Here is a 57,671-nt window from a genome sequence, read left to right on the forward strand (position 1 = left end):
TCACTAGTATCTATCCCCGCTATTCAACATCTTGCTGGGACAAGGGACATATCCAATTACCTGATTCTAATGAGCAACTGCCGCAGGCGTGTGGAACACGTCCTTAAAGAACACATCATTATCGGAAAAGGGATTAAGACTCAAATGCTGACATATGCCCCAAGTATCAGAAAGCCATGGAATACGGTCACAAAAAAAAGCTGCAGATTAAGGAGTCCCTTTCTCTGCAGGCATTTAAAACATCATTTATTCTAAATCAAGCGATGTATCTTTTTTGAATACTTTCAAGAGGATCAGGTAGACAATTCCAATCCCGAGCCAGATGAAGCCCAGCTGTTTGGAAAGGGGATCAAGTGAGAACCATACATAACCGATGATGATAAAACCGATCAGCGGAAGGACCAGGTGTTTAAAGTACTGCTTGCTCTTTTGCTTTTTAATAAAATAAATGACCACAGAAGCATGAAGGAACAAGAATGCCGATAATGCCCCGAAGTTGACCACTGATGCCAAGGCACCGATTTGTGATGCGAAGAATGCTGTGACAAGTAGTGAGACAACTGCCACAAGTAGGGTGCTGACATAAGGTGTCTTGAATTTCGGGTGTACTTTTGACAAGACTTTTGGCAGCTTGCGGTCTCGGGCCATGCTGTACAGGATTCGTGATATGGCTGCCTGTGCAACGAGGGCGTCGGCAATTCCCCAGGCAACTGCGGTTGCGATGATTGTCATCCACTTCAACCAAGGGCCGCCGGCGATTTCTGCAATCTGATAGAATGCCACATCCGCGTTTTCGAAGCTTGTGTAATCGGGCCAGATCAATGCAGCTACCCAAGTCTGAATGATGAACAGGACTCCAACGACAAGTAAAGAGAAAATGATGGCCCTACCAATGGCTTTACTTCCACCTTTTGATTCTTCGGCCAGTGTTGAAATCGCATCAAATCCTAAGAAGCTAAGGACAGCGATGGATACTGCACCCATTACTGTACTCATGCTGAAATGATCAGCGTCATACAAAGGTTTCCAAGTGAACTCAGCTCCGTTCACTCCCTTCGTGATGGCAAAAATACCGACAGCTACGAATATCACTAAAACAATGAGTTCCGCGACAACAATGATTTTGTTCGCCTTCGCGGTGAACTCGATTCCCAATACGTTGACGACTGTATTGATCGCGATGAAAATCACCAGCCAAACGAGTAATGGAATGGTTGGAACAATATCATGCAGTGCCGCGGCACTGACTAGATAAAGAAGGGCGGGTACGAAAATGTAATCGAGCAAAATAAGCCAGCCGGCAATAAAACCGACAGAATCATTGATGCCCCGCTGTGCATAGGCATAGACGGATCCTGCGATCGGAAAGGCCTCGGACATTCTGGCATAGCTTAGTGCGGTGAAGATCATCCCGACCATCCCGATGAGGTAGGCGAGAGCCACCATCCCGTTGGAACCCTGGGCCACTGCGCCATAAATTCCGAACGGAGCGATCGGCACCATAAATACCAGTCCATAAATCAGTAAATCCCAGAATGTCAGGGATCTTTTTAACTCCTGTTTATAACCCATATTGGACTGGGGTTGATTCGTTTGGAGTTCAGCCATGGATTATACCACCTCTTTCTTGAAGAGTTGGATGTTGTAAGCTTCGAGGATCGACCGTGGCACAAAGAATCGTGCCGTTTTCAGCGGGTCCACGATCTGGCTGATTTGTGCCTGGCCCGCTGCACTCATCAGCATGGTGAACTCACCTAAAGACAGATCTGTCTGGGGCTGCAGCAAATCAATCATTTCCTCAACAGCTACATTAGCGGCTTCGTCTAACAGTTCTTTGGAAACGAGAGTGGCTACACCTTCTTCGTTTTCCAAAATGGGATAATGTATGGTGTGACCTTTGATGACTTCAAGGGTAACCTTTACCTTTGCGGGGATTTCAATGCCCGACACGCTGACTTCTCCATCTCCCATTGCCGCATGCAGATCTCCCAGGGCGAAAAGTGCACCAGGATGGAAGACAGGGAAGTAAAGGGTTGCTCCTGTTGTAATCAGCTTTGTATCCATATTTCCGCCATGGGCTCCAGGAGTGCCATTATTGACAGCTTCACCCTCTGGAGCTACTCCAATCACGCCAATCATAGGGTTTAACGGCAGCGCGATTTTGTCATTAAAAATCGCTTTATCATCCTCTACAGGAATGATCTTTACTTCGAACTTCTCCAAGCGATGCCCCATGACACCAAGCTCCGGTCCCACCACCATGACACCCTGGTTACTTAATTCGATATCATCGATCGTCACTTTTAAAATGTCCCCAGGCTGTGCTCCCTCGACATAAACGGGCCCTGTTGCAGGGTTGATTTGATTCCAGTCGATCGCGTTAAAAGTCGTTCGCTCGGACTGAATTTGATCTTGGAAGCAGTCGAAAGTCTCAATCTCGACCTGTGTTCCGGACTTCACCGTCAGTGCTGGTGTATTGTTTTTATCCATGGCATAAACAAATGCTTGCGTCGATAACTGTGCCGTCATGTTTGTCCCTCCTGAATTTAATTTTATATATTCTGAATAATTAAAATGTTACACCTTTTCAGCTGAGGTTGTTTGCACAATTTCAATCTGTTTTTGCACAAATTTATCTAAATTTTATCACCAGCGTATGTAGAACGAATGTGAGAGCGACCGTTACGGGTACGACCATATACACCTCTGTTATCGTCAAATTGATGACAATTCCTGCTATACTCATCAACCCGATTGTAAGTGAAAAGTGCTTTAGGGAGAATGTCCCCTTCAGAACAATATAAAAAAATGGGATAGACGCCGAGGCAAAGAAGGACATAAAGTAAGGAAGCCATGTTTCAAAGGAGCCCGCCAAGAGAATGCCTGCCAATCCCAGAAGCACGATCATCAACAGTCCAAACAAATAGCCTGTTTTTAATTTTCGATACGATGATGCATGAGTGTGTTGTAGAAACAGACTGACGATTGAGTAGAGGGAATGCCCGGTGCCGACTGCGAGCATGGAAATGCCCGTATAGATGAAAATAGGAGCTATGATGGTATTGGACTGAATCATGTACTCCAGCAGTAGCAGTTGGATGGAGCCTGATGGTTTAGTTTGAGAAAGCAGGTACACGGTCAAAGCTGTATAGGACAGCAATAAGGCGGTCCAGGAAAAGGAAGAATACTTTAATGCAGATAAACGGTGATGGGGCTTGATTGTTTTAACCGATTCCCAGAAATAAATACTTGTGAAGGTTTGGCCCGCCATCACAAATAGGAACGTAAAAAAGTAAGAACCGTTCTCCAACATGCTTCCGCTGAAAATCCCTTGGAAGTGTGTCATGAACCGCTCGTAAACCGCTTCTGTTCCAGTCCTCAAGTAGAGCGTTAGGACGGTGAAGGAAATGGTGAATAGCACCCCGATTAGAATCAGGCTGCCGACTCGTGTGATGCCCATTTTTCCGCCTAAGCCAAATAATACATAACTAAAGATCAGAAATAAAAACACACCCAAATAGGAGGGCTGATGAAAAAAATCCCGGAACAGAATGATCATCAACGAAGTCTGGATCAGGATGCTCCCCATACTGGAAAAACCAAATATCAAAAATGTGGCAGCCTTTATTTTACCGGGAGAATGAAACGGGTCATGAAGAATGACCTCCATCTTATCCGGGCTGAATACCCATTTCCGTACTAATAAATAGAGGATAAGAGAGGAGCCGGTGAAAATGAAGAAGCTTGACAATCCACCTTTTGCTGTAAGAATCAAAGGGAAAAGAACGGTCGCCCCAGTCATATATTGAATCACCAAAGAGTATGTTCCACCGGCTAAGCCGACTTCTTTTTCGGGATTGGTGAATTCATGGACACTGCGATATCTGCCGATCTTGTCGATGAGAAGGATGATGAGTGTAAAAGCAATGAATAGTAGGACATACCAATCAATCATCAGAGGTCTCCTTAAATTGGCTCGGAGTGATGCCTTCCATTTTCTTGAATGAATTGCTGAAATGATGCTGACTGGAAAAACCGACCATTTCAGCGATGTTGAACAGACTCCAATCCGGGTTTTCGAGCATCAGCTGCTTCGCTTTCTGAATCCGGAAATGATTGAGGTAATCTGTGAATTTTATGCCAAGGGTCTCAGTGAACTTTTTGCTTAAATAAGTAGGGGTCACATACACCTTTGTCGCCAGGTCGGATAGCTGAAGCTTCTGATTGTAATCTTCGCGGACGATCTCCAGTACTTTGTTGATCAGGGCGGATTTCGTCTCAGTGAACGTGTTTTTTTGTAAAAAATCCTCCATCACCTTGAACAGTTCTTTTTCAATCACCGGTTTAACGAGGTAATCCAACACATTCAGGTGGATTGCCTGTTTCGCATAGCTGAAGTCTTGATAAGCCGTAATAAGTACGACTTCGGTGTCTATACCATGTGCTCTCAAGTATTCACAAAAGTCCAATCCGGAATCCCCGGGCAATTGGATATCGACAAAAGCAAGCGGGAAAGAGTATTGTTCCACCAGCTGCTTTGCTTCAACGGCATCCTCTGCCGTGAATATGTTCCAGTTCGGATATTGTTTTTTTACCAAATACGTGAGCTGTTCAAGCTCTAGTGGTTCATCATCGATTATTAATAGATTCATTGTGATTCCCCCGGTGAATATGGCCAAATGGCTTTCACTTCTGTCCAGCCTGGCTTTCGTTTTATTGAGACTTCTGTGTGTAGTTCAAATAGTAATTCAAGCCTTTTGCGGATATTCTCCAACCCTGTTCCATCCCCGTTCGTTATGAGGGGCTCATTTTCACTGTTTCCGTTGTCTAACACCTTTAAGATGACCCAGTTTCCTTCCCGATGCAATTCAATTTTCAACCGCTTTTCACCACGTTTCTTTTCAATGCCGTGCTTAAAGGCATTTTCAACGAATGTCTGCAGGGTGTAGGGAGGAAGATGTGTTGGCAGTGCCCGTTCATCAATCATCATCTCCACTTCGAGCTTCTTGCCAAAACGCATCTGTTGGATAGCCAAGTAATTCTTTGTATGTTCCAATTCACTTTCAAAAGGAATTAGAGACCCCTTCTCCCTGTTCTGATACCTCAGGAAGAGGGAGAACTTCTCCATTGATTGGATGAGATCTTCATTCCTGTTCAGCCTGGCAAGAGACATCATCGCATTCAAACTGTTAAAAAGAAAATGCGGGCGGATCTGCTGGCTGAGCTGCAGGTATTCCATTTGATGCAGCTGAGTCTGAAGCTGGATCTGTTTATTCTCCATCTGCAAGTAATCAAACTCTTTTTCAAGCAGCTTAATAATACTAAGGATGACCAGTGCAATGATTGGAATCAGCAGACATAGGAAAATAACGATAGAGAAAAAGGCAGAAGTACTTATCATAATAGATTCATCCTGACTGTCTATTTTTCTATTTATCTTACTCCTTTTTTGTAGGGTGGTACACCCCTTGAGGTTTAGTCACATGGAAGCGTACCTACTCTACCAATGGGTAAATAGAACCAGGAAAAATGAAGGGTGTTGGAATATTTTGTCGAAGTAAAGTAAGGAACCACATTTAAAAAATCACTTCTAAAGGGGAAATAGAATGTCATTTCTACTATTTTTGTTGAAATTACCGCTTAATATCCTTAAGTACACCTTCCTTACATGTTGGTGGATCATAAAAATTCCATATATTATTTTGGGATGGATTTTGAGCAGGATTTATATTGGGGTTACGTTCTTCTTCCCCACGAGTGGAGAGTAGGTGAACAACATGTTAAGTTTATTCACTCTATTGTTTATTATATCGGCATTCTTACTAATAATAGGAATTATCAAGCCAAAGTGGGCCATTATTTGGTTAACAGAAGAGCAAAGAAATAGAAAAAGAGTAATAAAATATTTTGGTTTGTCATCTTTAAGTCTTATGTTGATCCTTCTAAATTTATTGTTCAGTTGGATTATGTTTTACATAGTAATAGTGGTTATATTAATGATCTTTGCATTAATATCTCTATTAATTGGATTGGTTAAACCAAGTAACATAGTTATAGTAGGAAAAAGAAGTAGAGGACGCATTCTATTACAATATGGTGTTATAATATTTGTTTTGTTTATATTCCTAATATCAGTAGCAAATATAATAATGGCTAATGAAGAAGTAGATGAGAGAATAATTTTTGGGGAATATCAAGGTGATCGTAAGGACGGTCAGAGGCAGGGGTTAGGAAAATTAGGGAACAACTCAACCTCTTATGAAGGTGAATGGCAAAATGATAAAAGAAATGGGAAAGGAATTGAATATACAGATTTTGGATTTATTAAGATGAAATATAATGGTGAGTGGAAAAACAATCAGGAAAACGGTCAAGGGAAAATGACTATGAAAGTTCTTTGGATGGACATGGTATATGAAGGTGAATGGAAGGACGGAAAAAGAGAAGGAAAGGGAAAGTACATGGACCGAGGTGGAAATATCTATGAAGGTAACTGGGTAAATGATGCTCCAAAAGGTACAGGAAAGTTCACTCTAACTAATGGAGAAACCTATGAGGGGGAATTGAATGACTGGAAGAGAAATGGTTTTGGTAAGGCAATCAGTGGTAGTGGAGAAGTTCTTGAAGGGAATTGGTTCAATGATGAACTAGAAGATAGTGATTCTAATAGGAAAGAGGAGTGAATCATCATCCAGATATCGTCTATCCCTTTTTAAAACTTGTTTTCTATATGTTGCAGCATGTCTACTACTAGATAAAGCCTCGGTTAAATGGGGACGGTTCCAATTTGACTTTTTGCATTAATCTGGAAAAACGCACTCTCTAACAGAGAAGAGTAATCTTTAATAGTTTTTATTTTTCGGTATGAGTATTGCATTAGGAATGAGCAACTTGAGCGGACTTTTGAGCTACCAAGTGCGGATAATAGAGCCACTGAATGCATCACAAAGAGCCACTATCTCGAATACGTATTAAAACATTAAAACAGCCATCGAAATTAGGTACTTCGATGGCTGTGTGAGTTATTTAAAGCTCTTTCCTTCTAGCTGGTCTTCAATAATTCTAACAGCTTGTCTGACAAGATCCTCTTTGTCTAAATCTTCCTCTTCATCAGCTTCCAAACAGAGGGGCAGAAGGAGTTCTACAATCTGCTCCAGTACCTCATCAGGAAAAATCGATGACAGAAATACGTTGCTATACGGTTTTCCACTTCAATTGGAATAATGAAGATCCCACCAATCCATGGCGTTCAGGCATTGAAATTTCTCCATCGACTATAATGTGATAAGAATTATGAATAATTTGAACAAGAATCGCATCAGCTACTTGAGCTTGTCCTAATTTCGCGTGCCATCCTTCTGGAGAAAACTACGATCAGAATATGGTAGAGGCATTTTTAAGCCTTGACTCAATGACCTCTAATATAAGCATCACTCGTTCTTCTGGGAGTACTGTTAATAACCACTCCTCTACTTTTCGGTATTTTTGAATCAACTTCCGAAAGCTTTGGTCTGCTTCGAACTTGGCCACTTCCAGCTCATCTAATATTTTAGGGAGACGAATATATAACATTGTAAAACTGACGACGTGCTTGAACACCCAACATTTGCGATGTTTTTTCCTGAAGCGCCCATAAGGATAATGTTATGGTGTCGTTCAATATAATATCCTGTTGCTAGATCTAATATGAGTTGCTTATTCAGTTTTCGATCTGGATTATATTCGATATCTTCACTGGCAGCTGCTGGTTCATTCAATGATGCCTGTTTAATCGGACGTTCTAATTTATTTGAGCGTCTGCAATAAATGGGGACGGTTTGGTTTAATATGGAAAAACAAATAGCTGACTAGAAATGGTGATTTTTCACAGTTTCCATTTTTGGTACGGTTATGCCAACAAATTGGTCCATCTACGCCAAAGAGATATAAATGAAAACAGGCGTCTTTTTTCTCTTTGTTTCCTGATTTTTATAAGAAACTAAAAAACAGTTTATTAAAAATATTGTGAAAATTTAAAAATAATTCTGTTAATATCATAAAATTATGTTATTATTGTAAATAATTAGAATGCGAAATACATAATATTAAGATAAAACTTCCAAGACAGGCAGGTGATTTTATGCAAGAGGTATGTCAAAAGATTAGAGAACTTAGAAAACAATCTAATTTGACGTTGAAACAGATGAGTGAAAAAACAGATCTATCCGTAAGTTTCCTTTCTCAAATTGAAAGGGGTTCCTCTTCTTTAGCTATATCTTCTCTTAAAAAAATTGCAGAAGCATTTGAAATCAATATTTCTTACTTCTTTGATGATCGCAGCAATAACACCTACGTAACGAAAAAGGAAGACCAGTCACAGTTTAAAATAGAGGGCCTCCAGACTCTCTACACACAACTAAACGGTAACTTTGCCCAGCGATCCTTGGCTCCCTATATCCTGACATTAGCACCCAACCAAAAAGGAAAAAAAACATTTAAATATGCAGGTGAAGAATTCTACTACGTATTAAAGGGGGTGGTCATTTTTAATATTGATGGTAAGTCCTACACGATTGCAGAAGGTGATTCCATCCATTTCCCATCTAGTCTCGATCACTATGGAGAAAATCCTTTGAATGAAGAGAGTGTTCTGCTAGGAGTAATCACCCCGGTAGTTCTATAGATTAATAGAAGGGAGGCTTCTTGCTTGAAACCTTTATTAGAAGTCAAAAACCTAAGTGTGGATTTCAAGAATGATCAGGGTTATGTCAGGCCGGTTGAAAATATCTCTTTTCAAGTGAATCCGGGAGAGACCGTGTGTATAGTTGGTGAATCAGGCAGCGGAAAAAGTGTTACCAGCATGTCTATAATGCGATTGCTGGATTACGAGAATGGATCTATATCTGAAGGCCAAATTTTATTTCAAGGAGAAGATTTGGCAAGAAAAAGCAAAGAAGAAATGAGGAAGATCCGCGGTAATGACATTTCTATTATTTTTCAGGAACCGATGACCGCTTTGAACCCTGTTTTTACGATAGGCAAACAATTGACTGAAGCTATATTGCTCCATCAGGATAAAAGTAAAAATGAGGCTTGGATCCGGGCTAAGGAACTACTGGAGCTTGTTGGGATTAATGATATTGATGTACGCATGAAACAATATCCCCATGAGCTATCAGGGGGGATGAGACAGCGTGTCATGATAGCCATTGCTTTATCGTGTGACCCGAAATTATTAATCGCTGATGAACCCACAACTGCTTTAGACGTAACTATAGAAGCGCAGATATTGAATTTATTGAATGAACTAAAAGAAAAGATTAATATGTCGATCATTTTCATCACCCATGATATGGGAGTAGCAGCTGAGATATCTGACAGAATTGTCGTTATGTATGCAGGTAAGGTAGTGGAAGAAGGGGATGTCTTTCAGATTTTCGATGAACCGACCCATCCATATACCCGTGGGCTGTTAAACTCCATTCCCTCAGAAGAAGGTCCCCGCCAGGAGAAATTAACTTCCATTAAAGGGACCATTCCGAGTATCAACAATATGCCTGGGGGCTGCCGCTTCAATCCCCGTTGTGAGTATGCCACCTCTCAGTGTATTGAAAAGGAGCCCCAGCTGTATAAGGAAAATGGGCGGCAGGTAGCCTGTTGGAATTATAAAGAAGTTATCAAGAAAGAAAGTATGGCTCAGTGAAGGGGGGATTCTAATCATGAAATCAGAGTTGATCGATAATGAAAATAGTTATCATTCAAAGGAGGTGAGTTCAGAGATTCTGCTCGAAACCAAAAACCTTACAAAGTGGTTTCCTATCAAGTCTGGGATTTTAAAGAGAACAACCGGTTATGTAAAAGCAGTGGATGACATTTCTTTTTCGGTTCGTAAGGGGGAGACGTTTTCACTGGTGGGTGAGTCGGGATCAGGTAAATCTACTTTGGGAAGAGCGGTCCTAAGGTTGCACGAACCAACTTCAGGAGAAGTTCATTTTGAAGGGAAGGACATTACACACTTGCCTTCTCATGAAATGAGGAAGCTTAGAAGGGAAATGCAAATCATTTACCAAGACCCATTTGGTTCATTGGACCCTCGGATGAATATAGGCGATATAGTGGGAGAACCGTTGGATGTTCATCGAATTGCACGCGGGAAGCAAAGGAATGAAAGAATCGATGAACTTCTGGAACTTGTTGGATTGGACCCTTCACGCAAATCAAGGTACCCGCATGAATTTTCAGGGGGACAAAGGCAGCGTGTAGGAATAGCCAGGGCAATTGCATTGAATCCGAAGTTTATTCTGGCCGACGAGGCAGTCTCGGCTTTGGACGTTTCTGTTCAAGCCCAAGTTGTAAATCTTCTCAAGGAGCTTCAGCAAAAGTTAGGATTGACTTATTTGTTTATTGCACATGGCCTGAACATCGTAAGGCATATATCTGACCGTGTCGGTGTCATGTATTTGGGCCAGATGGTGGAGATAGGAGAAGTAGATGAAGTGTATAAGCGGCCTGCACACCCTTATACATCTGCTTTAATATCGACTAAACCATCCCCAAATCCAAGAGCCAGAAAGAAGAAAGTGATCTTGGAAGGAGAAATCCCATCTCCGTCAAACCCGCCAACAGGGTGCCGATTTCACACGAGGTGTCCCTTGGCTACTGAGATATGTAAGCAAGACACACCCATACTTAGACCTGTTTCGGATAAACAGTCAGTCGCATGTCATTTCCCATTGGTATGAAAAGGCTTTCCCTTTTAATATACCACATTAGTAAAAAAATTACACATTATTAAGGAGTGTATTAAATGGACTTAAAAACAACGAAAACTAAAACAAAACCTTATAACGGATATAAATCATTTGATTACCTGGAGCCTGTAAAAGACTATAAACCTTACAAACTTGCTAAAGAGGTTGGTCGTGTAGAGCCGTTCACTTATCCAGTGTCAGATGAAAAGGAAGAACTTGTACAGAAGATTTTGGAAGAAGACTATATTGTTTCATTGCATGAGCATACTTTTGTTACACCTGAAGATGTAGACTCTATTTTTGAATTCCGCCGCCAAGGCCGGGATTGGACCGGGTATGAAGGATTAAGTATTTCGGGACTCGACATTGTTTTTGAGAATTATATGGATGGTACCGCTTTCATTACTTCGAACGCAGGATGGAAATGGAATGATGTCCTTCATGACTTGGGGATCCGATACAGTGATTTTGCTCACCAAGACCTGGTAATCCGTGCAGAAACCATGGAGGATCTTTACCGCGCTAAAGAAGAACAAAAAGTGGCATTTGTTACCTCACTAGAATCCGCTACTCAAATCGAAAACGAAATTGATCGAGTGGATGTTCTATATGGATTTGGAGTCCGGGTAATGGGAATTGCTTATTCCGAAGCGAATGCCCTTGGCTGCGGGTTGAAAGAGAAGAATGACGGGGGATTGACAGCTTTTGGCCATAAAGTGGTGGAGCGCATGAACAAAATCGGTATGACGATTGATGTGTCACATTGCGGCGACCAGACAGCCAGAGATGTTATTGAAGCAAGTGACAAACCTATCTTTATTACCCATGTAGGTGCTCGTGCACTATGGAACACAAGCCGCCTTAAGCCGGATGATATTTTGAAAGCATGTGCAGAAAAAGGCGGTGTCATTGGAATTGAGGCCGCACCACACACTACTTTAACAAAGAAACACCGTGAACATACCATTGAGTCTGTTATGGAGCATTTTGAATATGTTGCAAATTTAGTGGGAATCGATCATGTCGCTTTTGGATTGGATACACTGTTCGGTGATCATGTCGGGCTTCACCATGCTTTTGCCAATGCTCTTTCAATCGGATCTTCACATTCAGGAGAACAATTCAATGAAGTTGAATATGTAAAAGGTGTGGAAAACCCTGCTGAGGCATATCCAAATGTTGTGCGCTGGTTAGTCAACCACGGATACAGCCGTGAGGCAATTAAGAAAGTCATGGGGGAGAATGTGTTACGCGTACTAAAAGAAACTTGGGTGAAATAATCAAAATAGGGGGGAAGTTAATGAAAAAGATTTGGCCGTTGCTGCTTGTATTAGTTCTGTTGCTTAGTGCCTGCGGAGGTAAAGAAAATGCTTCTTCAGATAGTAAAGATAAGGGGAACACAGAGAGTGGGGAAGTAAAACAAGGCGGTAATGTTTCTATACCGATTGTCGGTGACCCGATCTTTAACCCTTGGCATCCAAATGCTTATGCAGAATCAAATGTCGTCAACCGTATTATCTTTTCAGGCTTGACCAAGCCTGGGTTGGATAACGCTCCTGCAGCAAGCCTTGCAAAGGATTGGAGCACCTCAGATGATGGAAAGGTATGGACGTTCAACCTTCGCGATGACGTTAAATGGCATGATGGTGAAGCCTTTACGGCCGAGGATGTAGCGTTTACATTTAATGAACTAGTGCTGAATGAATCACTGGGTTCAAATGGTGCATCCAATTACAAAGCACTTGATAAAGTAGTTGTGGTCGATGACCACACAGTAGAGTTTCATCTGAAACGCCCTTGGGCGGCATTACCTGCTTATTTGGCTTTTAACTCAGAAATCATGCCGGAACATGTTTTGGCAGGGAAAGATCCATGGGAATTCACTGAATTCAATAAAAAGAATCCTGTAGGTACAGGTCCATTTAAGGTAAGTGAGTACACTTCAGGACAGCAGGTTGTTCTTGAAGCAAATAAAGACTTCTTTAATGGTGCACCTAACCTGGATACAGTGACGTACAAAATCCTGCCGGATGTGAATACTCAAATTGCACAGGCGTTAAGTAATGAGCTGGATATCTTTGTTATGGAAGATAAGGCTTCTCTAAAGAGAGTTAAGAGTGCTCAGAACCTTAATGTGGTTGCTTCAGACATCACTCGTTACTTCTGGCTTGTAACAGACTTGGAGAATCCTAAGTTCCAAGATAAAAAAGTTCGGCAGGCCATTCTGCACGCCATTGACCGAAAGGCAATCATCGATTCGGTTCTTCAAGGCTACGGGAAAATTGCAGATGCAGCCATCACTCCAGACCAAGAAAAATATTACACAGATGATGTAAAGTCTTATGAATACGATCCGGAAAAAGCAAAAGAATTACTAAAAGAAGCTGGCTGGGAAGATACAGACGGTGATGGAATCCTAGATAAAGACGGCGAGAAATTCTCGTTTGATTTCGATGTTGCCCTGCAAGGGGATCTAGAACAAATCGCAGTCCTTACTCAACAGTATTTAAAAGATATCGGTATGGATGTGAAGCTTAACACACTTGAGTGGAATGCAATGATTCAAAAGAATGTCATTGACCGTGACTTCGATATGATTGTCAACTGGTGGTCTTATCCGAGTGATCCTGATGTATACGCTCAGTACCATTCTTCAAATGCAGGGAAAGGAAACAATCTTCCTGGCTATAAAAACGAAGAGTTAGATAAGTTATTAGAAGCTGGCCAGGCTACAAGTGATCCTGCAGAACGTGTGGAAATCTACAAACAAGCACAAGAACATATGGCTGAAAACCTTCCTTATATTTATTTGTGGTATCCACAGGAGCTGAGTGTCAGAAGCAAGCGGCTTCATGGTGTCCCTGATATCTATTTCGGCGGTACGCTCCACTATATTAATGAGTGGTGGGTTGAAACCTGATAATCTGTTTAGCTTACTGCCTCCTTTCTTCATATTAAGGGGGCAGTATTAACTCACCAAGGAAGGAGAGTAGCAAGATGGCCCATTTTATATTGACACGTCTATGGCAAAGTGTTGTATTGCTCGCGATAGTGACTGTTATTACTTTCTTTTTAATGAATTTGGCTCCTGGCGGTCCCTCCTCGATGATGAGAATGGATGCAACTGAAGCAGAGAGAGAAGCGATAGCAGAGCAGCTCGGCTTAAATGATTCTGTTATTGTCCGGTATGGCGCCTGGGTCGGTGATGCCCTTCAAGGTGATTTTGGTATTTCTTTATCCAGCGGTGAACCTGTCATCGAACGTATCATTGACCGTTTCCCGCATACTTTCAAGTTAGCTTTGTGGACGGTTTTTTTCTCCGTGATTATAGGAATCTTGTTTGGAATACTGTCTGCCCGAAATAGGAATACGTGGCGGGATCATACGATCAATTTCACTAGTGTCATAGGTTTATCTGTTCCATCATTCTGGCTCGCTATTATGTTTATCCTGTTGTTTTCAGTGCAGCTGCAATGGCTGCCGTCTTCCGGGGTAGGTAGTGGTTCGTTGACCGATGAAATCAAATCAATGATCATGCCGGTTATCATCCTTTCAACTGCAACGCTTCCTACAATCGTCCGATTTACGAGATCATCCATGCTGGAAGTCATCTCTCAAAACTTTATTCGTACTGCACGAGCAAAGGGAGCGAAAGAAAAGACAGTTATCTATGTTCATGGATTGAGGAATGCTCTCATCCCTGTTATCTCCATCATAGGGGTATTGATTCCCCGGTTATTGAGTGGAACTGTCATTGTCGAATCCGTATTTGGTTGGCCGGGGATGGGGCGTTTGATCGTAGAAGCAGCTCAGGGGAGAGATTACAACTTGGTAATGGGTGTGACGGTTGTCGTGACTGCTCTTGTCATATTCTCGAACTTTGTCGTTGATATTATCTATTCCAGAGTAGACCCACGAGTGAAAAATATTTAAAAAGGCGGGTGAAAAGAATGAATGGAGCAGTTAAAACCACAACAATCAAGGGTGCACCTTTGTCATACGGCAAAGAAAGTAAACTATCGAATTTTTTTCAACAGTTAATGAAGAATAAAGTCGCTTGGTTCTCCTTCTGGTTCTTGATCCTTGCCCACTTGATCGTTTTTTTCGGACCGCTGGTTTGGAGGATCAGTCCTGAAGCGGTCGATCCCATAAACGCATTTGCAAGCTGGACTGCGGCTCACCCGTTAGGAACCGATGATATGGGGCGTGATGTCTTGAGCCGTATGCTTTATGGCGGCCAAATCACATTGCTAGTGGGTTTTGGATCCATGGTCTTTACCGTCTTGATCGGCGGCCTGATAGGAGCAGTTGCCGGATTTTTTGGAGGCTGGATTGATACTGTGCTCATGCGGTTTACGGAAGCCATGATGTCAGTGCCGAACTTCTTCCTTGCACTGGTCGCATTGACGGTTCTCGGGAAAAGTCCTTGGATGGTCATTGTCGTTATTGCCTTTACATCATGGATGGAAATTGCAAGGGTTGTCTACGGGGAGACATTAAAATGGAAAGCAAATGAGTTTGTGGAAGCCTCAATGGCGATGGGATCATCCTCGATCCGGACTCTCATTCGCCACGTAGTCCCGCAAGTGATACCTACCATTATAGTGGCCAGTACTTTGGGGATTGCCTGGGCCATCCTTACGGAAAGTGCAATAAGTTATCTTGGTTTAGGTATCCAGCCGCCGACTTCTACATGGGGAAATATGCTCCAGAATGCTCAGCAATACATTTGGACTTCGCCTATCCTGGGGGTATTGCCTGGAGTAGCCATTACATTGGTGGTGCTGGCTTATAATTTTTTGGGAGATGGCCTGAGAGATCTCCTTGATCCAAAGCATGTGAAGAAATAAAGAGAATGAGGTGGAGAATATGAAAAAGGTCATAAATGGTTGTGAAATGTATTACGAAGTCTTAGGTAATCCTGAAAATGAAACGATATTCTTTGTTCATGGAGGACCTGGATTGGGAGATTGCAGGGGAGATATAAATACTTTTCAAGATCTATCTGATAGTTTTCAGCTCGTGTTTATGGATATGAGAGGGTCAGGAAGGTCAGCAGATGTTCCGCCATACACTCATGAGCAATGGGTGGATGACTTAAACGAATTGCGGAATCAGCTTGGTGTGGGAAAAATTATCCTCCATGGAGCGTCTTATGGCGGTTTTATCGTGCAAGAGTTTGCCTTGAGATATCCTGAACATACTAAAGCCATCCTTCTTAATGTTACGGCAGCGGATAATGATCACCATCATCTTGCGATTGATAATGCATTAAGAAGTAATCTTCCGGGGATTGATGAAGAAGGTCTTACTCGTCTATTTGAAGGTTATGTAAAATCTAATGAGGACTTTAAAGCGCTCTACCAAGCTATCCTGCCTTTATATACGATGGAACAAGACATGGAAGCCCAAAAACAGAAGCTTGATCAAATATTCTATCACTATCAAACTCATAATGATGCGTTCCATCAAAATTTAAAGCATTTCGATTTGAAACCAAAACTCCACAACATCAAGGTTCCTGCAATGGTGACGGCCGGTGAACGCGATTGGATCTGCCCGCCGGTATGCTCAGAAAATATTGTTTCACGGATTCCCCAGGCAAAATATATCTTATTTAAAGAGTATGGCCACTCCTTGGTACGTGAACAAGGGGATAAATATAAGGGCCTCATGCGTCAATTTCTAAATGAGGAAATAACAGAGCCAAAAACGCTTGTATATTGATTGAATGAAAGGAGGGAAATTATGAAGGTGAAATTAAATGGTTGTGAGATTTATTATGAGGTCCACGGTAACCCGGATAATGAAACAATTTTTATCATCCATGGAGGACCGGGAATGAGCGACTGCAGAGGAGATGTCCATTCTTTTAAGGCTCTGGCTGATGGATACCAATTGGTTTTCCTCGACAACCGCGGATCAGGGAGGTCGGAAGAAGTGCCTCCATATACACATGAACAATGGACGGCTGATATTGATGCCTTAAGGGCTCACCTCGGAATTGAAAAAATCACTATTCTAGGAGGAAGCTACGGTGGATACCTATCCTTGGAGTATGTATTGAGATATTCCGAACGGGTAAACAAGGTTATTCTAAGAGATACGGCTGCTAATGATAGATATACTGACCTTTCGATGCAAAAAGCTCTAGACAGCAAGCTGCCAGGAATCAATGAGGAAATGCTGGAACGCTTATTCACAGGTAAGGTTCGTTCTAATGAAGAGTTCCGGGAAATGATTAAAGCTATCCTTCCCCTTTATACCGTCAAATTTGATGAAGCAAAGGCAAATGAAAAGCTTGATAATATCTTTTTCCACTATCAAACCCATAATTATGCCTTCAGTGTGAATAAGCAAAGCTACGATGTCTCCGGCAGGCTTGGTGAAATAAAGGTGCCTGTATTAATTACGGTAGGAGTACATGACTGGGTTACCCCGGTGGAATGCTCAGATGAACTGGCAGGAGGCATTCCCAATAATCAGTATGTAAAGTTCATGAACAGCGGGCATTCCCCTCAAATAGAAGAAAATGAAAAGTACATTAAGTTGGTCAGGGATTTTCTACTGGCCACTGATGTTAGTGCTAGTGCATAATAGAGAAAAGAGAACAGCCAGTTCTCTTTTCTGGGAGGACAAGTTCCTGGTCCCATCAGTTCAGAAGTTCTTTACTTTCTTTTTTCGTAAAATAAGATGCCCTTTAGTAAAAGGTGCGGGGCATCTTATACACCTCGTACGCCGTGACATTGCGTTGTTGATGGAGAATCAATTTAGATTAAAGCAGAATTCTATAGCCGATAGAAATCTACTCGTAATTAATTTCCACAAGTTAATCTTATCATAATTTCCAAATCTAGATCCAAACAGGTTCATTCCTACTGCATTCACTGCATCTTTTTAGCTTCGAGGTTTAATGAAATATAAGGTGTTTTTAAAATTCTAAATCATCGAGCTTAATATTAGAAATTTTTTAACATCAATAAAAGAGCCATCTTTATTGACCTTCCAATTTTTCAGAATTCCAAACTGAGTGTTCTATATATCCCATCAATAAGGGGTAAGGTTACCTCTCACTCCACCAAATTCCCTTGGGCTTGTCCATATTCCAACCTATTTTCTATTTATATTAAAGGTGGTATCTGAAGGCCAACCGTATTTATAATAAGTAGCCTCTGAACATATTTCTACAGAGAAGTTCAACTCTTCTACCTTTACTCCACTCGGATTCGATTACGAAAATGATATTCTAAAAAACCTGAACGGAGCCAAATGAGCTGGGCTGCTCTCTTCTCAGGTTCAAAAAAAGGTGTGAATGGGGACGGTTCGTGCGCCACGATAAGGGTAAATTAATATATAGGATGGGAATCCCACTGAGTAAGATTTAGCAAATCGCTCATAGCAAGTCGGGACATCAACGGGTAACTTTTGATGTTAAGCGTAGACAACAAGCTAGTAGGCCGAAAGCATAAGCTGAAGGGACAAGCCTCGAAATCCTCATTGGGAAGGTTCATAATTTGAACCGACTAGAATAAAACTTTCTGTTAGTCGATATGCGAGAATAACAGAACTTCCCCGGGGTCGATGAAGGCATCGGGTCTAAACCCGATCATTCGCATTGGAGCAGTGTCTACCGCACATTTTCTGTTGAAGAGATGTGCTTTTTTTAATGGAAAATGGGGAGAGAATTCTTAACTAATGAGTCTGATAGTTTACTATTAAATTAGTTAATTTGAGTCCAACCAAACATTCCCACCGTCTAACAGGTAGAATCCAAGACAAAGGTGTGTACGAAATGGGGCAGCAGTTAATGGAAAAATCAAACCCGGAAATCAGTGAGCTCATTGATCGGTATGGTAAGCAGCTCATCAATCTTGCCTATACATACTGTAAGGACTGGAGTATGTCCGAGGATATTGTGCAGGAAGTATTTATTAGTGCATATAAGAACCTCGATGCTTTCAATAGACAATCTTCTTATAAAACATGGCTTTATGCCATCACGATCAACAAGTCGAAGGACTTTCTTCGCAAGCCTTTTATGAAAGAGCCTTTCTTTCAGCGTTTGAAAAATAAGGCGAAACCCGTTCACCCGACCCCGGAAGAACACGTTATCCAAAAAGAAGGTCAACATGGGTTGGCTGCGGAAGTCATGAGCCTGCCTATCAAGTATCGGGAAGTCATCATCCTCTATTATTACGATGACCTCTCCACAAAGGAAGTGGCGGATTTATTGAACATTCCCCTCTCTACGGCCAAAACGAGGATTCAGAGAGGACGACAGGTGTTAAGGAAGCAGTTAGAAGGGGGTGATTTCCTTGCGTGAAAATCAGGACAAGCAAAAAATCAAGGAGTCTCTTCACGGAGTATTTGATGAGAACCCATTCTCGGATGAAACAAAAAAGCGGTGGCTGATGGAAATCGAAAAAGGAAGGCACCAACGGAAATGGACAAAAACCAGCTTATTCCCTAGATTACTCTCTATTGGGGTCGCACTCGTCTTTTTCATCGGATTTGGTTGGTTCCTCGTGCAACAAATTGGGATAGAGGGAGATAACGCGAGTGACCACGGCCCAACTAAGGAGGGGGGAGAAGAGAACCTACAAGCGGGAAAGAGCGATTTAGAAGAAAAGGTGTTGGAGTTAAAGCGTCAGGAAGAAGTCGACATGAAAGAGTTTCTTTCTTACTTTCATGAGGAATTGAATAAAGATTATACGAGTTACCCATTGGGGCAGCATGACGGTTATTATTATCAGTCAAAAGAAGAAGTGATGGAAGGAATTCTTTCTGTGCTGGAGAAAGCGCAACCGGAAGATCCGAAGCTGAAAAAGGATTTAAGACATTTAGAGGAAATGATTGATAACTACCTTTATGTATCTCGGAAGTTTCCGCCTGAGGAGAATCATGCAGGTCCTGCCAATCATTATTACTATATAGTCGGTCTACTAAATGATCTCTATTCTATCATTGTCGTTGGTGAAACGACTGAACTGAATGGATTTTCTGAAGTTGGTAATGGTGATCAAGTAGATGTCATTGAGGAGATGACGAAGGGAAGGATGTATCCTACTCCAGAAGGTCCGCTGGTGAACGTCGGAAAATCCCCTTCAATCAACCGATGACGACTATCCTCCCATTGAAGCCTTTCAAATAGAGAAAACAGAATCCACGGACCTGGGTACGTATGTACACAGTACGTACGAAAGCTATCAGGATTTTTCTGTGTACAAAGAGAACGTTGATAATGAGTCTGCACAATCCACCTTGATTACTGCCGCCATTTCATATATCAATTATGCTTATAAGTTTAATAAAGGAGAGTAGAGTGAGAAAATAGATGATTCAAAGCAGGCTGAGCTTAAGAAGCGGTTAGAGGAGAAGATGGGAGAGATTGTGTCGGAGTTTTGAGTAGGCAAGAGGAAACGGATCCATTCTGGGTCGGGATATAGGGGGTTATTCCCTATAGCTAGTGAATTTCATAAACATCCTATAGATAAATCACTTCTTGGAGTGTTCAATCTATAGGATGTTTTTAATTGGCTGAAACTTAAACCATTAACTACCTTCCAATCCATCCCCATCAACAGCTACCAAATGCCCATGAAGATAATTCTAAGCTCTCGCAGCCAAATAAAACATCCAAGCACTAGCGGGAAAGATGGGAGCTTGCTGAATTAAGTAAGTAAACCTAAAATTTTTACAAACTATGTAAAAATTTACTGATTTTATAGTAAAATAGATACAAATAAAATTTTCATAGGCAAACTTGCTGAAAAGTAAGGACGCAAAGCCGCGGGTCTAAGGTTCTGAAGAATTATGATAGTCGGGCTGCAATTTATTACCTTTTCAGATCGGTATGTATTGTAGTCGATCTTAGCCCTGCTGTAGCAGGGCTATATTTTTTTTCTGGGGGATGTTAAAACTATGTCATCTTTGAAATTAACAGAGTATGAAAATAAGAAGCAAATCATTTTAGAACAATTAAATAGTATAAAGGTCATTGCAGAGGATTTGAAGATGAGTACTATTTTCCGGAAAACCGTGGAAACCATCGAACAGTTGGAGAACGATGCTTTCCTTTTGACCATTGTAGGTGAGTTCTCCAGGGGTAAGTCAATGTTTATTAATTCCTTAATAGGTGAAAAAGTGCTTCCTTCAAAAGTAAAACCTACAACGGCTATCTTAAATAAAATTGTTTCCAGCGAGAATTCGTACATTAGATTGCATTATCATGGTGGGGTGAAAGATCCTTTAGATATTACAACCAAGGAACTGAGAGCGCTCAGTGTACCTGATGAACCCGATGAAGATGATGCTGATGAGATTGCTGAATATGGTGAGAAGGTTAGTAAAATAAGGGAAATAGAATACGCGGAGATTGGAACTTCTGCTGAAATATGTGCAAGTGGGGTGGAAATTTACGATACACCAGGTGTGAACGATCTTGAACAGGCACGTGAAGATATAACATTTAAATTTATCCCTAAATCAGATGCGGTTATTCTATTGCTTACTGCAGAAGCCCCACTCTCGAAAACAGAAAAAGGCTTCCTCAAAGAGAAAATCCTTGATGCTGATATTTCCAAGGTTTTTATTGCTGTGAATTTCAAAGATATATTAGGCGGTATTGAGGAGGAAGCCCGGATTAAAGAGTATGTAAGGAAGAATTTGAATAATATTTTGAGAGATCCCAAGGTATTTATGATATCAGCCAGAGAAGCATTGAATCTGCGCAAAGAACTTCTTGATTCCATGGAAAGGGAAGATATTGAAGAAAAGCTTGTTGAAACAGGAGTTCCTGCACTAGAAAATGAACTGGGCAGGTTTTTTCAGGAAGAAAGAGGAAATGTCAAACTCCTTAAACCGTTAAAAAGAGGGATGAAGTTTTCAACAGATCTTATCGAGGGGTCATTGTCATTGAAAATCCAGACATTAAGTATGGAAAGAGAAGAAGTATTAAAGAAGATAGGAATGCTATTACCGAGGGTAGATGAATTCTATAAAAATGGAAGCAGAATAAAAAATGAGTTGAGAGCAAACCTCAAGGGTGAAGAAGGGACCTTAAAGGATCTCATTTATAAATATATGGATAGGATGCTGGCAGAAATCCAGTCCCAACTCCCAAACTTTCAAGGGGAAATAAACAAGGAGAGAATAAACTCGTTTATTGCTTCTATTATGAACCCTATTCAAAAAGAAATGCAGCAACAAATAAGAGAAGCTACTCAAGAAATTTTTGATAAACATTGTCAGGCTGCTTACCGAAAATTAGAAAGCGAGACCAAAAGATTAGATGACCAAGTAAAAGAAAGCTTTAGCCTTTCTCTAGATTTGAATGGCTTAAATATGGAAGGTTTTGATGAGGCTGGGGTTTTGGTCGCACTTGGTTCTTTTGGACTAGGTGCCTTTGGCTTGTTGATCGCTGCCCCCATTTTAATCGTCCCCTTGGCTATTTTTTCTTTCTTAGGTATTGGAGGGTTCGTCACAACGGCCATTCAGGCACAGAGAAGAAAGCAACTGGACAATGTAAGTGACAGTATATATACAAAGTTTCAAAGTCATAGAAAGGAGTCTGCAGCTGCTGTGATGAAAGAATGGGAGGGAATTACTCGATCAGTGTTAGATGATTTTGAAGCGGATATCCAAGCAAAGGCTACTAGTATCAGAGAAGAATTAGATGGACTAGTTGAACTGAAAAGAAATGAGCAGGTTAAGATCGAAGAGCAGAAGGCTTATTATGAAGATCAAAAGCTAGAATTGATGGAAGTCTATCGTCATCTTTCTATGATGAGCAGGATCATTCAAACAAACGAGACGGATAAAAAGGAGCAAGATTATGAACTCGTATGAAACGACAAAAGACGAGCTGCTGTCCCAAAGTAAAGAACTCTTAGAGCATCTGAAGGATATATTGCCAGAATCGCGCACCTATCCTATTCTATCTGATTTTGTGAAGGACCTAGAAAATGACAAAATGATGATCACGATATTGGGAGAATTCAAGAGGGGAAAATCTTCTCTTCTCAATGCGATTTTGAAGCAGCCCATTTTGCCAGTGGATGTGCTGCCTGCTACTGCCGTGGTCAGTGAGATTCACCATGGAAATCAGGGTAAGTGGAAAATTCATAAAAATGATGGAACAGTAGAAGAAAAGGATCTGAATCGTAAAGAACTGGAAGCTTATACCTTTGAGGGAGACCATGACCATAAGCTTATTCATCGGATGGAACTGGCGCTACCCATACCGTTTGATAACAAGGGCACCGTGCTGGTAGATACTCCGGGTATAGGCGATCTGAATGAACACCAATTTGATGTGACATACAGTTATATCCCCCGTTCTGACCTGATCTTATTTGTGCTCAATGCTTCCTCCCCTCTAAGTAAATCTGAATTCATGTACTTAAAGGAAACGGTGATGAATTTAAAGCACGGGGAAATTGCTTTTGTTTTGAATTTTAAAGACAGAGTGGACGAAGATGAAGTTGAAGAAATCGAAGAGTATGTAGAAAAAAAGCTTCAAAAAATTCTTGGACAAGAAACTGTCAGCTTGTTCATGCTTTCGGCTAAAGAAGCAGCACAAGGTAAGGTGGACTCTGATTTCAAACAACTGGTTTCATTCCTGGAAGAAAGGCTCGATAAAGGGATTCTTGCCCAGAAAAAAATGGAGTTCTACCGAAAAAGATTGCAGGAGATCTATGTATATGTACGAAAGGAAGCTCAAGAAAAACAACATAGAAAGGAAATGAACGAGCAGAAGATAAAAGAGGAAATGCAAGGAATTCAAGAGTTCGTTCAAGAAGCGAAGAGTAAGAAAGGAAGGATGGAAAACTATATAAGAGAGAAGGAAAGAGAGATACTACTGATCGCCAGAAAGTCGGTGCGCCACTTTGAGGAAACGCTACTAGACGAAACATTTGAAGACATAAGTGCTTTTCATCAAGGCGATTTTAAAGGGTATATTGAGAAGACAGTACCATTGAATGTGAAAAGGAAGGTTCAGAATTGGGTGAATTCTTATTCACCCAACATAGAGTATTTGTTTGAAAAGCTGGAAAATGAAGTGTCATCTGGTATGGGGCGCCTGTTTAATCAACACTCTGAAATGCTAAACAGCCATTTTTCTTCATTCCGTTTCCAACATTCAAAGGATTTTGTTTTATCTAATAAAAAGGTTTCTTCCAATGCTTACTTCGAAAGCGGATTGCTTGCAGGGGGGGCAGCCGCACTCTTTTTGGCATCGGGCGCCTTCATTTTACTTCCGATCATTTCATTGGTGGGCGCTCCTTTTATTAATAAGCTTCTGAGTGATCGTAAACTGGAAAAAGCAAAGCAAGCGGTGTTGCCTGAAGTCGATAAATCAATCAGAAGTACAATTGAAAAACTGGAAACTGGGTTAGAAGAGTATGTACATGAAAGAATTCAATCAATCTTGAACAACAGCCAAAATATCTTCGAACAGACAGTCGCTTCCTATCAAAGAGAGTTGAAAATCGAGCTTGAAAATAGAAAGCAAAAGCTTGCAGATACCACTGAACATCCAAATCAGCTTTTAGAGCTGATTAAATAAGAAGGAGGATTTAGAAATGAGTGATTTTTTTCATATAGACCCTTTATCTTCAGGGGGGCATACTGCCAATCAGGATCTAGTGGACGTTACATCCCATGTAAGGTCAGCACCAGATGGCATCGAACAGAATAATTTATCCTATGAAGGACCGGATAAGATGCCGGTGAATGGTGAATTCGTAGGAGTTAAATCTCATGTGAGAACCAGTCCCGATGGAATGGTAGAGAATAATCTTTCCTATACTCCGTACAGCGGCGATACAGGTTTACAGACAATCATTCACCTTGACGATCCTTTGAAGCATGTGCATCAATACAAAATGGATCCTCTTATGTTTGAGTAGTAGAACATGAAGATTAACGCTCTGGAACATGAGGATTTACTGATGGAGAAAGAGCTCTATTCCTGTTTAGGAATAGATGCTGAGGAGAACCCTATACAGGTTCTAAGTAGTGTCTTGAAACAAACAGACACCGTTGAAGACCAAAATATCATACGTTTCATACAGGGGGAGCGCTACTTCTTATTGGGAGATTTCGAAAGTGCGATCTTCAAATGGGGAATGGCAGAAGATACTCTTTTATCAGAATGGGCGTCCAAAAATATGGGTGATGCTTATATGGAGGATGGTCAATATGAAAACGCAGAAAAGCATTATCAAAGAGTTGGAAAAAATGCCTCCCTTACTCTATGGATGGAGAAAAATCTTGCCCTTGTTCATCTGTACTTATCCTTTGAAAAAGAGGAGATGGCAATACATGTACTAAAAGAAGCAATAAAGAGGGCTCCCGACTACAAGAACATATCCGTCAAGACGTTGGATTTCTATGAGAAAAGGGAGATGTGGCATCCGGCTGCCCTACTCATTCGTGATGAATTGAATAGGACAGGCAGTTGCTTCTGGATACAGAAGTTCAAGGAATACGTAGAGGAGGGACGGATGCAAGATTTCTCCCCGGAAGAGTTTATTGTAACGTTCCCCATCATTTTAGAAAGAGAACAATCTCTTTTTAGTGACATCGTTACAAAGCTGTGGGTCGGTTATCAAGACAGTTCTTTTTACCTCGAATGGTTAAAAGCGTTTCACAATACATTCCCTTCTTTAGGTGCAGAGGGCAACAACTGGCATCTTATTGATGCTTTGTGTAAAGAAAGCTTCCCTGATGTACTGTTCTTTGATTTTGATATAGAAGAGGTTGTTGCACTGATCCCGCTCTATTTAGTTAATTGGTGGAAGATAACCTCAGGGGAAAAGACACTTCTCAAAGGGTTTATATTATCATGGGAAGAACTGTATGCTTATTCATTCGATCAACATTTTTTGGAGGAAGTAAAATTATGGGGAGGGGAGGAGAGTGATGAAGGTACCACACTCACTTTCTTTCCGTTAGCACTCTCCCGGTTCGTGGAGTGGATGAGTGATGAAGGATTTGGGGTTCCAGCTAACTTGAGATGGGAGCTCGAGCATCTCGGGGATTATAAAACGCTTCATCTAGTGATAGCAGGTACCTTCAGTAACGGAAAATCAAGTATCATTAACAGCTTGATTGGTGAAGAAGTCCTTGAAGCAGAAGTGCTTCCCACAACTTCAACTATGGTGGTATTGTCTTCAGGTTCTGAACAGTCAATGACCTTGATAAAGGGAAGTGACGTACAGCGCCTCTCCTCCAGGAACGAATTTAAAACAGTTACCACTATTGACCATAGGGATGGACAGGGAGCCCATACAAAAGGCTATATTCATTATCAACTGCCAAATCCATTCTTAGAAGAGAATAGGCTAAGGCTTGTGGACTCACCAGGATTTAATGATGAAAAAGATGAGGAAAATGAAGTTCTTAATCACTTGCATCTTGGTGACGGAGTATTGTTTGTCTTAAATGCCCGTACTCCATTTACTAAAGAAGAAAAGAACAAATTGAAAGAGATAATGGAAAAGCAGGATCTTCCTCTTCATTTCATTTTAAACAAGATGGATATTGCAGAAGATGAAGACGAAGAGGAAGATATTATTGTTGATACCAGGAAGCGGGTTAAAAAGTACTTTAGGGAAGCCAAGGTTCAGCCGTTTTCTTCCTATAAAAATAGGAATGAATACAGGAAGGAAATTCCGCTTTTTATAAAATCAAATTTCCGCAGTCCTTCCATTCTGAAACAGAGAACAAAGAAGTTTACGGCTAAATTAATTGAAGCTGTTGAGTATGTAAAGGCAGAAGATATGAAGAGAAAAGAACAAGAATATAACCGTTCTATTAAAAAGAGACTTAGTGCTGTTTCTACCATCCTAAAAGAAAAACAGGCGACAATTGACTATTTTTCACAGCAGGAGAACGAATTGTTGAAAGAATTGAGAGTCATCAAAACCGCGTTAGTAAACTCTGTATGGGAAAAAGTGCCGCAGAGGATGATTACCGCGTCAAGGCTATTAAGGCCGGAAAGTGACCTCCAGACCATTCACGTTCATTTAACCCAATATATGAACCAGGAACTTTCTCTTTGTTGGGAAAGTGAATTGAAACCTCCTTTCCTTCAAAAACTACAAGTTTGGCAAAGTACTATTGAAATGATCGAGGTAAAAATTAATTATGAGCATAAGCAGTTTTTGGAGAAGGCAGGCCAATTGTCTGAGCGTAAAGTTGACTTACAATCCAGCAAGCACTTTACTTCTGCCTGGCTTTTTTCAAATGTCAGTGCCGTTGCTACTCTCAGCCTTCCCACTGTTGCCATATTACCTAACATGTCACCCATGAGACTGTTAACCGGCGTTCAAAAGCTGATAGGAGGCAGCAGCCAGTCATTCATTTACAACCGCTATAAAACCTATTTAGAAAACAACACGTACTTAGAAGCAGTACAAGGAGTATTGGATGAAGTGCTACCCTTTTTCAATAAAATCGAAGAAACACTCACAGAAAGAATAAGACAGACAGCAGAGATACTTTCAGAACAAACAGAAGAGGAAATTAACACCCTGAGAAACAATAACAAATTGGAAGCCGGTCAACTCAATGCCTACCTTTCCAATAGAGAAAAACATCATCAAAAACTCAATCTGTTTTTATTTGCAGCCCGGAGCGGACAACTTTGGAGTGAAGGTGATTCGCTGAGATGAGAGTTAAATGGGGGACGGTTAAGATACCTAATGCGTGGGATCGAGCCACTTTCTTTATGACAGGGAACCAATTTTCTATTGGGGCCGTCGGTTTCTGATTTCAAATGTTTTGAAGAGTTACCTGTTTACATATATTATATTGGTTTAGCTCATTTGCACCTTCGCCACTATATTTACCATGGTACGTCAGAAATCTGACCAGATGACGGCAACGTGGTTATCATTTGGAAATTGAAAGCGCCTTTTCTAAGAGAAAGGGCGCTTTGTGGTTTTATAGGTCGATGGGGGTAGAATTGGAGTTTTGGAGAGTATACCTTACATATTCTAAGGCTTTAAAGATAGCATGAAGAAGGGTTTTCCAATTTTATGAAGAAGTTAATTGAAGAGATATCTGTTGATGAGGTGAGTCAGATAATGGACGAAACGATGCATGACTTGAAAACAATCGTACAAAAAAAACCGTTTAAATATAAAACCTTGGCAAATGGAGATAAAGAGATCTATCTTGGAAAATTTAATACGCTCGTTAAACTAAGGAATGAACAATACATGAATCTGCTTCATACCTTTAAAGGGCAAACAGTTACGATCGGGGCATCAAGAACAAATCCTCCGGGAGGTAGTCTTGGGGAGTGGCTGATGAAGCATATTACCAAGACAGCTATAGCGTCATATATTGTTCCTATACTGCTTATGGATGGGTATGCTTCTCTAGCAACTGAGAGAGGGAAGATTAGATTTAATTAAATTTTTTTCAGGGGATGGAGGGATTGTCCTCAATTCAGTGACAGCAAATGAAATAGAAGGGAGAGAATGTGATTGGAGCTTCGTCCTAAATATTCGTTGGATTCGTTCCATAAAGGGAAAAGATCTGCTGCAAGGGAGTTTACTGATCGGGAAGAACCCACAAAGGCGTTCCTTCATGCCCTTGAGCAGAAGAATCACGCTGCCTATAAAGTCCTCACCTATTACGGGATTGGAGGTATCGGGAAGTCGAGGCTATTGAGAGAGCTTTATGGGAAAGTCGAGGTTCTCCATAAGTCGAACGTTGTGGCATTGATTGATTTTAAAGAAGAGAAACACCACGCTCCCGGAGAAGCCCTGATCTGGTTGAGGGAGGAAATAAGGAAGAAACACAGTATCAAGTTCACTACGTTTGATTTAGCCTATACGATGTACTGGAAAAAGCTGAATCCACAAGTGAGTATGAAATCCAATCAAGCGACTCTTCCGTTTTTGGAAGAAGGGGGCTTTATTGGAGAGGTCATCGATCAATTAGAAAATGTACCTTTAGCCCAATGGCTGCCAAAGACCTTGAAATTCATGAACGGATTGACGAGGTATAAAGATATGCTTCAATGGTGGTTGGGAAGAGGGAAGGACGTCATGGAGCAGCTGCAGGAGATGCTCCCTAATCAAATGGAAGACATGCTGTCAGTTTATTGGGCAGCGGATGTAAGGGATTATTTGAGCAACCATTCTCCTTCCTCAGTGGTCATCTTTATGGATACGTATGAAGCCCTCTGGGAGAAGCAGCGTCAACAAGGGTCTTACTATGAAAGGGATGCTTGGGTCCAGGAGTTGGTCTTGCAGCTTCCGGAGGTACTTTGGGTCATCGGGGGACGCGAAAAGCTTCAATGGGGCAAAAGCAATCATGCCTGGGACAACGAGGCATACTTGGAGCAGCATTTAATGGGAGAGTTATCGGGTACAGATTGTCGTAAATTCCTTTCGTCCTGCGGCATCATAGAAGAGGGTATCCAGGATATCATTATTGAAGGAAGTCATGGTCTTCCCTATTATTTAGACTTGATGGTAGATACATATCATGTCGTACAAGAAAGACGGGATCCCCGACAAGAAGATTTTTCGAAAGCACCCCAACAAATCCTCGACCGCTTCTTAAGGTACCTCGAGCTGTCAGAAAAAGAAACATTAAAGATGTTGTCCTTTACCCGCTTTTGGAACGTTGATTTGTTTCAAAGTCTGGTGAAAGAGTTCAAGACAGGGTATCCCATGACCGCTTATCAAGAGCTTTTCCGCTTTTCATTCATTATTCGTGAAACGCCAGAACAATGGAATATGCATGCCATGATGAGAACAAGCTTACAGGAAGATGTGTATACAGGTGATAGGGATTTATTTCAGCAAGTACATGGTTATCTCTTCGACTATTACAATAAGCGATTTCAAGATCAGGGTATAAGTGGTTCTGAGCAGTCAGTGGCCTTTCAGGAAGCTTTATATCATGGGAAACGCTCACTTAAAGCGAGCACTCTAGTAAACTGGTTCCTTGAAAGATCTAAGCAATTCATGAGCGAAGGGCAACTACAGCTCCTCTCTTCCTCATATGAGGAAATGAGGTTGTACATATCTGGCGAATGCGAGCAATCTTTGGAAGCCGCCGTTCTTCAATTTTACGGTAAGGTTTTCTTACTTCAGGGAATGTATTCGATATCTGAGGAAGTATATAAGGAAGCACTCTCCATTTATGATAAACAGATAGATTCCTTACAAATCTGTAAGTGCTATATGAACTTAGCTGAAGTCAAGATTCATCTCAATGAGTATGAAAGTGCCTTTACCTATTTATCGAAGGCGAGTGCGTACGCAGAAGAGGAAACGGTGGAAAGAAGTGTGGAATACTATGCGGTCAAGGCCTTTTTGTCTATCCGAGCAGGTAAATTAAACATCCGTTTCTCTCACTATGAGGAATCAATGCGTTATTACCAAAAGGCCATTGATGTTTGTAAGGAAGCCATCGAATCGAAGAAAGCGGATGGTGTCATCTTTGGACTTACCGCCCTGGCTTATGAGAAACTGGGCGAGCTTTATGGAAGCAGTCAGTATGAGAAGCAGGGTGAATGTTACCTAAGGTCCATCGAAAACTATAAAAAAGCCTTGGAAAACCCTGACCACCCAGAATATGTCCGAACGTTAGCCAATATGGGGCTTGCCTACAAAAGGCTGGGGGAACACTACTCTTCCAAGACCCACCCGGCGGATAAGATTCGAAGCTTCCAACAAGCCCTTGAGATCTATGATAAGGTACTCGATCTCTCCCCGGACTTTGTCGACGTCTTGGAGAAAAAAGGACACGCTGCTGTGGATTACATGGTCCTTCAAATCGAATTGAATTTAGCAGATGAAGCACTTATCAGCTTTCAAAAAGCCTTGGATGCCTTTCAACGAGTGGTGGACCTGGCTCCTTTACAAGGAGGATCCAGAAACCGGATGGCCTCAGCCCATCGTGAATTGAGCAAACTCTACGTGAAAAGAAATCAACGAGAAGTAGCCCTGGAAATTCTGCTTCAATCCCTAGCACTCTATGACAAGGTGCTGGAAGAAACTCCGAATTACATCTATACATTTAATGGCATCGGGAAAACCCACGAGTTAATGGCGGATATCTATCATGAAGCCAATGAGATGGATAAAGCCTTTGACCATTACCAAAAAGCCATAGAATTCTACAATAAAATGCTTTTGAAAGCCCCTAAACTACGAGGGGCACTGAGTAGGAAAAAGAGAATAGAAGAGATTGTCGGGGAAGCATAGGAACGGTTCTCTGGCTTCCTTTTCCGGTATCTCAAAGGTGGAAGCACAAGGAGGAAATCGAAATTGAAATCTTATGTTATCAAAATTGAATTAGAAGAGTCCGATCCGTTGATATGGAGAAGAGTCATCATCCCAGCAGGAGCGACCTATAGAAGGCTTCACGACGTCATCCAGAACGTCACGAATTTCCAAAGCGGTTATCCCAGTGAAGGTTATCACAACTATGAATTCGACCTGACGGAAGATCATAAGATTGTCACGGACCATGAAGAAGCTTACCTTGATCATCAGCACTATAAGAAGAACAAGGCGGCGTATGAAGAACGGCTGAAATCCGTACCGCCTGAAATGATGGAATTTGAGAAGAATGCCTTGGAAAGACTCAAGATCGAAGTACGGAAGCCCACCGGCTTAAAGATAGATGATTACCTGGAGAAGTATGGACAAATCCACTATGCCTATGATTTCGGTGATGGTTGGCAGTTCTCCGTTAAGCTTGAGGAGATTGTCGATGATTACTACTTTGGATATCCAACCCTACTGGAAGGAGAAGAAACCTCTCCTCCTGAAGATGTAGGCGGGCTGCATGGTTTCTATGAATTTCTTGAAGCCTATCGTGATGAGAAGCATCCAGAACATAAAGAAATGAAGGCATGGGCCAAATCGGTATACTTCAGGGAATATGATCCTGATTGGATCAATCAGCTACTCAAAGGACTTAACTATAAGAAGACAGAGTGGGATAAAATCAATCACGAAAATTATAGCATTATTGAGGACAAGTATCGGAAGAGGTAGGGGGAAGCAAGGGGACAGTTCTCTTGCTTCCTTTTTAGGTGTTTCAAGGGGGAAAGCAGAAGAACTGTCCCTCTATCTCAGCCCTTTTTTCGTTTATATTTTATTATATGGAGGTAGAGAGGGATATAGGCATGGATGGGACACGGGGACAGGTCCCTTGTCCCATTTCCATAAAGAGTGGAAAGCATGAAAAAGATATTTATTTGTGTAGTATCATCATTTTGTGTGGGGCCATTTTTTTGTTTGAAGAATCTGATATAGCTGGTTTGGGGGTTTGCTTCTTAACTCAGGTTGCCATTCGCCATAGGCTTTTTTATCGAATAGGGATAGGCCATGGTATGGGTTCATGCTGGATCTATCTGTTTGGCTATTTCCTCAATCTTTGGCACGAGAAAGGAAACGTAAGGCTCATCTTTTCGTATTTCAAACATATGCAGGGCATGTCGAAAGTAAGGAAGTGCCTGTGCATAGTCCTTTTTCAACTCAAAGTTGTAGCCGATTTGATAATGAAGCTCACCTAATCCCCAAAGAAGTTCTTCTTCAAAACACCACTTAATAGCTTTGAGACAGTAGTCTGTTGACTCCTTAAGTTCTCCCAAACGTGTCAGAACTCTGGCTGTACTGTAAAAAATTTTGGTTTTAATCGATTTATCCTGCAGTTGGCCGGTTGTATTCATGGCGGCTATGACTTTTTTATAGTAAGGAAGGGCCTCTTCATATTGCTTCATAGAGTAAAGAATAGCACCATTGCTTGAAAGGATTTCCATTTCTCTCTCGGACATGGCCTTTTTCTGATCCGCGGTCAATTGATAGGCCCGATCGAAGAGGGAAAAGGCAGCTTCGGCATCCCGCTTTACCTCAAATTGATAGATTCCTTTGTGCCAATAAAGAAGCTGGAGATGGTCATTGTCTTTATAAAAAAGGGGATTTTTCTCTTCTACCCTGACTAAATCCATCATTTCTTCATATTTTCGATACACTCTCAAATACCTCAGTTGTTTCTCCACTTCCATGATGTAATCAAGACGAGGCGTGGTCCCAATTTCAAAGAAATAGTTGACGTCCACTCCCAGTTTGACAGAGATCTGATATAAAGCGGTGGCACTTGGATAGATGTCCCCTTTTTCTATTCGGCTGATCAGCGCTTGGGTGCAGATCCCTTCTGCCAGGTCGCCTTGGGTAATTCCGACTGCTCTTCTTAATTCTCTGATTTTAGTTCCGATTACTGAATAGTCCATGGGGTCACCTCCTGGGTATTTTTATATTTTAACAGATATGTGTGGGGAGGGGACAGTCCGTTCTCCCTCACATAGTGTACCTTTCCTCACAATAAAAGAGACGAGGGAGATATTATCCCCTCGTCTCTAATATGTTTGCGGGACAAAGCACCTGTCCCTCTGTCCCAATTGAAACCAAATCATCTGATTATCTCCCAAGCCATCCCCCATCAACAGCTGCTAAATGTCCATGAACATAATTAGAAGCTGCCGAAGCCAAGTAGACGACGGTTCCCTTGAAATCATCCGGTTCTCCCCAGCGGTCTGCTGGAATTCGATCAAGAATCTGTTTACTTCTGACCGTGTCGTCAATTAAGGCAGTATTCATATCAGTAGCGATATATCCTGGAACAATTGCGTTCACATTCACCCCCTCTTTTGCCCATTCATTGGAGAGGGCTTTCGTAAGTTGGGCCACTCCACCCTTTGCTGCAGCATACGCTGGGACGGTTAATCCTCCTTGGTACGAGAGCAGGGAAGCGGTGTTGATGATTTTGCCTGATCCTTGCGCCACCATGTGACGGCCTGCTTCCTGACATAATAGCCAGACCACTTTTAGATTAATATTCAGCACATCATCCCAATCCGATTCAGGGAAATCGACGGATGGTGACCGGCGTTGAATACCTGCGTTGTTTACTAAAATATCAATCTTTCCAAACGTTGAAACCACATTGGGTATCGCTGATTTCACCTCTTCTACCTTTTCAAGGTCACAAGCAATAATGGAGCATTTCCTACCAAGATGTTCGATTTCCTCTTTTACACCGGTCTGTTCCGGGTTCCTTTGAAGTAAGGCAATATCAGCTCCGGCTTCTGCCAGGGCCAACGCCATTGAACGTCCGATCCCCCGTGTAGCCCCTGTAATGGCTGCAACCTTGCCGGTTAGATCAAATAAGTTCTTTGACATGAGTATCTCTCCTTTTCTTGTTTTTGATTGGTAAAAATTAGAATATAAGATGAAAAAAACACGATTATCGATAGTGCTATCATGAATCAAGTCTCTTTTATGAGCACCTGTTAGTTATTGTATCAAGAAATAGCTGACAATTTAAAACCAATCCCACTTGAGATAAACTAACCCATCATAGGATTTTAAAGATAATCATAATAACTAAGATTTCTAACCTAAAACTTTATACTTAGTAAAATATAACTAGAAGAATATTTTATTTGTCAATTTTTGTGATAAGATGTAAATGTTGTTAACGTTAACAAAAAATGACAAAAGGGGTTTTTATATGAAGAAGTTTATTGTGGGGTTAGTTTTATCAGTTCCACTAATCGTTACAGGGATTCCATCTTTATCGATGGCGTCCACAACAATCAGTCAGCCAGTTGAGAAAGCAGAAAACCAATTGAACCTACAAAAAATTGGTGAAAAAGCTTTAGATAAAATGCTTAAACAACAAAAGAAGGATTTTGAAGGAAGTAATCCTCTCTTAAATTCAGATATTTCGAAGCTGACAGAAACCGATGAAGCAGTTTTAATTTATTATGGTACTACTGAAGTAGATAAGCGTAAACTACAAGAGTTCACATATGATATTCAAAATTTTGAAGTATATACAGATGAACAAGGGAAATCTTATGTGGAAGCATATGTTATTCGAAGCTTTAAATTTGAAGGACAGGATGTTCTAACACAACTTGGAGATGATATTAAGTTAGAAATTAAAGTTCCTTCTTCACAATTGAATAAAACTAGTAAAATGAGCGAAACTAGTATTCAGAATATTGCGGAATCTCCAGATAATATACAATTAAGTTCCAATACTGCAGAAGCAAAAAATAAGGATAATACATTAACGTTAGACAAATTTCTAGAAAGATACCAAGAAGAAGTAGATAAAGAACCAATCTCAATAGTCCAAGATAAAGAAGATCTAAAAATGGAACTTCAAAATAGTCCATCTTTAGCAGCAGCATCATACAGTTATTATGGAACAAATGCAGCCGCGTATGCTCGAAAATACGCTTTGAGTCCTAACACAGCAAGCTATAAGTATTATAGTGGAGAAGATTGTACAAACTTTGTTTCTCAGTCTATTAAAGCCGGTGGAATGCCTAACTTCACAGATTGGAAGGCTTATACAGATGCATGGGTTAATGCAGGGGCATTTAGGGATTATATTCGTCAATCAGGTGGGATTTTAATGAGTACGGTTACAGACGACTATGCTCATGCTTTCCTAGGAGATGTGTATCACTATGATTATAGAAATAAATATTTCTTAAATAGTCCAGACGGTTGGATGGATCATACCGCAATCGTTACAGCGTTTGCAAATCCAAAAATTTTAGTAAGCTATCATTCAACAAACAGATTAAATGTAACAAGGGAATTCTTCACTTCCGTAGAAGGCGGAGTTCGATACCTTTCTGACATTAAGTAATAAGTAGTACGAAAGGCCAATGTATTTTCATTGGCCTTTCAGTTATATTGAAAGTGGAATAATTAACCATGATAGGTTGGTGTTTTATGAAAAGGTTCTTTTGGAAAAAAGGTTTACTTATCATTTTTGGCGTATTATTAATCTTAGCTATTTCTCTTCCACTCCTTGCCCCAGTAGTACATAATGATGACTCACCACGAAGTGCCATAAGAAATTATATTTACAGTGAAGGATATACTTACCAAAGCTTCTTCTCCTTCATTTCGGATGATGATTATAAAGATCAACAGTATGGTGAAAGATACAGTGTTGTGTGGAACGCTTGGAAGAGTGAAACCGGCATGAGTCCTTCTACATGTTATGCCCAAAAAACTGGTAAGGATCATTATGAAGTTACTTGTGGCACGGGACCATAAGTTCATCCTTTTTCAAAATACACTTAATCTCCAAGTATATTAGGATCAAACTCCCAGTAGGAAATGATCCCTTGCCTTTTTGATCTGGGAGTGGGACTTGAGGGATAGTCCCACTCGTCCCAACCATTATTTAAACGAAGCATACCCCTCATCCGCCATCACAACACTACCATTAATCGCATCCGCTTCCTCTAACGAAAGAAGATAAACCGCATTAGCCAGTTGCTTTGGCTGTGTGAGTTTGTTCCCCATTACTTTCGCTTTCATGGAATCAATGATGCCGTGGTCTTTATAGCCTTGAATGATCGGGGTGTCCACGACTCCCGGTGCGATGCCGACGACACGGATGCCGTATGGAGCCAGTTCCAATGCCGCTGATTTGGTCATCATGTTGACGGCTCCTTTTGTGGCGTGGTAGGCGAAGGTGTTAGGTGAAGCGAGTACCCCGAATACGGAGGTGGTGTTGATGATGACGCCTTTGATGTTCAGTTCTTTCATCTTTTTCGCCGCAGCGATGATACCGTATGCGACACCGTGCTGGTTGATATTGATGATTCTGTGGTAGGCATCCATGTTCATGTCGAGTACAGGGGTAGGTGACCCGATTCCGGCATTGTTGAACATGATGTCGATTCTTCCGTATTCTTCGACGGTTTTCTCTACTAAGCTGGTTACGTCCTCATGGTTGGACACGTCCGTTTTAATGAAGATGGCTTCGCCGCCCGCAGAACGGATCATTTCGACCGTTTCATTCCCCAATTCTTCATTGAAGTCCGCAACGACAACCCGGTCTCCTTTACGGGCAAACTTCAGACCGGTTTCCCGTCCAATTCCGCTTGCCCCGCCTGTAATGACCGCCACTCTTTTCGTCATGTGTATTTCCTCCTTATTTTAACATCTGAATTTATTTTAACATTCACATAAATTTATTATAATTTAATAAAACTAACATTTAGTTAAGTATTACTTAAGGAGGGACGGACCTTGAATATTGAACAGTTGGAGCATGTGGCAGAGGTGGCAAGGGCAGGGGCGCTTACGAAGGCGGCGGACCATTTGCATGTGAGCGCGTCAGCCGTGAGCCAGTCCATCAGCAAGTTGGAACAGGAGTTGGGAGTACAGATTTTCACCCGGAATCGTCAGGGTACCGCATTGACAGCAGAGGGTAAGAATATCATCGAGAAAGCGGAAAAAGTACTGGCGGCAATAGGCGAACTGAAGGAAGAAGCGAACCGATGCTCGGATACACTGACGGGTGAGCTGAAAATCGGCATGATCCCTGGTCCCATCAACCTTCTGATTGATACGGTATCAGCGTATAAGACTGATTACCCGAACGTGAAGGTAGAAATATATGAAATGGGACCGGTGAAAATTGTTGAGAGCGTCGAGAATAACGAATTGGATATTGGACTGATTTTAACCTCTGAGTCGTTCGCTGTTCAACATCACGAACTGGTGGCAGAGGAGCTCCTGGAAGGGAAAATGGTGGCCGGCGTTCACGAACATTCCCCGCTGGCCGCGTTTGACCAGCTCACCCCACAGCAACTGATTGGGGAGACTTTTGTTCTGTATAACGATGACTATATTAAACAATTTGCCCACGATACCTTATCGCCGTTTGGACCCATTGATATTCTGTTTACCACGAATAATACGGAGGCGATTAAGAGGGCGGTTCAAAGCGGGGTGGCGGTGACCCTTGGGATGGATTATTCGTTCCGGACCCTTGCTCCTTATACGAATCAACCGATTATTCCGGTGGAGATTGAAGGGGCGGGGAGTGAAGCCCTTCATCTTGCATGGATCAGAAGGAAGGATAGGGTTCCTTCGCGGAGGGTGGAGGAGTTTGTGAAGAGGGTGAGGAGGGAGTTGTAGGGGAGACGGCCCCGTTGTTCTTATAACATGACTGTATGGACCCTGGATTATGTCTGATTACTCATTTAGGGTGAGAGATCCAGTACCGTCTGATAATTAAGCTAACATGACCGGATATTTACTGTGAACATAAATAAAGCAGAAGCTTATAGCATCTGCTTTTTAGTAAACCTTTTCTCTTTTTTCTTCTTCATATACTCGTTCTGTTACAAATTGCTTTAGAAGGGTTTGGTAAGGAATGTTCTTTAATTCAGCTAAATGCTGCAAACGAAGAAGTAGGTCGCTTTCAATTCTGATACTAATTGGCTGAGTAGATGCTTTTCTTGGAGGTGGTAAATCCTCATCGTCTTCTACCATTATGCTTTCTTCCAATAAACGCTCACTCATGGCATGTTTCTCCCAAAACTGATGTTCTTCTTCTTCTGTCATGTGTTTTGGTATCAGATTTGGATCATCAATAATCATTCTGCCCATTTCATCTCTGTCCTCATTAAATGTATTTAAGCTCATGTTATTTCCTCCTTCTTTTATAATAAGATTTCCTTTCCCATTCAGAAGAATCCCATCCCGTAACAACTCGTATCATTTTATTCTTCTTCTCATAGATGACAGTTAGTATACGCCCATCTTCCGTCATCCCAACTAATTTCTTTCTTGCTGTGTGAGCATCTAGAGGGACTCTGTCAGGATCAAAAAATGATTGTTCTGCTTCTCCGGGTTCTATTTCGTGTGCCCTGACCTTTTTTTCGTTATGGTGATCCCAATCAAATACCAACTCTGTACTCCCCCTTAGTATATGTATATACCTTAATACATACATTGTATACTATTTTATAAGGAAAGGAAAAATTTTCAATTTAAAAAAGACAAGGAAACTGGTTAAAAGAATGCTCTAAAGGTAGCTCTTTCCGAGGTGCCTGAGCTAAAATGTTCTCACTACCCCTACATCGCTTCCTTCAACCCCTTCTTAATCAACCACTGATTCGCCGGATAACTCGTCAGAAACCCTAATATCATCGCAATTTGCATCATGAACCAATACGCAGGTTCGGTAGGTTTCGGCGGTTGAGTGAATAACAGATAATGCACAACGGCCATCCATCCGAACATCCCTACTTCAAAGGCGATCAGGGAAAGGGAGTCGGCTTTGATTGCCTGTTTGAAGGCGTTGAGCTTTCCATCCTCCTTGTTCATAGGATAAATCGCATAGAATTGAAAGATGATACCGAATAAATATGCGAGAATGAATTCCACCGTATAATGAGCAAATAAAGTAGTACCGGCAATCATGAGACCGGTCATGGCGACGATCGGAACACCGACCGCGTCACCGAAAGAGCAGCCTGCCGAGCAGTGGCTAGTGGAGACGAATACCTTGGCCCCATGGCCGCGATTGTCTTCCTTCTCTAAATCCTTCGCTTTCACCCGTCCCCACTTAAAATACGTCCACAGAGCTATCGGACCGAAGAACCACCCGTTGATCGGCCACACTACATTCATGATTTTCATCTTCTGCGGATGCTTGACCACATCCACTAATATAATGAGGGAAGATAACAGTCCTATCCCCAGAAAAATCCACGAAATCGTTGTTAGCACAGAATCATCCTTTCTATTTTTTCTCTATAAGCAAATATACCCGTTAGAGGATATCGATAATCTTTCCGAGATTGAGAGATTTTTTTGAAAAAGTTTTCCGAGGGTGTCCTTTTTCATTTTTCCAACCTATTTAAAACATGAATAGACGAGAAGGGTGGAAGAGAATATGAAATCAGGTTGTAAAGTGGCGGATCGAATCGGTGAATTGGATATTGTGGGGAATATCGTTCCTCATTTATGGTATAAGAACATTACGTTTTCAAGCGGGAAGGCACACTTTGTGGCAATTACCTTACTTGCGGATATTGTGTATTGGTATCGGCCGACGTTAATCCGGGATGACAGCAGGATGATCACCGGTGCCAGGACGAAATTCAAGGGGGATATGCTGCAGAAGAGCTATCAGGCTTTTGCCGATACATACGGATTTACGAAGCGCCAGGTGAAGGATGCGATTGATTTTCTTGTGGATCACCATTTGCTTATCCGTGAGTTCAGGACTATCTCGTCATCCAGTATCATTTTAAGCAATGTGATGTATGTGCAGCCAGTGGCAGAGAATGTGAAACGGGTGATGGAGGAGCGGTGTAACGTGAGTGAGCTCACTTCCATTTGCCCACCTGTTACGCCGGAACGTACCAGCCCATCCATTTCAAAGGATGGCCACCCCCGTCAAGAGGTGGGGGCTCTAGAGATGGATGGGGGGGACGTATACAGAGAGTACTTCAAAGAATCCTTCAGAAAAGAATGAACAACAACAACGCGCAGGCGAGTGTCCCGTTACTTTTTTTAAAGAAAATGAATTCGGCAGGCTGGGGTCTTATATGCAGGGGAAAATCAAGTCCTGGTGTGATAGCCTATCGGGCAGTCTGGTTGTAGAAGCCTTGAAAAGAGCGGTTGAACGGGGGAAGCATTATTGGAGCTATGTGGATGCGATCCTTGTGAAGTGGGAGCTGCTGCAGGTGCGGAATGTGAAAGATGCCAGGGAGAAAGAAAAGCAGGTCAAACCGTATAAAAAAACCATTGGTCGTGCCGGACGGAAACCGGTACGGACGGAAATGCTGCCGGATTGGTTTACGGAAGAGGGGTTCGTTGAAGTACCGGATGAATCGTTAGACGTAGAATTTGAGGTGGAGAAGGCGAAGTTGATGGCGGAGCTTGAAGCATTCCGGGAGCGTGGGGCTGGTGTTGTGATGTAAAACGAAAATGAATGAAAAAAGTTTGTTCTATGGTGTCCTTTTGAACCGGATGTTTATATATAAAGGGTGAAGGAGGAGATGGAAATGGAACAAACAGTTTGGATAAAGGATGAAATGGTGGATCATGAGGTGTTTCGAAACCCTGCGGACTTGCGGGTGTATATGTGGATTCTGCTTCGTGCAGGCCAGGATGGTACATATATTCACAGGAATGGGAGAATGCTTCGGGACATGAGTGAATCGATGTGGTATTACAACGGGAAGAAGTTAGATTGGTATTCGATTGAGTGGATTAAGGAGTGTCTGAAGAGGCTGGAGGGGTATGGATTGATACGGGTTGATGAGAATGGCTTTGTGGTGACGTATGGGGAAGGGGAAGGGCCGCCATCCCAGTGATCACATTCGGAAGCACGGGGAGGCATCCCTGTGCTTCCTTTGTTAAATGGCAACCAGCAAGTTCATAATAGTATAGTCATTCGATACTATGTAGTAGGAGGTACCCTTTCCAAAGCCCCCTGTTTTGCTCCATTATAAAAAAATACCTTCCAGCAGCCCGGATATTATATAATATAACGTCATTGAGAGAATTCCTTGGACAGCCAGTGCAATTAGGAATAAAATCTTTCGCACGAACCAATTAAATTTCCCGATTTTCGTATAAATAAAATACCCTGAACCCAACAACCCTTTTTGGAATGTGTTAGTTATTTTTTGAAATATGGTAGTGGGTGGGGTGTATATCGAAAGCTCGTAGAAACCTAACATTGTTTTTTCTAAGAGTACTATTGTACAGCCGTAAGCAAATTGGGTGGACAAAATCATCCCGACTCCTATTTCAATAACTTCAATCGTGTCTTCTATATGCCAAAACATCATTTCCTCCTAGTTAAACCAACTGATGACAGCGTTCCTTATCTCGGAGCTGGAATGGCCGAATAACTCACTAATCGCTCATTCTACGGCAATTCTAAAGAAAAGGTCCACTAAACACATTTTGCAGGATGCGTTCCAGGTTTATTGGCATTTATTTGAAGTTTTATGTAGATGATATACCCATAAAATGTAAAATAAACTCTTTTTTAGTAAAAGAAGTTGGGTAGTGAGGATGTATTTTCTGATTCCTTATTTCAGGGGATTAAGATAGAGTGAGAAGAGCCTAGAAGAGCCTCCCCGGCTCTCTCACTGAACAGGTGACAAAGGGGGAAATCCACACCTATTCCTTATCCTTTGATAGATTTGTCTTTAGTACCTCTATTTCCTTATCGTATACCTCCATTTCTTTGTCAAAATCCGCATCCTTCTTCTTTAATTCTTCTAAAAGATCTTTCTTTTCTTTTCCCATGAGTAGTCCTCCCTTTTTTTGCTTATTTTTTCTTTTTGATTATACGCCTATATGGTCAAAGGAAGAACCAGGAGAACCTTTCCCATGAAATTAAACAAACATTTGATTACCTATAGGGATGACTGGTATTATGCTTTTCATATATGTAAACAAATGTTTAGATAATATGTAGGAAGTCAGTGTCTATTTGAGATATCGCAAAGGAGCTTTTCGTAAATGCTCTTAAGGCGATATCTCATGAAGGAAAGGAGAGTCCCTATGCTGATACAATGTACCAAGAAGCTTCTTGACGAGTTGAAGATTATGCCGGTCAAAGAGGTTGAGGAAGTGGCTTCTTTGGAAGCGTGGCACGCCAATTTTATGAAAATCGGCAGGCATAAGTTCACGGTGCTTGTTAATGATCAAAACCGTTACGCCATTGTCCTTTATGGGATGAAAGCGAAGGATAAAAAGAACATTCATCAACTGATTGTGCAAGCGATTCGTGAAGTGTTTCAAGCTGAATCCATCAAGGAAGAGATCATTGAAGACTATCTGGAGGCGACCACTGAGCTTACTTTTGCGAAAACCAAGGATCGAAAGCTGGTTGCCAGGTTGAATAAAGCCTGCGAATCCGTACACTTTGGTGAAAAATATTGGGATCCCAATTCGATTGTTCAGGTGGAGATGAGTAAGTGGATCAGTTCGCTCTTGGTCGGAGACGGGAAGAATAGTTATTTTCACCCCAATGAAGCGATGTATGAGGACTTGAAGGAAATCTCCGGTGAGTCTGTTTTCGACAGAGAAGCTCTTGTCCTTAAGGCAACCCTTGAACTTGAGCAGCACTCCATTTGGAGGAGGATCAAGGTGCCGGCGAACATTTCATTTACCGAACTGCACCGGGTTCTGCAAACAGCGTTTTCATGGCACGACAGCCACCTCCATGATTTTACGATTTATAAGAAAGGGGAGGACGGGTCCCTGAAGCAGAGCCTGCAATTGGTTTGTGATGAGGAGGCGTTCTCCTATGAAGGGGACATCCCGTTGGAAATGGAAACCGGCCAAAAAGTAACACCATATCTGCCGGCCCAAATCGTTTATACCTATGACTTTGGGGATGGATGGGAGCATACCATTGAAGTGGAACAGGTCCTCCATGAATCCACAGTCAATTATTCCGTCTGTATCGACGGAGAAGGCGACGCACCGCCTGAGGATGTCGGGGGAGAACCTGGCTTTGATCACTTTCTTACCATCATTCAAGACTCCTCCCATCCGGATCATTTGCAGATGAGGGAGTGGGGAGAAATGCAGGGATATCGGGAATTTGACATGAAAGAGATTAATTGGAGATTGAAGATGCGGTAGCAGGACAGGCACTCTCGCCCAAAAGAAAGAGACGAAAGGATTTCCTTCGTCTCTTTTTGGCGTTTGCCGAACAACTTAAAAATGAATAGACATCAATATAAAAATAGCAGAAGCACTGGTCGTGATACATAGTAAATAGATAATCATCACGGCCTGGACCTGCGACAGTCCGTAGCTCAGCAGTCGATGGTGCAAATGCAATTTATCCGCATGAAAGATTGATCGGCCCTGCTGGATTCTTTTTAAGAAGACAAACAGAGTATCAAAGATTGGAATTGCCAGTATCAATAAAGGAATATTGATGGTGATGACCGTGATCGTCTTCATGGCCCCGATGATCGAAATGGCCCCGATCATGAAACCGAATAGGGTTGACCCCGTATCCCCCATAATGATCTTCGCAGGGAAAAAGTTATGAGGTAAGTATCCGATCGCGACTCCTAACATCAGTGCAGAGAGTAGAGCGGAAACCGGTTGATTCATCAAGATGGACGTGATGAGGAACGTGAATGCGAAAATCCCGGCCATACCGCCTGCCAATCCGTCCAGGCCATCCATGAAATTAATGACATTAATGATGAAGATGATCCACACCATGGTGAACAGCTTACCAAGTACAGGTGAAAGCTCCATATATCCTAAAACAGGAATATCAATCTGTGACACATAGTCCCCGAATTGAACGATCAGGAAGGCAGCGATAATCTGAACCAGCAGCCTTGGGAATGGAGAGAATTCCTTTGATTTTGTTTTATAGTAGTCATCGATGAAGCCGATGGTGCTAAGCATGACAACCGCCAGGAGTAAGGCAATGGTCAGACTCATAGGTAAATAGTCAAGCCATCTTAATAATAAGATGCCAATGAGAGTAATGACGGTAAACACAGCTCCTGCCAGCATTGGCAGAGGTTTCTTATGTACTTTTCGATTGTTTGGGTTATCTACGAAATTAATTTTGATGGCGAAAGGGATAATGAATTTGACCCCTATATACGTCATGATGGACGTTAAGAGGACGATTATCAGAGATAATGTGATCATTAAAATAGGTGCTCCTTTGTAAGAATAGGATATCTAGTAAACTTTCAATTGGTCATTTTCATTCAGTATATTACATAAAGTAAGGATTTTCTACAATTTGTAAAAATATATTTAAGAGAGATGAAAGGCATTGGAACAAGGGGACAGGCATTCTCGCATTTTGCTAGTATTAGGACGGAATGAGATATCATTTCTTTTATTCAGTTGTGGGAGGAGGGGCAAGTCCCTCCGTTATAACATAAAAGGAAGACGAAGGACCATGTCCTTCGTCTTCTATCTTGACTTGGTCGGACAGGAGGCAAGCCCCCGTGCCCCGTCTTATTTATTCAACAGACGATACAAAATCACACTCGTTTCTGCTCTGGTGGAGTTTGCCAGTGGGTCAAAGTCTCCGTTGCTTCGTCCTTTGATGAGCCCTGCCCCTGATGCTTGGTAGATTTCTTTAGTGAACTTGGAGCTGAATTGGCTTTCGTCTTTAAATTTCTCAAGAATTTCTGTCTGCTCCAACACTTCCGGGTCTTCAACTTTCATGGCCCGTACGATCATGGCTACCATTTCCTGGCGTGTGATGTTTTGTCCTGGTCGGAATGTGCCATCCGGGAATCCGTTAATGATGCCCATGCGGTGTGACGCTTCGATGTAGGCTGCGGACCAGGATTGTTGCGCGGACACATCTTTGAATGTTCCATTTAATTCATCCGTTTGTACATTGAGCATACGGGCTAGTAATACAGCAAACTCTGCACGGGTGACAGAATGATCCGGTAAGAATGCAGTCTCTGTTTTCCCTTGTATGATGAGTCTGGAAGCTAGGTGTTCGATTTCTGTCTTAGCCCAATGGCTTTGAATATCTTTAAACGATTTACTGTTTTCAAGCACTGTGAAGGATGTAAGCTGCTTCGCTTTCATGATCCAGTTGTTCCCGACTCTTTCGCCACCTGCAAATTGCCACTTTCCTGATTTTTTATTCAAGCTTACTCCAAAAATGGCTTTTTCACTTGCAGTCGAGACGTTATTCGGAAGAGGGAGTGAAACGGTAAATGGTTTCTCCATCATGGTATTTAATGCTGGATCACTGAATTCTACGTTCAAAATATTCGTTAGGAATTTGGCACCGTCTTCTGGTTTTTCAAACGTAATGGTCATATTTAAGTCAGAAGATGCCTTCGCTAGGGCAAATGTTTCCTTTGGAACCGTGATGGCAGCGCCATCAACACGTATCGTTACGTCCTTTTTACTGTTTTTCAAAAATGTTTGCATATCAGGTGAAAGCTTAAACGTTGCACCTGATAAGTCTTTCGGAACGTTCAGTTCAAGAGTCGAATCTGTTTCGACAAATTGATCCTTAGTTACAGTGATTTTATCCACATCACCTGGTGTCGGTGGTTCAGGATTTTCCACAGGAGGTTGTCCAGGATCATTTTCCCCGGTAGTAAACGTCCACACATCCGACCTCACTTCTCCGCCGAATTCATCTCCTGCTTTCACATACCAGCCATACTGCTGATCCTTCTTTAAACCATTCCAGTCCACTTCTGCCTTATGATCCACGGCAGTGACTGTCTTTCCGATTTGATTCTCTGTATAGACATTCACTTCAAATCGATCCGTAGACACTTCTTTACTTTGCGGTTGAAGCGGGAGGTCGATGACAAATTCGTCTTTTCCTGGATATTGGTCCGTGTTGTAGTAGTTATAATCATCCAGGTACGGTGAGTAGGTCTTCACATAGATCTTATTGTCGGCTTGATTGACATGGAGGAGTCTCATGTAGCCTTGTCCGCCTTCTGGTCCTCCTTGATAATCGGCTAACATTTGATACACTTTCCGATCTGGATTGCCGTCGCCATCATCATCGATTTCATCGACTAATGTTTCGCTATCATGGTAATGACCGCTGAAGGCTGCGATGACATTTTTATTTGGCTTCACAACCTGTTCGAAAATGTCATTCCCGAGGGGGCTGCGGTTTCCGGATACTAACAGGTACTCATGGAAACTAAGGATTGCCATACGATCAGGGTGTTCTTGTAACACCTTGTTCATCCAATCGATATCTTCCTGTTCGATTCCCCACCCCATGTACATCATGATGAAATCATTGCCGTTCGCACTGACGAGATCATAGTGACCGCGGTTGTCTTTGTATGATTCGCCGTAATAAGGCTGCTTGTTGAAGCGATCCTCCCCGAAGTACTTGGAGTATTGAGTGTAGTCATTTGTTTTGTGATCAACGTCGTGATTTCCTGCAAGTACACCATATGGTATGTCTGCGTCTTCCAGCACTTTCATATATTCATCCGCATAGGCCCACTGCTGTGGATCGTCTGCTTCATCCACCAGGTCACCTGTGTGGAAGACATAAGGGATGTTTAACGATTCTTTGTTTGCAGCAACCCAGTCCACCATCTTTTTGTAAATATGAGGGTAGCTTTCAGAATAATATTGGGTATCCGACATCCAGACCATCGTATAGTCAGAGGAAGCTTCCGGTGCCACTTCATCCTGGATGAGGACTTGGACTTTATGATCTTTCAGGTAGTCTGATCCTTGTATTTCTGCTTCTAAAGAGAAATTCTCTTCCCTGGCGACCTTCCATTGCTGCATATCCCATTTGGAATCGGCAAAGTTCCATACATACATGGATACTTTACGGCCGGCCATTGATTTTCCGTCCCATTTCAGTTTCACGGTATCCTTATCAGATACTGTCGAATCAACACTGACTTCAAAGCGTTGATAAGGGAACTTGGTAGTGGAAGTGGTCGTCATGAACTCTCCATCAAGGTCACTGACCTTTTGGATATCTTCATCTGATGCTGCAATTTCTCCGTCCATCTCAAGAGTGAGTGGAGGCTCGGTGTCCGCAGCATGGGACACTACCTTCACTTCGGCATCGGATGGTTTGTAGTGAAATCCTTGGTAAAACTCGACATTGAGCTCGTCGTTCGTAGGATCTTTCACTTCAACCGAAAGCTTCGTGTTATTCCCTATTCCAGTTGCGTTCGGCCCGGGATTTAGTGCTTTTGGTGTCGTAGGATGCTCATCGACGACGGTAAAGGTCACCGTTTTCTTTGCTTCGTTCCCGACGATATCTTTTGCTGTAACGTCAAACGTATGCTTACCGGCAGATAGCTTGGCAGAAGAGGTTTCGTAAGGAAGCGTGATCTCCTTGCCGTCAAGAGTGGCTATCATTTCCGTTACACCTGAGAACTCATCCTCAACCGCTGCATTTAGGGTGAATGGACCTTTGTAGTCTTTTTTATCGGTTACCGTCGGCTCGATAGTCGGAGCGGAATTATCCACGATTATGTTGGAAGAAATCGAATTCGTTCCTTCGGTTGCGGTGATCGTATTTTCTCCTTCCTTCGCCGTTGACGTATCCCATTTATATGCTTTCGAAATAAACTTTTCTTCAGGAATGTTGAAGGAGAAGTCATAGGTCGGTGTTGCCGATCCGCCGTCCCCCACGGTCAATTCCTGTTCGATCTCATCGTATTTCGGGTCATAAATGATCGTTCCATCGCTCAGGACGAGACGGACATTTTTAATGTAAAAGTCGTCTCTGTTCTCTTCAGACGTCGTATCAAAAGGAGAGACCTTGGTACCCGATCGGATCGAAATGACCGTGTCCTTTTCAGAGCTGATCTGATTCGGTTGAATGGGCACACTCATGGTGACATAGGAGTTGATCGTATCATCAAAGATGGAGAGCACTTGATCATCCATGGTCACACCGTTTTTGAAAAATAAGTTGGTCTTTTTCACTTCAAACGAGAAGTAGGCAGGTTTTTCGAGTGCTTTGTAGGTATCGTTCGTGACATCCTTATTCCCTATTTTTAAAGAGATATCTTCATATGAAGATGGGGAAGAGGTGGCTGCCACGATCGTGTCCTTGCTGACGATGGCTTGATCTTTCATATTTAAGCGCAATCCTGCGTTCTCTTCATCTCCCAGGATTGAGATCGTTTTCTTGTCGGTTTCAATGCTGTTGGTTCCGTCTGACACTTGCACATAGTATTCCAACGACTTTTTGCCCATTAATTCTGGTAAATAAATCGTATGGTGATAGAGTGAATCATCATAGTTTTCCATCAGGTTGACAGAGCGGTAGCTAGACTGTTCGTTATCTTTATAAAATAGTTTTACGGTTTTGACGCCGATATTGTCTTTGGCATCGAACAGTAGTTGGAGTGATCCTTTTTCTTCCACTTCCCGTACATTGGTTACGTCTTCAAGAGTGGGATCTTGAGTATCGTCCGGAAGCTTTACTTTTTCCTGTGGAACCTGCGTTGGAGTGGCAGTCCCGGGTGTCGCTGCCTCCGTGCCTGAGCTGACTTTCACCATTTCGTTCTTTCCGTTGGTCGGGAATGCGTACAGGATTCCTTTGTTCGCTGCTGTATCGTCTACATTCGGGACGTCATTATAGTAGGAAGTTGCTATTTCTTTTCCCGTATTCGTTGCAATCACGATCCCCCGGTTGCTGCCGTTGGCCATCCCGTCAGAATGGACCTTGACGATGTTTTGATTTTCTACAAGCTGAGATTGGTAATTCTCGTTGAAATCAGCCACGGTTTTGTCGCCATTTCCTTTATTGATAATCCAAAAAACGAGGGTTTCCCCGGATGGAATGGTGATATCTTCTTTTTCACCCGGCCAGGTAAGATCGGCTTCCGGCCCGTCCATAGGATAGCGGTAGCGGATTTTATAATCTTTGAAATTGATATCCTTGTCGGAGTTATTATAGATTTCGATGAACTCATAGCCATCGAGGCCGTTTACATTATCAGAGTCTGGAACCACCTCTGTCACTAAAAGAGTGGGGACCATTTGAGCGTCGTATTCCGCTTTTTTGATAGTGGCGGTGTACGTATCGGTAGACACTTTATTGACACCGTCGGTTGCCTCGATTTTATATTGAAGCTCCTCGGAACGGAGAGCTTCTTTTGAAATCGTCGCTTCGTAGGTTGAACCTTTTTTCAGTGTCATGGGTGTTGAGGTCCAAGGGCTATCTGCATCTGTGCGGTACGATAGGGAAACTGCCTGGATCTCTTGATTGTCCGTGACCTCGGTCTGGACGGTTACATCCTGACCACCTGTGATTTCGGTCAGTGGAGTATGGGTGATGACCGGTGCTTCGGCATCATCTCCTGCCTGTACCGGTTGTGATGGGACCTGCCCCTCCAACGTCATACCAGGGTTTGCTTTAATGGAGGATCCGACGTTCACCATTTTATTTCCTGTCAGCGGATATTTATAGGTAACGCCGCTGTCCTCTTTCACATCGGTTGCCACATAGGTCGCTTCAGAGAATTCAACCCCGAGGTCGTCCGCGATCTTCAATGTCTTTTCCGCGCTATTGGACATCCCGTCATCTTCCACGGTCGTGATTTCCGCTTCTGATAAGCTTGTCCCGTAATTGGCGTTAAAGTCTTCTAATGTCGAGTCGGCATTTGCGCCATTTTTGACCCAGACGACGAATGACGATTGAGCCGGAACCACTTTATCTTCTGTTATATCCCAATCTTCGCTCGTCCCGGATGACGGAGTATGGTAGATGAGCTTGTACTCTTTCATATTGATTTCCTGATTGGTATTGTTATAGACTTCGATAAATTCAAAGCCGTCTTTGGAGCCGACGTTAGATGAGTTCGGCGTTAGCTCGGTGATGAGAAGCTTGGGTGCTGCCTGTGCGTCGAACTCCTCTGTTTGATTGATGCTTACTTCGAATGGAGTTTGGGTGTCGGTTGGATATGTAACGGTATTTGTTCCATCTTTGACTTCGATGTAGTAGCTTAGACTTGAGCCTAAATAGTCTTCAGCCGGAATTTCTGCAGAGTATGTTTGATTTCCATTGCTCGTTAGTTGCATAGACTTCGGTGGAAGAGCGTCGTTTGTTTGGTAATGAACGGTTGCTGTCAGCAGGTCTTGATCATCTTCAATTTGGACGTTGATGGATAGATTTTGATTGTCATCAACAGACGTTACTGGCTGGTGGGTAATCACTGGTGGTTGGTTGGGTTGGTCTGGTTGAGATAGGTTGATTTGTTCGACGTCAATGATGCCTGGACTCGGTGTGGAATTGGTTCGGAATGTCGCCATGGCAGGTGAATTTGGATCATGTTTGAATTCTTTTCCGAGATCTTCAGATACTTCATCTCCAAGGTAGCTGGCAGTGGATAGCGGTTCCCGGTTAGCATTCGAAAGGGTGATTCCTCTTTCTCCCCCATTGGCCATGCCGGTAAAGCCATCCCCAGAGAATTCTAGTAAATGGTCATCCTCTATAGTAGAAGCATAGTGGGTTCGAAAGTCATCCTTCGTCTTTCCGGATTTATTAAACCATAATGCGACCGTTTCGTTCTCGGGAACGCTGTAACTTGGAACAGTCAGTTCTACATCAGAATGAGATCCATCTGTATATATGTAGGAAACGTAATAGTTTGATAGATCCAAAGGTGCATTTGTCGGATTATGAATCTCGAAGTACTCATAGTCCTCCGCCCCAAGGATATCTGGAACGACTTCAGTTATAAGCAGATCTGACACGGGGGCTGCAGCTTTTGTCTTAATAGCTGGAGCGAAGGTAGTGAACACAAGAGAGGCACAGAGGCCAAAAGAAAAAACCTTACTAAACCGGTGATTCATACATTTTCCTCCTATATATAAATATTTTGTCAATATTCATACTAAAGACCGATTGTTAATGGAATATGAAAATATTGTAAAAGTATTGTAGGGAGGGCGTGCGGACGGTTCTGTTACTTATTTTTGTTTTATTCTGGGTGTTTTAGGAGAAGAGATGTCCCTTTATATCAGAAACGAAAGAACCGTCCCCGTACTCCTTAGAGTTATGTTCATTATTCTGTCTTAGAATGCTCCTTCATGCGGATACCATATTCTGTTATAATATTAGGAGGTTTTTACTATTGATGAATGACTTAGGACAGACTTGACTACGAAGAGGCAGGGAATAGATTAATAAGCTAATGGAGTTAAGGTGCCTGAATCGTGAAGTTCATAATACATATTAAGGGGTTGTAATAATGATAGAGGAACTACATTCATTAATTGATTATATTGGTTTAATTCATGTTATTTTATGTTTATCTTTGCTTTTGTTTTTCTTTATCTTCTCAATAATAGATTTGTCTTTAAGTTTTTGGAGTCTAGTTATTATGGGATTTATTTTTTATACAGTGTTGAATATAAACGACGCACCTTGGTCAATATTTGAAAAAACAATGATTTACGGAATGTTTTGTGCAGGTGGTTGGATCATAGCCGTTCCATTTAATATCATTATTTCACTTATGAATGTAGGAGAAATTGTTGTGAAGAAGATTAGGAAATGGGCAGAATACTAAAACAGGGACATAGGGACAGGTCCCCTTCTCCAAAATGGATTAATATGAAAAAGACGAAGGAATAGGTTCCTCCGTCTTCTTTCTTAATGGGACATGGGAATTATCCCTCTGTCCCACCTATTCCTCAAACTGCTCTTCGTCGAAGTAAGGGGTATAGTTGTAGATCTTCCATTTTCCGCTTTTTGAATCGAGCTTCAGGTTATAGGATCCATCCATTTTAGACGTAAAGTCCATGTTGAAGTCATCGCTCTTATAAGTGAATCTTCCGACCATTCCAGTAGCTTCTACAGTAAGGAAGCGGTCAGAGCTGGATAGGATACTGAGTGAAAGCTTCGAATCATCAATTTCGACTGTGTATCCTTCATCAGCAGGGAAGTAGATTCCGCCAAGATCCCTTGCTTCTGTCAGGTAGTATCCTGTGCCGTTTTCTTCATAGAGTGCCATCAGTTCATCAGATGCATTAGTCTCCATCAGGCTGTTCTCCTTAAGGATGTGATCTTTAAGGAACCCTTTTACGTCTTCTTCAGCAGGAAGATTGGATTGCTCCTTGTTTAATCCCCGGTGAATCATGACGATTGCCTGTGCTCTAGTTGCTAGATTGAGTGGTTTGAAAGTCGTTCCAAACCCTTTCACAATTTCTGCGTTAGAAGCTTTGTTGATGTAGTCAAATGCCCAATAATCCTTGCTGACATCAGAGAATTTCTGAGTAGCCGAGTTCTGGAATGGAACCGTTTTCTCAAAGGCAAGCACAATCATCTTCGTCATTTGATCTCTTGTGATATTGTTATTTGGTGAAAATGTTCCATTTGTGTTTCCGTTAATGATTCCAAGGCTGCTCGCCGTATTTACATACTCATAGTACCAAGCTGACGATTTAACATCGCTGAATTTCTTCGCTGGCCCATTTGCTTCCAGTGACAGTGCGTTTACGAGGATTTTTGTAAACTGTGCCCTAGTGATATTGTCATTGGGCTTCACAGTCATATTCATGTCTTCATCCATATACCCGTCAATGATATCAGCATTGATGAAATCATTGATTTCTTCCCATGCCCAGTGTTCCTCATCGATGTCCATAGGAATGTAGTGATCAATCGTCTTTCCTCCAGCAGCAAAAGCCGATTGTAAAGGTAAAGCAATGAATGCCAACCCCAAGCAAAGTAATAGTTTAAATGCTTTCAAATGGTGTTTCCCCTCTCAAAATATGTTACTAACAGATTGATAATATTTCATTTATGTTAAATTAGCTATCAGAAAAAAATGGTATTTTTGGAAGGGGTAGGAATGCTTGCCTGGTGTTCCAATGTTCAAGTGACATCTTCTAAATGACTACTGATCTTTCTCTGAATTTAGGCTGGGATAAGTGGACTAGTCGGTTCGTACTTAGTAGGGTTAAATTACCAATAATCAATGAGGTAATATTCGCCTATTTTTATGATAAAATTGCCAATGGTGTTTCATACCAGATTAGTAAAATTTATTGTGTAAGGTAATCAACCCTGTAGAATCTACTAATCTAACATCAAGATTACTACATATGAAGGAGTTTTATAAATGAGTCATTATTCCACACGTTTCCGTAAGGTATTTGCAGCAGCTGCAGCGGCCGCGGTTATTTCTTCAACTGTGCCGACGGCTTCGGCGTTCACATTTAAAGATGTATCCGTAAGATATGAGCTGGCCGTAGATTATTTAGTGAAAGAACATATTACAAACGGTCTTTCAGATTCAGAATTTGGCATCACTGACCAGATTAAACGGGCAGACGCAGCGGTCATGATTGCGAGAGCACTGAACTTAATTGGAGAAGAAGCACCTGATGCGGGGTTCAACGACGTGCCAAAACGTGCACAGAGCGCAGTGAACATCCTAAAAAAGCAAGGTATCATCAATGGGAAAACGGCAACTCGTTTCGGTTCGGACGATACATTGACCCGCGGGGAAATGGCGATCATCATAGCCAGGGCTTATCACCTCAAAGGCGATGCTAATGTGCCGTTTGTAGATGTGAACAACCGTTACATGGAATATGTAAAAGCCCTTATCGCAAACGACATCACCCAAGGAAAATCGGCCACTTTATTTGGTACCGATCAACAAATTACACGCGGTGAGTTTGCGCTTTTCATTTATCGTTCAGAATCTCCATATAACCCAGTCATGATGAAAGTCATCCAGCCTGAAGACATTCATGCACGTACATATATGGACGTTTCCCTTCCGACGACGGTTGACGTTCTCATGCGAGGAAATAACCTGGAAGAAAAAATGGTAAGTTGGGAAATGACCGACTTCAGTTCTCCGGGAGAGCACGTTATTCAAGGGGACATTATCGGAACAGACTTGAAGACCTCCCTGCACATTACAATTGAAACCACATTTGAAGACGTCAATGCCCAAAAAGCGGACGAAATCATTGCGTCCTTACCAGAAACAATCACCTTGGCAGATGAAGAAAAAATAAAAGAGGCAAGAGCGCTTGTTGATGAAGTGCTTCAAAGAGGAAGCGAAGATATGATTAAAGGCTTTGCGACTCTTGTGAAAGCAGAAGACACGATTGACCTTCTTTATGCAATCAATGATGCTGAAGAAGCCATCAAAGCCTTGCCGGAAATCATCACACTGGATGATAAAGACAGTGTGGAAGCAGTAAGGAATCAAGTAAATACTGTTTATGGCATGAATGCAAAAGCAGATATTCCAAGTATTGAAAAGCTGGAAAAAGCGGAGAGTACCATTCTATTGCTCACTCGTACGAATGAGGCGGAGGAAGCAATCAAAGTAATCCCTCATCCGGTTGCTCTTGATGACGCCGAAGTAATTCTAACAGCCCGGGCTAAAGTGGAAGAAGTGTTGAAAGTGGATGCAGCCGCAGTTATTAAGGGCATTTCAGTCCTGCAAGCCGCTGAATCTGACATTGAGCTTCTCCAAGCTGAAAATCAGGCAGAAGAAGCCATTGCCGCTCTCCCGGACTCTATTACATTAGAAAACCGTTCTGACGTAGAAGCAGCTCGTAAAAAGGTAGCTGCAGCATTAGAACTGGATAAGAGCATCAGTATCGCTGGATTAACTAAACTTGAATCAGCAGAGGAACGCATTCAAGAACTCCTAGTCGAAACGGCACAAGTGGACCTGAACTCGAGTCGGGTTAAGATGAATACCAATAAAACGTACCAACTAACGGCATCCGTCACACCAACTGAAGTCTCGGATTCCCTAGACATGACATGGACTTCAAGTAATCCGACGGTTGCAACTGTGGACGACAATGGAGTTGTCACTTCTCACGAAGAGGGCTCGGCCGTCATAACGGCGACGCTTGAGAATGGAAAATCGGCTGAAAGCATCATTGACGTCACGGATCGGCCGGCACTTACATTCAGTCACGGTACAAGTCAAATCAACAATGTGATCAAAAGCTTGAGTACTTCTTTTTATAATTTGAGCGAAAACACCGTTACGGTTAAAAAAGTTGAGATCTATGAAGGCGGGACAAAAAAATCCGAGTATACGGAATCTAAGCTAATGGATGCTGGGATTGATACAGAGATTGGTTACTACGAGCAGTTTTCATTAGGCATTACGTATAACTTTGGAGGATTGTTGGCTTCGAACGGGGTCTATGTCCTCTATACAGTTGAATCGGGACAAGGGACTTATGAGTTTAAGTCAGTTATTAAATAATATAGGATTCGAAAACCCCTTCTTTTATTTTTACGGGTTCGGTTTTAAAGTACAAAATTTGAATGAGCAGTGCTTATCGCACAGTAATTTTCAATTGAATCAGTAGACACTTTAGTAGTGAAATGAACACGTAAAAAAGCTCGGAGCCATTATGCTTCGAGCTTTTTTACAATTCTTTGTTAAAGATCATCACTCTTATGTTGAATAAGGAGAGCCGTTTCCCTGGCGTTTGAAAATAAGCGGAAAAATTCCGTTTAAATCGGAAAATATGGCTATTTCACGAATAATAGCCGGAGATTTTCCGCTTATGGAACAAGATCCGTTGAATATTGTTCCATATTGAGCAGTTAAGCGGAACTTCTCCGCTTATTTCAGCGTTTTACCTCTCCTCCACCTGCCTTAGACGGAATTTCTCCGCTTATCATTCTGCCGCCAAAATGGGATCATCAAAGCAGTATCCTTCATTGCTGGTTTACATTAACAAACATCATTTCCTCCAACGCGCTGACAAAATAACTTCTGTCACATTGCTAAAAGAAGTGCGAATTCGTGCGCTGAAATCCAATAAGCTCATTAAATTAAATACCTTGATATATCTACAAAAAGAAGCGATCCATTTCGTTTTCAAATTGGATCTGCTAATTAACGGGCGAATCAAGTCCTAGTACTCGAAAACCGAACCCGTTACTTTTATTAGGAGGGTTTTTAAAATTATGTGTGGGGACAGGCAACACTTTAGCGAACGATATGTTCTTTATCAAAAACAATCGAAATAGGGCTGAATTTGTATGACGAAACATGCTCACTCCACATGGTTATTCCTGTAAACTGAAAAAGTAAGCAATAAGGACTAGGAGAAGGGGTGTAAGATGAGAGGTTTACGGAATAAGAGTGTAGCATTTGTCATAATGGCGGCTTTATTATGGAGCATTGTTGTGCCTGTTGTTTCAGCCCAGGAAGAATCCAGGATGGTTCACTACATATCACTGGGTGATTCGCTGGCAGTAGGGGTCACCCCCACCAATGAATTGGGGAATGGATATGCCGATTTTGCTTCAGCGGCTCTTGCTGGAAAGGATTTATTGGGATCGTTCACGAAGGAGTTCGCCTATCCCGGGCTAACGTCTCAGAAGGTACTTGAAACCCTTGCAAATCCAACTCTTCAAGAAAAGCTGCGAACAGCTAATGTTGTGACCATTTCATCAGGGGCTAATGATTTCCTGTCGAACGTGACGATGACTGAAAATGGTCCGTATTTCGACATGAAGAAGCTTCCCGCGATTGTTTCCGGGATAGAAACAAATCTTGGTGCGACGATTCAGGCTATTCACGCGATCAATCCTGAGATTGATGTCTATGTGATGGGTTACTATTTCCCTTACCCTCATCTTCCTGATGAAAAGAAGGCCCCGTTCGTCGAATTGTCGAAGGGGTTAAACCAAGTGATAGAAGGTACATCTGAAGCATCCGGAGCCACATTCGTACCGATTTTCGATGCGTTTGGAACGAACGCCAGGGATTTCCTGCCAAACCCGCAGAATGTCCATCCGAATGAAGCAGGTTATCAGGTGATGGCAGCGGCTTTCTTAACAGCTCTTGAAGGAAATGAACTTCCGGAAGTGCCTGAAGCACCACCTGCCTACACAGATCTTCCTGCAGATCACTGGGCATATGATCAAATCATGTACTTAAGTAAACTGGGTCTCGTAAAAGGAGCGACAGAATCGGAATTCAAACCAAACATAGGGATGACAAGAGCGGAAGTAGCCGTCATGCTGGCCAAGCTGTCAGGAGAGGGTAATACTGAGTTGACTGATCCGGGTTTCAAAGATGTCACAAAGGAGCACCCTGCTTATCAGGCAATAGCTTCATTGACCCGAAAAGGGGTATTTTCCAAAGCAGCAAATTTCAATCCCAATCGGACGATCACCCGTGCTGAATTATCAAAAGTAGTGGTAAGAGCCCTGGAGCTTCCTCAAAACCCACCAAGTAAGGTTCTATTCAGAGATGTACATGCAAACTACTGGGGATCGGTCTATATTAATACACTGTCATCCTATGGCATCGTAAATGGATACACAAATGGTCAATTCAAGCCGGGAGCACCCATAACGAGAGCGGAATTCTCCGTTATTGCTTTCCGAGTGTTGCAGATGGATTAGTGAGGGGAGTGCCACCCCACTTTCCAAAAAAAGAGACGAAGGGATGTCTTATATCCCTTCGTCTCTTCTATTTGTATAAAGGGTTGTAATGTGTCCTAGCGTACATTATATGAAGCCACATACCCTTTTTGTTCTGTTCTCACAACTTCAACCGGATACCAAACAAATTGATTTGAGTCTGAATCCAGATCGTAAACAGGT

General features: G+C 42.1%; 46 protein-coding genes and 1 riboswitch (1 of these 47 only partly in view). Of the genes, 29 read left to right on the top strand and 17 right to left on the bottom strand.

The annotated features are described in order from the left end of the window. Positions 1-246: 246 nt before the first annotated feature. The 5 genes from BVI01S_RS01715 to BVI01S_RS01735 all read right to left on the bottom strand — a co-directional run bounded on the left by BVI01S_RS01715 (position 247) and on the right by BVI01S_RS01735 (position 5,401). Positions 247-1,608 (bottom strand): APC family permease, encoded by a 1,362-nt coding sequence (locus tag BVI01S_RS01715; RefSeq protein WP_061808986.1) that lies wholly within the window; start codon positions 1,606-1,608, stop codon positions 247-249. A gap of 3 nt (positions 1,609-1,611) precedes the next feature. Continuing rightward, entirely contained in the window at positions 1,612-2,529 is a 918-nt protein-coding gene (locus tag BVI01S_RS01720) for an acetamidase/formamidase family protein (protein WP_061808987.1), read from the bottom strand. Positions 2,530-2,632: 103 nt separating this feature from the next. Beyond that, on the bottom strand, positions 2,633-3,955 hold the full coding sequence (locus BVI01S_RS01725; protein WP_061808988.1) for a hypothetical protein: 1,323 nt from the start codon (positions 3,953-3,955) through the stop codon (positions 2,633-2,635). After that, positions 3,948-4,652 (bottom strand): response regulator transcription factor, encoded by a 705-nt coding sequence (locus BVI01S_RS01730; RefSeq protein ID WP_061808989.1) that lies wholly within the window; start codon positions 4,650-4,652, stop codon positions 3,948-3,950. The genes BVI01S_RS01725 and BVI01S_RS01730 overlap by 8 nt, the downstream gene beginning before the upstream one ends. After that, a complete protein-coding gene (locus BVI01S_RS01735; RefSeq protein WP_061808990.1) occupies positions 4,649-5,401 on the bottom strand; it encodes a sensor histidine kinase in 753 nt (250 codons plus the stop codon). The genes BVI01S_RS01730 and BVI01S_RS01735 overlap by 4 nt, the downstream gene beginning before the upstream one ends. 376 nt (positions 5,402-5,777) lie before the next feature. Between BVI01S_RS01735 and BVI01S_RS01740 the strand changes: the two genes are divergently transcribed. Continuing rightward, the gene (locus BVI01S_RS01740) at positions 5,778-6,683 is read left to right on the top strand and encodes an MORN repeat-containing protein (protein ID WP_061808991.1); all 906 of its coding nucleotides are present in this window, start codon (positions 5,778-5,780) and stop codon (positions 6,681-6,683) included. A gap of 858 nt (positions 6,684-7,541) precedes the next feature. On the opposite strand, the gene BVI01S_RS22830 is transcribed toward BVI01S_RS01740, so the two are convergent. After that, a complete protein-coding gene (locus BVI01S_RS22830) occupies positions 7,542-7,757 on the bottom strand; it encodes an ATP-binding protein (protein ID WP_244886829.1) in 216 nt (71 codons plus the stop codon). Positions 7,758-8,119: 362 nt separating this feature from the next. On the opposite strand from BVI01S_RS22830, the gene BVI01S_RS01750 reads away from it, so the two are divergent. The 18 genes from BVI01S_RS01750 to BVI01S_RS01835 all read left to right on the top strand — a co-directional run bounded on the left by BVI01S_RS01750 (position 8,120) and on the right by BVI01S_RS01835 (position 31,765). Further along, positions 8,120-8,662: a helix-turn-helix domain-containing protein gene (locus BVI01S_RS01750; protein WP_061808993.1), complete on the top strand. Its 543-nt coding sequence runs from the start codon at positions 8,120-8,122 to the stop codon at positions 8,660-8,662. Between the two features lie 24 nt (positions 8,663-8,686). Beyond that, positions 8,687-9,682: an ABC transporter ATP-binding protein gene (locus tag BVI01S_RS01755; RefSeq protein ID WP_061808994.1), complete on the top strand. Its 996-nt coding sequence runs from the start codon at positions 8,687-8,689 to the stop codon at positions 9,680-9,682. Positions 9,683-9,698: 16 nt separating this feature from the next. Next, positions 9,699-10,721: an ABC transporter ATP-binding protein gene (locus tag BVI01S_RS01760; protein ID WP_061808995.1), complete on the top strand. Its 1,023-nt coding sequence runs from the start codon at positions 9,699-9,701 to the stop codon at positions 10,719-10,721. A gap of 65 nt (positions 10,722-10,786) precedes the next feature. Next, positions 10,787-12,010 (top strand): dipeptidase, encoded by a 1,224-nt coding sequence (locus BVI01S_RS01765; protein WP_061808996.1) that lies wholly within the window; start codon positions 10,787-10,789, stop codon positions 12,008-12,010. A gap of 20 nt (positions 12,011-12,030) precedes the next feature. Then, complete coding sequence (locus tag BVI01S_RS01770; protein ID WP_061808997.1) at positions 12,031-13,650, top strand: ABC transporter substrate-binding protein; 1,620 nt, start codon at positions 12,031-12,033, stop codon at positions 13,648-13,650. Positions 13,651-13,727: 77 nt separating this feature from the next. Next, positions 13,728-14,663: an ABC transporter permease gene (locus tag BVI01S_RS01775; protein ID WP_061808998.1), complete on the top strand. Its 936-nt coding sequence runs from the start codon at positions 13,728-13,730 to the stop codon at positions 14,661-14,663. Positions 14,664-14,680: 17 nt separating this feature from the next. Then, positions 14,681-15,580: an ABC transporter permease gene (locus tag BVI01S_RS01780; RefSeq protein WP_061808999.1), complete on the top strand. Its 900-nt coding sequence runs from the start codon at positions 14,681-14,683 to the stop codon at positions 15,578-15,580. A 19-nt stretch (positions 15,581-15,599) separates the two neighbouring features. Continuing rightward, the gene (locus BVI01S_RS01785; protein WP_061809000.1) at positions 15,600-16,457 is read left to right on the top strand and encodes an alpha/beta fold hydrolase; all 858 of its coding nucleotides are present in this window, start codon (positions 15,600-15,602) and stop codon (positions 16,455-16,457) included. A 21-nt stretch (positions 16,458-16,478) separates the two neighbouring features. Then, positions 16,479-17,327 carry an alpha/beta fold hydrolase gene (locus tag BVI01S_RS01790; RefSeq protein WP_061809001.1) on the top strand — a complete coding sequence of 283 codons (849 nt, stop codon included), beginning with the start codon at positions 16,479-16,481 and terminating at the stop codon, positions 17,325-17,327. A 1,195-nt stretch (positions 17,328-18,522) separates the two neighbouring features. Beyond that, positions 18,523-19,053 (top strand): sigma-70 family RNA polymerase sigma factor, encoded by a 531-nt coding sequence (locus tag BVI01S_RS01795; protein WP_061809002.1) that lies wholly within the window; start codon positions 18,523-18,525, stop codon positions 19,051-19,053. Continuing rightward, the gene (locus tag BVI01S_RS01800; protein WP_061809003.1) at positions 19,046-19,849 is read left to right on the top strand and encodes a hypothetical protein; all 804 of its coding nucleotides are present in this window, start codon (positions 19,046-19,048) and stop codon (positions 19,847-19,849) included. The genes BVI01S_RS01795 and BVI01S_RS01800 overlap by 8 nt, the downstream gene beginning before the upstream one ends. Positions 19,850-20,476: 627 nt before the next feature. Next, a riboswitch (cyclic di-GMP riboswitch) is annotated at positions 20,477-20,563 on the top strand. 88 nt (positions 20,564-20,651) lie between these two features. Then, positions 20,652-22,577: a dynamin family protein gene (locus BVI01S_RS01805; protein ID WP_061809004.1), complete on the top strand. Its 1,926-nt coding sequence runs from the start codon at positions 20,652-20,654 to the stop codon at positions 22,575-22,577. Further along, on the top strand, positions 22,564-24,297 hold the full coding sequence (locus tag BVI01S_RS01810) for a dynamin family protein (protein WP_061809005.1): 1,734 nt from the start codon (positions 22,564-22,566) through the stop codon (positions 24,295-24,297). Before BVI01S_RS01805 ends, BVI01S_RS01810 begins: the two co-directional genes overlap by 14 nt. Before the next feature lie 16 nt (positions 24,298-24,313). Then, entirely contained in the window at positions 24,314-24,640 is a 327-nt protein-coding gene (locus BVI01S_RS01815) for a hypothetical protein (protein ID WP_061809006.1), read from the top strand. A 6-nt stretch (positions 24,641-24,646) separates the two neighbouring features. Continuing rightward, the gene (locus BVI01S_RS01820; protein ID WP_082804621.1) at positions 24,647-27,409 is read left to right on the top strand and encodes a dynamin family protein; all 2,763 of its coding nucleotides are present in this window, start codon (positions 24,647-24,649) and stop codon (positions 27,407-27,409) included. Positions 27,410-27,775: 366 nt separating this feature from the next. Beyond that, positions 27,776-28,156 (top strand): hypothetical protein, encoded by a 381-nt coding sequence (locus tag BVI01S_RS01825; RefSeq protein ID WP_061809008.1) that lies wholly within the window; start codon positions 27,776-27,778, stop codon positions 28,154-28,156. A 72-nt stretch (positions 28,157-28,228) separates the two neighbouring features. Further along, positions 28,229-30,967, top strand: a complete 2,739-nt coding sequence (locus BVI01S_RS01830) for a tetratricopeptide repeat protein (protein WP_061809009.1) — start codon at positions 28,229-28,231, stop codon at positions 30,965-30,967. 63 nt (positions 30,968-31,030) lie between these two features. Beyond that, positions 31,031-31,765, top strand: coding sequence for a plasmid pRiA4b ORF-3 family protein (locus BVI01S_RS01835; protein WP_061809010.1), 735 nt, complete (start codon positions 31,031-31,033; stop codon positions 31,763-31,765). A gap of 344 nt (positions 31,766-32,109) precedes the next feature. Here BVI01S_RS01835 and BVI01S_RS01840 read toward each other — a convergent pair whose 3' ends face one another. Together BVI01S_RS01840 and BVI01S_RS01845 are read right to left on the bottom strand one after the other, a co-directional pair. Then, the gene (locus tag BVI01S_RS01840) at positions 32,110-33,003 is read right to left on the bottom strand and encodes an RNPP family C-terminal domain-containing protein (protein WP_061809011.1); all 894 of its coding nucleotides are present in this window, start codon (positions 33,001-33,003) and stop codon (positions 32,110-32,112) included. Positions 33,004-33,190: 187 nt separating this feature from the next. After that, the gene (locus BVI01S_RS01845) at positions 33,191-33,952 is read right to left on the bottom strand and encodes an SDR family oxidoreductase (protein ID WP_061809012.1); all 762 of its coding nucleotides are present in this window, start codon (positions 33,950-33,952) and stop codon (positions 33,191-33,193) included. 331 nt (positions 33,953-34,283) lie between these two features. Between BVI01S_RS01845 and BVI01S_RS22415 the strand changes: the two genes are divergently transcribed. Next, positions 34,284-35,438 (top strand): amidase domain-containing protein, encoded by a 1,155-nt coding sequence (locus BVI01S_RS22415; protein WP_061809013.1) that lies wholly within the window; start codon positions 34,284-34,286, stop codon positions 35,436-35,438. A gap of 86 nt (positions 35,439-35,524) precedes the next feature. After that, positions 35,525-35,854 (top strand): YjcN family protein, encoded by a 330-nt coding sequence (locus BVI01S_RS01855; RefSeq protein ID WP_061809014.1) that lies wholly within the window; start codon positions 35,525-35,527, stop codon positions 35,852-35,854. A 126-nt stretch (positions 35,855-35,980) separates the two neighbouring features. On the opposite strand, the gene BVI01S_RS01860 is transcribed toward BVI01S_RS01855, so the two are convergent. Further along, a complete protein-coding gene (locus BVI01S_RS01860; RefSeq protein WP_061809015.1) occupies positions 35,981-36,727 on the bottom strand; it encodes an SDR family NAD(P)-dependent oxidoreductase in 747 nt (248 codons plus the stop codon). Positions 36,728-36,838: 111 nt separating this feature from the next. Between BVI01S_RS01860 and BVI01S_RS01865 the strand changes: the two genes are divergently transcribed. After that, positions 36,839-37,732, top strand: coding sequence for a LysR family transcriptional regulator (locus BVI01S_RS01865; protein ID WP_061809016.1), 894 nt, complete (start codon positions 36,839-36,841; stop codon positions 37,730-37,732). Between the two features lie 162 nt (positions 37,733-37,894). Here the strand turns inward: BVI01S_RS01865 and BVI01S_RS01870 are convergent, their stop codons facing one another. The 3 genes from BVI01S_RS01870 to BVI01S_RS01880 all read right to left on the bottom strand — a co-directional run bounded on the left by BVI01S_RS01870 (position 37,895) and on the right by BVI01S_RS01880 (position 39,331). Then, positions 37,895-38,242, bottom strand: a complete 348-nt coding sequence (locus BVI01S_RS01870) for a CopG family antitoxin (protein WP_218000673.1) — start codon at positions 38,240-38,242, stop codon at positions 37,895-37,897. Between the two features lies 1 nt (position 38,243). Next, positions 38,244-38,507 (bottom strand): BrnT family toxin, encoded by a 264-nt coding sequence (locus BVI01S_RS01875; protein ID WP_061809017.1) that lies wholly within the window; start codon positions 38,505-38,507, stop codon positions 38,244-38,246. Positions 38,508-38,674: 167 nt separating this feature from the next. After that, entirely contained in the window at positions 38,675-39,331 is a 657-nt protein-coding gene (locus tag BVI01S_RS01880) for a DUF4396 domain-containing protein (protein ID WP_061809018.1), read from the bottom strand. A 166-nt stretch (positions 39,332-39,497) separates the two neighbouring features. Between BVI01S_RS01880 and BVI01S_RS01885 the strand changes: the two genes are divergently transcribed. The 3 genes from BVI01S_RS01885 (at position 39,498) to BVI01S_RS01895 (ending at position 40,926) form a co-directional block, all read left to right on the top strand. Beyond that, the gene (locus BVI01S_RS01885; RefSeq protein WP_061809019.1) at positions 39,498-40,082 is read left to right on the top strand and encodes a hypothetical protein; all 585 of its coding nucleotides are present in this window, start codon (positions 39,498-39,500) and stop codon (positions 40,080-40,082) included. After that, positions 40,030-40,530, top strand: a complete 501-nt coding sequence (locus BVI01S_RS01890) for a DnaD domain-containing protein (protein ID WP_082804623.1) — start codon at positions 40,030-40,032, stop codon at positions 40,528-40,530. The genes BVI01S_RS01885 and BVI01S_RS01890 overlap by 53 nt, the downstream gene beginning before the upstream one ends. An 84-nt stretch (positions 40,531-40,614) precedes the next feature. Further along, positions 40,615-40,926 carry a hypothetical protein gene (locus BVI01S_RS01895; protein WP_061809021.1) on the top strand — a complete coding sequence of 104 codons (312 nt, stop codon included), beginning with the start codon at positions 40,615-40,617 and terminating at the stop codon, positions 40,924-40,926. Between the two features lie 817 nt (positions 40,927-41,743). Here BVI01S_RS01895 and BVI01S_RS23040 read toward each other — a convergent pair. Beyond that, positions 41,744-41,872 (bottom strand): hypothetical protein, encoded by a 129-nt coding sequence (locus tag BVI01S_RS23040; RefSeq protein ID WP_280512977.1) that lies wholly within the window; start codon positions 41,870-41,872, stop codon positions 41,744-41,746. A 258-nt stretch (positions 41,873-42,130) separates the two neighbouring features. Here BVI01S_RS23040 and BVI01S_RS01905 point away from each other — a divergent pair, with 258 nt between their 5' ends. After that, a complete protein-coding gene (locus BVI01S_RS01905; protein WP_061809023.1) occupies positions 42,131-43,219 on the top strand; it encodes a plasmid pRiA4b ORF-3 family protein in 1,089 nt (362 codons plus the stop codon). 75 nt (positions 43,220-43,294) lie between these two features. On the opposite strand, the gene BVI01S_RS01910 is transcribed toward BVI01S_RS01905, so the two are convergent. Then, positions 43,295-44,260 carry a glycosyltransferase family 4 protein gene (locus BVI01S_RS01910; RefSeq protein WP_082804624.1) on the bottom strand — a complete coding sequence of 322 codons (966 nt, stop codon included), beginning with the start codon at positions 44,258-44,260 and terminating at the stop codon, positions 43,295-43,297. Between the two features lie 318 nt (positions 44,261-44,578). Continuing rightward, a complete protein-coding gene (locus BVI01S_RS01915) occupies positions 44,579-50,905 on the bottom strand; it encodes a lamin tail domain-containing protein (protein WP_082804625.1) in 6,327 nt (2,108 codons plus the stop codon). 398 nt (positions 50,906-51,303) lie between these two features. Between BVI01S_RS01915 and BVI01S_RS01920 the strand changes: the two genes are divergently transcribed. Next, positions 51,304-51,624 carry a hypothetical protein gene (locus tag BVI01S_RS01920; RefSeq protein WP_061809024.1) on the top strand — a complete coding sequence of 107 codons (321 nt, stop codon included), beginning with the start codon at positions 51,304-51,306 and terminating at the stop codon, positions 51,622-51,624. 117 nt (positions 51,625-51,741) lie between these two features. On the opposite strand, the gene BVI01S_RS01925 is transcribed toward BVI01S_RS01920, so the two are convergent. After that, complete coding sequence (locus tag BVI01S_RS01925) at positions 51,742-52,806, bottom strand: S-layer homology domain-containing protein (protein WP_061809025.1); 1,065 nt, start codon at positions 52,804-52,806, stop codon at positions 51,742-51,744. A gap of 372 nt (positions 52,807-53,178) precedes the next feature. Here BVI01S_RS01925 and BVI01S_RS01930 point away from each other — a divergent pair, with 372 nt between their 5' ends. Beyond that, on the top strand, positions 53,179-55,308 hold the full coding sequence (locus BVI01S_RS01930) for an S-layer homology domain-containing protein (RefSeq protein WP_061809026.1): 2,130 nt from the start codon (positions 53,179-53,181) through the stop codon (positions 55,306-55,308). An 869-nt stretch (positions 55,309-56,177) separates the two neighbouring features. Then, the gene (locus BVI01S_RS01935; protein ID WP_061809027.1) at positions 56,178-57,470 is read left to right on the top strand and encodes an S-layer homology domain-containing protein; all 1,293 of its coding nucleotides are present in this window, start codon (positions 56,178-56,180) and stop codon (positions 57,468-57,470) included. 95 nt (positions 57,471-57,565) lie between these two features. On the opposite strand, the gene BVI01S_RS01940 is transcribed toward BVI01S_RS01935, so the two are convergent. Continuing rightward, positions 57,566-57,671 carry the 3' end of an S-layer homology domain-containing protein gene (locus BVI01S_RS01940; protein ID WP_061809028.1) on the bottom strand. It continues 1,346 nt past the right edge of the window, so 106 of the gene's 1,452 nt are visible here — the last part of the coding sequence; its start codon lies off the right edge, out of view; the stop codon is at positions 57,566-57,568.

It is taken from the genome of Rossellomorea vietnamensis NBRC 101237 (assembly GCF_001591825.1).
GTDB lineage: Bacteria > Bacillota > Bacilli > Bacillales > Bacillaceae_B > Rossellomorea > Rossellomorea vietnamensis.

Excerpts from the sequence above, each read along its gene's own strand:
- BVI01S_RS01870 (WP_218000673.1), bottom strand. The coding sequence starts at position 38,242 with ATGAGCTTAAATACATTTAATGAGGACAGAGATGAAATGGGCAGAATG.
- BVI01S_RS01820 (WP_082804621.1), top strand. The coding sequence starts at position 24,647 with ATGAAGATTAACGCTCTGGAACATGAGGATTTACTGATGGAGAAAGAG.
- BVI01S_RS01740 (WP_061808991.1), top strand. The coding sequence starts at position 5,778 with ATGTTAAGTTTATTCACTCTATTGTTTATTATATCGGCATTCTTACTA.
- BVI01S_RS01855 (WP_061809014.1), top strand. The coding sequence starts at position 35,525 with ATGAAAAGGTTCTTTTGGAAAAAAGGTTTACTTATCATTTTTGGCGTA.
- BVI01S_RS01770 (WP_061808997.1), top strand. The coding sequence starts at position 12,031 with ATGAAAAAGATTTGGCCGTTGCTGCTTGTATTAGTTCTGTTGCTTAGT.
- BVI01S_RS01750 (WP_061808993.1), top strand. The coding sequence starts at position 8,120 with ATGCAAGAGGTATGTCAAAAGATTAGAGAACTTAGAAAACAATCTAAT.
- BVI01S_RS01815 (WP_061809006.1), top strand. The coding sequence starts at position 24,314 with ATGAGTGATTTTTTTCATATAGACCCTTTATCTTCAGGGGGGCATACT.
- BVI01S_RS01860 (WP_061809015.1), bottom strand. The coding sequence starts at position 36,727 with ATGACGAAAAGAGTGGCGGTCATTACAGGCGGGGCAAGCGGAATTGGA.
- BVI01S_RS01890 (WP_082804623.1), top strand. The coding sequence starts at position 40,030 with ATGGGGGGGACGTATACAGAGAGTACTTCAAAGAATCCTTCAGAAAAG.
- BVI01S_RS01765 (WP_061808996.1), top strand. The coding sequence starts at position 10,787 with ATGGACTTAAAAACAACGAAAACTAAAACAAAACCTTATAACGGATAT.
- BVI01S_RS01920 (WP_061809024.1), top strand. The coding sequence starts at position 51,304 with ATGATAGAGGAACTACATTCATTAATTGATTATATTGGTTTAATTCAT.
- BVI01S_RS01775 (WP_061808998.1), top strand. The coding sequence starts at position 13,728 with ATGGCCCATTTTATATTGACACGTCTATGGCAAAGTGTTGTATTGCTC.
- BVI01S_RS01805 (WP_061809004.1), top strand. The coding sequence starts at position 20,652 with ATGTCATCTTTGAAATTAACAGAGTATGAAAATAAGAAGCAAATCATT.
- BVI01S_RS01785 (WP_061809000.1), top strand. The coding sequence starts at position 15,600 with ATGAAAAAGGTCATAAATGGTTGTGAAATGTATTACGAAGTCTTAGGT.
- BVI01S_RS01905 (WP_061809023.1), top strand. The coding sequence starts at position 42,131 with ATGCTGATACAATGTACCAAGAAGCTTCTTGACGAGTTGAAGATTATG.
- BVI01S_RS01725 (WP_061808988.1), bottom strand. The coding sequence starts at position 3,955 with ATGATTGATTGGTATGTCCTACTATTCATTGCTTTTACACTCATCATC.
- BVI01S_RS01840 (WP_061809011.1), bottom strand. The coding sequence starts at position 33,003 with ATGGACTATTCAGTAATCGGAACTAAAATCAGAGAATTAAGAAGAGCA.
- BVI01S_RS22415 (WP_061809013.1), top strand. The coding sequence starts at position 34,284 with ATGAAGAAGTTTATTGTGGGGTTAGTTTTATCAGTTCCACTAATCGTT.
- BVI01S_RS23040 (WP_280512977.1), bottom strand. The coding sequence starts at position 41,872 with ATGGGAAAAGAAAAGAAAGATCTTTTAGAAGAATTAAAGAAGAAGGAT.
- BVI01S_RS01810 (WP_061809005.1), top strand. The coding sequence starts at position 22,564 with ATGAACTCGTATGAAACGACAAAAGACGAGCTGCTGTCCCAAAGTAAA.
- BVI01S_RS01780 (WP_061808999.1), top strand. The coding sequence starts at position 14,681 with ATGAATGGAGCAGTTAAAACCACAACAATCAAGGGTGCACCTTTGTCA.
- BVI01S_RS01825 (WP_061809008.1), top strand. The coding sequence starts at position 27,776 with ATGAAGAAGTTAATTGAAGAGATATCTGTTGATGAGGTGAGTCAGATA.
- BVI01S_RS01715 (WP_061808986.1), bottom strand. The coding sequence starts at position 1,608 with ATGGCTGAACTCCAAACGAATCAACCCCAGTCCAATATGGGTTATAAA.
- BVI01S_RS01885 (WP_061809019.1), top strand. The coding sequence starts at position 39,498 with ATGAAATCAGGTTGTAAAGTGGCGGATCGAATCGGTGAATTGGATATT.
- BVI01S_RS01895 (WP_061809021.1), top strand. The coding sequence starts at position 40,615 with ATGGAACAAACAGTTTGGATAAAGGATGAAATGGTGGATCATGAGGTG.
- BVI01S_RS01795 (WP_061809002.1), top strand. The coding sequence starts at position 18,523 with ATGGGGCAGCAGTTAATGGAAAAATCAAACCCGGAAATCAGTGAGCTC.
- BVI01S_RS01720 (WP_061808987.1), bottom strand. The coding sequence starts at position 2,529 with ATGACGGCACAGTTATCGACGCAAGCATTTGTTTATGCCATGGATAAA.
- BVI01S_RS01930 (WP_061809026.1), top strand. The coding sequence starts at position 53,179 with ATGAGTCATTATTCCACACGTTTCCGTAAGGTATTTGCAGCAGCTGCA.
- BVI01S_RS01730 (WP_061808989.1), bottom strand. The coding sequence starts at position 4,652 with ATGAATCTATTAATAATCGATGATGAACCACTAGAGCTTGAACAGCTC.
- BVI01S_RS01845 (WP_061809012.1), bottom strand. The coding sequence starts at position 33,952 with ATGTCAAAGAACTTATTTGATCTAACCGGCAAGGTTGCAGCCATTACA.
- BVI01S_RS01915 (WP_082804625.1), bottom strand. The coding sequence starts at position 50,905 with ATGAATCACCGGTTTAGTAAGGTTTTTTCTTTTGGCCTCTGTGCCTCT.
- BVI01S_RS01935 (WP_061809027.1), top strand. The coding sequence starts at position 56,178 with ATGAGAGGTTTACGGAATAAGAGTGTAGCATTTGTCATAATGGCGGCT.
- BVI01S_RS01910 (WP_082804624.1), bottom strand. The coding sequence starts at position 44,260 with ATGATCACATTATCTCTGATAATCGTCCTCTTAACGTCCATCATGACG.
- BVI01S_RS01760 (WP_061808995.1), top strand. The coding sequence starts at position 9,699 with ATGAAATCAGAGTTGATCGATAATGAAAATAGTTATCATTCAAAGGAG.
- BVI01S_RS01735 (WP_061808990.1), bottom strand. The coding sequence starts at position 5,401 with ATGATAAGTACTTCTGCCTTTTTCTCTATCGTTATTTTCCTATGTCTG.
- BVI01S_RS01790 (WP_061809001.1), top strand. The coding sequence starts at position 16,479 with ATGAAGGTGAAATTAAATGGTTGTGAGATTTATTATGAGGTCCACGGT.